This is a genomic window from Streptomyces sp. AK08-02, from assembly GCF_033795085.1.
In the GTDB taxonomy this organism is placed as follows: domain Bacteria; phylum Actinomycetota; class Actinomycetes; order Streptomycetales; family Streptomycetaceae; genus Streptomyces; species Streptomyces echiniscabiei.
The window spans coordinates 289,796-346,349 of the sequence record NZ_JARAZV010000007.1 but is presented as its reverse complement, the minus strand read 5'-3'; the positions used below and the strand labels follow the sequence as shown (position 1 = coordinate 346,349).

At 70.4% G+C, this 56,554-nt stretch carries 53 protein-coding genes (1 of these 53 only partly in view); 39 read left to right on the top strand and 14 right to left on the bottom strand.

Annotated features, from left to right (window positions below; all coding sequences use genetic code 11):
• A protein-coding gene (locus PV734_RS17155; protein WP_319095595.1) for an aldehyde dehydrogenase family protein crosses the window boundary here: on the bottom strand, positions 1-384 show its start. Its footprint begins 1,095 nt before the window's first position; the window shows 384 of its 1,479 coding nt (coding positions 1-384); it begins with the start codon at positions 382-384; its stop codon lies beyond the left edge, outside the window.
• A gap of 204 nt (positions 385-588) precedes the next feature.
• On the opposite strand from PV734_RS17155, the gene PV734_RS17150 reads away from it, so the two are divergent.
• Positions 589-1,866 (top strand): amidohydrolase family protein, encoded by a 1,278-nt coding sequence (locus PV734_RS17150; protein WP_319095596.1) that lies wholly within the window; start codon positions 589-591, stop codon positions 1,864-1,866.
• 88 nt (positions 1,867-1,954) lie between these two features.
• On the opposite strand, the gene PV734_RS17145 is transcribed toward PV734_RS17150, so the two are convergent.
• Together PV734_RS17145 and PV734_RS17140 are read right to left on the bottom strand one after the other, a co-directional pair.
• Positions 1,955-2,989, bottom strand: coding sequence for an LLM class flavin-dependent oxidoreductase (locus tag PV734_RS17145; protein ID WP_319095597.1), 1,035 nt, complete (start codon positions 2,987-2,989; stop codon positions 1,955-1,957).
• 66 nt (positions 2,990-3,055) lie between these two features.
• A complete protein-coding gene (locus PV734_RS17140; RefSeq protein ID WP_319095598.1) occupies positions 3,056-3,829 on the bottom strand; it encodes an enoyl-CoA hydratase/isomerase family protein in 774 nt (257 codons plus the stop codon).
• A gap of 120 nt (positions 3,830-3,949) precedes the next feature.
• Between PV734_RS17140 and PV734_RS17135 the strand changes: the two genes are divergently transcribed.
• The 3 genes from PV734_RS17135 to PV734_RS17125 all read left to right on the top strand — a co-directional run bounded on the left by PV734_RS17135 (position 3,950) and on the right by PV734_RS17125 (position 6,894).
• Positions 3,950-4,264 carry a hypothetical protein gene (locus tag PV734_RS17135; protein WP_319095599.1) on the top strand — a complete coding sequence of 105 codons (315 nt, stop codon included), beginning with the start codon at positions 3,950-3,952 and terminating at the stop codon, positions 4,262-4,264.
• Between the two features lie 15 nt (positions 4,265-4,279).
• Positions 4,280-5,779 carry a long-chain fatty acid--CoA ligase gene (locus PV734_RS17130; RefSeq protein WP_319095600.1) on the top strand — a complete coding sequence of 500 codons (1,500 nt, stop codon included), beginning with the start codon at positions 4,280-4,282 and terminating at the stop codon, positions 5,777-5,779.
• Positions 5,780-5,856: 77 nt separating this feature from the next.
• Positions 5,857-6,894, top strand: coding sequence for a phosphotransferase family protein (locus PV734_RS17125; protein ID WP_319095601.1), 1,038 nt, complete (start codon positions 5,857-5,859; stop codon positions 6,892-6,894).
• Between the two features lie 64 nt (positions 6,895-6,958).
• Here the strand turns inward: PV734_RS17125 and PV734_RS17120 are convergent, their stop codons facing one another.
• Together PV734_RS17120 and PV734_RS17115 are read right to left on the bottom strand one after the other, a co-directional pair.
• Positions 6,959-7,705, bottom strand: a complete 747-nt coding sequence (locus PV734_RS17120; protein WP_319095602.1) for a glucose 1-dehydrogenase — start codon at positions 7,703-7,705, stop codon at positions 6,959-6,961.
• Entirely contained in the window at positions 7,702-9,021 is a 1,320-nt protein-coding gene (locus PV734_RS17115; RefSeq protein ID WP_319290167.1) for an acyl-CoA dehydrogenase family protein, read from the bottom strand. The genes PV734_RS17120 and PV734_RS17115 overlap by 4 nt, the downstream gene beginning before the upstream one ends.
• Positions 9,022-9,123: 102 nt before the next feature.
• Here PV734_RS17115 and PV734_RS17110 point away from each other — a divergent pair, with 102 nt between their 5' ends.
• The 9 genes from PV734_RS17110 (at position 9,124) to PV734_RS17070 (ending at position 19,436) form a co-directional block, all read left to right on the top strand.
• Positions 9,124-10,356 carry a CoA transferase gene (locus tag PV734_RS17110; protein ID WP_319290165.1) on the top strand — a complete coding sequence of 411 codons (1,233 nt, stop codon included), beginning with the start codon at positions 9,124-9,126 and terminating at the stop codon, positions 10,354-10,356.
• Positions 10,357-10,381: 25 nt separating this feature from the next.
• On the top strand, positions 10,382-11,581 hold the full coding sequence (locus PV734_RS17105) for a cytochrome P450 (RefSeq protein WP_319290163.1): 1,200 nt from the start codon (positions 10,382-10,384) through the stop codon (positions 11,579-11,581).
• A gap of 5 nt (positions 11,582-11,586) precedes the next feature.
• Positions 11,587-12,057: a VOC family protein gene (locus PV734_RS17100; protein WP_319290161.1), complete on the top strand. Its 471-nt coding sequence runs from the start codon at positions 11,587-11,589 to the stop codon at positions 12,055-12,057.
• Positions 12,054-13,241: an acyl-CoA dehydrogenase family protein gene (locus tag PV734_RS17095; RefSeq protein WP_415924218.1), complete on the top strand. Its 1,188-nt coding sequence runs from the start codon at positions 12,054-12,056 to the stop codon at positions 13,239-13,241. The genes PV734_RS17100 and PV734_RS17095 overlap by 4 nt, the downstream gene beginning before the upstream one ends.
• 102 nt (positions 13,242-13,343) lie before the next feature.
• Positions 13,344-14,855: a fatty acid--CoA ligase family protein gene (locus PV734_RS17090; RefSeq protein ID WP_319290159.1), complete on the top strand. Its 1,512-nt coding sequence runs from the start codon at positions 13,344-13,346 to the stop codon at positions 14,853-14,855.
• The gene (locus tag PV734_RS17085) at positions 14,852-16,213 is read left to right on the top strand and encodes an FAS1-like dehydratase domain-containing protein (protein WP_319290157.1); all 1,362 of its coding nucleotides are present in this window, start codon (positions 14,852-14,854) and stop codon (positions 16,211-16,213) included. Before PV734_RS17090 ends, PV734_RS17085 begins: the two co-directional genes overlap by 4 nt.
• Before the next feature lie 2 nt (positions 16,214-16,215).
• Positions 16,216-16,980, top strand: a complete 765-nt coding sequence (locus tag PV734_RS17080; protein WP_319290155.1) for a crotonase/enoyl-CoA hydratase family protein — start codon at positions 16,216-16,218, stop codon at positions 16,978-16,980.
• A 55-nt stretch (positions 16,981-17,035) separates the two neighbouring features.
• Entirely contained in the window at positions 17,036-18,193 is a 1,158-nt protein-coding gene (locus PV734_RS17075) for a CaiB/BaiF CoA-transferase family protein (RefSeq protein WP_319095610.1), read from the top strand.
• A gap of 100 nt (positions 18,194-18,293) precedes the next feature.
• Positions 18,294-19,436: an acetyl-CoA C-acyltransferase gene (locus PV734_RS17070; RefSeq protein ID WP_319095611.1), complete on the top strand. Its 1,143-nt coding sequence runs from the start codon at positions 18,294-18,296 to the stop codon at positions 19,434-19,436.
• Positions 19,437-19,706: 270 nt separating this feature from the next.
• Here the strand turns inward: PV734_RS17070 and PV734_RS17065 are convergent, their stop codons facing one another.
• On the bottom strand, positions 19,707-20,903 hold the full coding sequence (locus PV734_RS17065; protein ID WP_319290153.1) for an acyl-CoA dehydrogenase family protein: 1,197 nt from the start codon (positions 20,901-20,903) through the stop codon (positions 19,707-19,709).
• A 205-nt stretch (positions 20,904-21,108) separates the two neighbouring features.
• Between PV734_RS17065 and PV734_RS17060 the strand changes: the two genes are divergently transcribed.
• The 5 genes from PV734_RS17060 (at position 21,109) to PV734_RS17040 (ending at position 26,856) form a co-directional block, all read left to right on the top strand.
• Entirely contained in the window at positions 21,109-22,581 is a 1,473-nt protein-coding gene (locus PV734_RS17060) for a FadR/GntR family transcriptional regulator (protein ID WP_319095613.1), read from the top strand.
• A 112-nt stretch (positions 22,582-22,693) separates the two neighbouring features.
• Positions 22,694-23,842 (top strand): acyl-CoA dehydrogenase family protein, encoded by a 1,149-nt coding sequence (locus tag PV734_RS17055; RefSeq protein ID WP_319290151.1) that lies wholly within the window; start codon positions 22,694-22,696, stop codon positions 23,840-23,842.
• Positions 23,843-23,852: 10 nt separating this feature from the next.
• Entirely contained in the window at positions 23,853-24,620 is a 768-nt protein-coding gene (locus tag PV734_RS17050; RefSeq protein WP_319290149.1) for an SDR family NAD(P)-dependent oxidoreductase, read from the top strand.
• Positions 24,617-25,861 carry an acyl-CoA dehydrogenase family protein gene (locus PV734_RS17045; protein ID WP_319290147.1) on the top strand — a complete coding sequence of 415 codons (1,245 nt, stop codon included), beginning with the start codon at positions 24,617-24,619 and terminating at the stop codon, positions 25,859-25,861. Before PV734_RS17050 ends, PV734_RS17045 begins: the two co-directional genes overlap by 4 nt.
• On the top strand, positions 25,858-26,856 hold the full coding sequence (locus PV734_RS17040) for an NADPH:quinone oxidoreductase family protein (protein WP_319095617.1): 999 nt from the start codon (positions 25,858-25,860) through the stop codon (positions 26,854-26,856). The genes PV734_RS17045 and PV734_RS17040 overlap by 4 nt, the downstream gene beginning before the upstream one ends.
• Before the next feature lie 22 nt (positions 26,857-26,878).
• Here PV734_RS17040 and PV734_RS17035 read toward each other — a convergent pair whose 3' ends face one another.
• Positions 26,879-27,742 carry a mycofactocin-coupled SDR family oxidoreductase gene (locus PV734_RS17035; protein ID WP_319290146.1) on the bottom strand — a complete coding sequence of 288 codons (864 nt, stop codon included), beginning with the start codon at positions 27,740-27,742 and terminating at the stop codon, positions 26,879-26,881.
• 175 nt (positions 27,743-27,917) lie between these two features.
• Between PV734_RS17035 and PV734_RS17030 the strand changes: the two genes are divergently transcribed.
• The 4 genes from PV734_RS17030 to PV734_RS17015 are packed head-to-tail and all read left to right on the top strand — an operon-like array spanning position 27,918 to position 30,320.
• Entirely contained in the window at positions 27,918-29,063 is a 1,146-nt protein-coding gene (locus PV734_RS17030) for an amidohydrolase family protein (RefSeq protein WP_319095620.1), read from the top strand.
• A complete protein-coding gene (locus PV734_RS17025; protein ID WP_319095621.1) occupies positions 29,060-29,296 on the top strand; it encodes a hypothetical protein in 237 nt (78 codons plus the stop codon). The genes PV734_RS17030 and PV734_RS17025 overlap by 4 nt, the downstream gene beginning before the upstream one ends.
• Positions 29,297-29,303: 7 nt before the next feature.
• Positions 29,304-30,116, top strand: a complete 813-nt coding sequence (locus PV734_RS17020; RefSeq protein WP_319290144.1) for a mycofactocin-coupled SDR family oxidoreductase — start codon at positions 29,304-29,306, stop codon at positions 30,114-30,116.
• Positions 30,117-30,131: 15 nt separating this feature from the next.
• Positions 30,132-30,320, top strand: a complete 189-nt coding sequence (locus PV734_RS17015) for a ferredoxin (RefSeq protein WP_319095623.1) — start codon at positions 30,132-30,134, stop codon at positions 30,318-30,320.
• A gap of 86 nt (positions 30,321-30,406) precedes the next feature.
• On the opposite strand, the gene PV734_RS17010 is transcribed toward PV734_RS17015, so the two are convergent.
• Complete coding sequence (locus PV734_RS17010) at positions 30,407-31,279, bottom strand: VOC family protein (RefSeq protein ID WP_319095624.1); 873 nt, start codon at positions 31,277-31,279, stop codon at positions 30,407-30,409.
• A gap of 159 nt (positions 31,280-31,438) precedes the next feature.
• On the opposite strand from PV734_RS17010, the gene PV734_RS17005 reads away from it, so the two are divergent.
• Complete coding sequence (locus tag PV734_RS17005; protein ID WP_319290142.1) at positions 31,439-32,314, top strand: alpha/beta fold hydrolase; 876 nt, start codon at positions 31,439-31,441, stop codon at positions 32,312-32,314.
• A 76-nt stretch (positions 32,315-32,390) separates the two neighbouring features.
• On the opposite strand, the gene PV734_RS17000 is transcribed toward PV734_RS17005, so the two are convergent.
• Positions 32,391-33,992, bottom strand: a complete 1,602-nt coding sequence (locus PV734_RS17000) for an FAD-dependent oxidoreductase (protein ID WP_319290140.1) — start codon at positions 33,990-33,992, stop codon at positions 32,391-32,393.
• A gap of 208 nt (positions 33,993-34,200) precedes the next feature.
• On the opposite strand from PV734_RS17000, the gene PV734_RS16995 reads away from it, so the two are divergent.
• The 4 genes from PV734_RS16995 to PV734_RS16980 all read left to right on the top strand — a co-directional run bounded on the left by PV734_RS16995 (position 34,201) and on the right by PV734_RS16980 (position 38,029).
• A complete protein-coding gene (locus PV734_RS16995) occupies positions 34,201-35,040 on the top strand; it encodes a 2-keto-4-pentenoate hydratase (RefSeq protein WP_319290138.1) in 840 nt (279 codons plus the stop codon).
• Positions 35,037-36,032 carry an acetaldehyde dehydrogenase (acetylating) gene (locus PV734_RS16990; RefSeq protein WP_319290136.1) on the top strand — a complete coding sequence of 332 codons (996 nt, stop codon included), beginning with the start codon at positions 35,037-35,039 and terminating at the stop codon, positions 36,030-36,032. The genes PV734_RS16995 and PV734_RS16990 overlap by 4 nt, the downstream gene beginning before the upstream one ends.
• A complete protein-coding gene (dmpG, locus tag PV734_RS16985; protein ID WP_319290134.1) occupies positions 36,029-37,042 on the top strand; it encodes a 4-hydroxy-2-oxovalerate aldolase in 1,014 nt (337 codons plus the stop codon). Before PV734_RS16990 ends, dmpG begins: the two co-directional genes overlap by 4 nt.
• A 258-nt stretch (positions 37,043-37,300) precedes the next feature.
• Positions 37,301-38,029 (top strand): IclR family transcriptional regulator, encoded by a 729-nt coding sequence (locus tag PV734_RS16980; RefSeq protein WP_319290207.1) that lies wholly within the window; start codon positions 37,301-37,303, stop codon positions 38,027-38,029.
• 100 nt (positions 38,030-38,129) lie between these two features.
• Here PV734_RS16980 and PV734_RS16975 read toward each other — a convergent pair whose 3' ends face one another.
• Both PV734_RS16975 and PV734_RS16970 read right to left on the bottom strand, forming a co-directional pair.
• Positions 38,130-38,900, bottom strand: coding sequence for an SDR family NAD(P)-dependent oxidoreductase (locus PV734_RS16975; RefSeq protein WP_319095630.1), 771 nt, complete (start codon positions 38,898-38,900; stop codon positions 38,130-38,132).
• Positions 38,901-38,902: 2 nt separating this feature from the next.
• Entirely contained in the window at positions 38,903-40,462 is a 1,560-nt protein-coding gene (locus PV734_RS16970; RefSeq protein WP_319290133.1) for a long-chain fatty acid--CoA ligase, read from the bottom strand.
• Positions 40,463-40,649: 187 nt separating this feature from the next.
• On the opposite strand from PV734_RS16970, the gene PV734_RS16965 reads away from it, so the two are divergent.
• From PV734_RS16965 to PV734_RS16955, 3 genes are all read left to right on the top strand, one after another.
• Entirely contained in the window at positions 40,650-41,441 is a 792-nt protein-coding gene (locus PV734_RS16965) for an enoyl-CoA hydratase/isomerase family protein (RefSeq protein WP_319290131.1), read from the top strand.
• Between the two features lie 94 nt (positions 41,442-41,535).
• Positions 41,536-42,594, top strand: coding sequence for an alcohol dehydrogenase catalytic domain-containing protein (locus PV734_RS16960; RefSeq protein WP_319290129.1), 1,059 nt, complete (start codon positions 41,536-41,538; stop codon positions 42,592-42,594).
• Position 42,595: 1 nt separating this feature from the next.
• Positions 42,596-43,750, top strand: a complete 1,155-nt coding sequence (locus tag PV734_RS16955) for an acyl-CoA dehydrogenase family protein (protein WP_319095634.1) — start codon at positions 42,596-42,598, stop codon at positions 43,748-43,750.
• 104 nt (positions 43,751-43,854) lie between these two features.
• Here the strand turns inward: PV734_RS16955 and PV734_RS16950 are convergent, their stop codons facing one another.
• On the bottom strand, positions 43,855-44,562 hold the full coding sequence (locus tag PV734_RS16950) for a TetR/AcrR family transcriptional regulator (RefSeq protein ID WP_319095635.1): 708 nt from the start codon (positions 44,560-44,562) through the stop codon (positions 43,855-43,857).
• A 215-nt stretch (positions 44,563-44,777) separates the two neighbouring features.
• Between PV734_RS16950 and PV734_RS16945 the strand changes: the two genes are divergently transcribed.
• Positions 44,778-46,808, top strand: coding sequence for a dehydrogenase E1 component subunit alpha/beta (locus PV734_RS16945; protein WP_319095636.1), 2,031 nt, complete (start codon positions 44,778-44,780; stop codon positions 46,806-46,808).
• An 83-nt stretch (positions 46,809-46,891) separates the two neighbouring features.
• Here PV734_RS16945 and PV734_RS16940 read toward each other — a convergent pair whose 3' ends face one another.
• Positions 46,892-47,938, bottom strand: a complete 1,047-nt coding sequence (locus PV734_RS16940) for a cyclase family protein (protein ID WP_319290127.1) — start codon at positions 47,936-47,938, stop codon at positions 46,892-46,894.
• Between the two features lie 159 nt (positions 47,939-48,097).
• Between PV734_RS16940 and PV734_RS16935 the strand changes: the two genes are divergently transcribed.
• Positions 48,098-48,499, top strand: coding sequence for a nuclear transport factor 2 family protein (locus PV734_RS16935; RefSeq protein WP_319095639.1), 402 nt, complete (start codon positions 48,098-48,100; stop codon positions 48,497-48,499).
• A 46-nt stretch (positions 48,500-48,545) separates the two neighbouring features.
• Positions 48,546-48,953 carry a nuclear transport factor 2 family protein gene (locus PV734_RS16930; protein WP_319095640.1) on the top strand — a complete coding sequence of 136 codons (408 nt, stop codon included), beginning with the start codon at positions 48,546-48,548 and terminating at the stop codon, positions 48,951-48,953.
• Between the two features lie 94 nt (positions 48,954-49,047).
• Here PV734_RS16930 and PV734_RS16925 read toward each other — a convergent pair whose 3' ends face one another.
• The gene (locus tag PV734_RS16925) at positions 49,048-50,709 is read right to left on the bottom strand and encodes an NAD(P)/FAD-dependent oxidoreductase (RefSeq protein WP_319290125.1); all 1,662 of its coding nucleotides are present in this window, start codon (positions 50,707-50,709) and stop codon (positions 49,048-49,050) included.
• Positions 50,710-50,887: 178 nt separating this feature from the next.
• Here PV734_RS16925 and PV734_RS16920 point away from each other — a divergent pair, with 178 nt between their 5' ends.
• The 6 genes from PV734_RS16920 to PV734_RS16895 all read left to right on the top strand — a co-directional run bounded on the left by PV734_RS16920 (position 50,888) and on the right by PV734_RS16895 (position 56,113).
• Complete coding sequence (locus PV734_RS16920; protein WP_319095642.1) at positions 50,888-51,280, top strand: carboxymuconolactone decarboxylase family protein; 393 nt, start codon at positions 50,888-50,890, stop codon at positions 51,278-51,280.
• 77 nt (positions 51,281-51,357) lie between these two features.
• Positions 51,358-52,098 carry an SDR family NAD(P)-dependent oxidoreductase gene (locus tag PV734_RS16915; RefSeq protein ID WP_319290123.1) on the top strand — a complete coding sequence of 247 codons (741 nt, stop codon included), beginning with the start codon at positions 51,358-51,360 and terminating at the stop codon, positions 52,096-52,098.
• A 169-nt stretch (positions 52,099-52,267) separates the two neighbouring features.
• Positions 52,268-53,497, top strand: a complete 1,230-nt coding sequence (locus PV734_RS16910) for an NAD(P)/FAD-dependent oxidoreductase (RefSeq protein WP_319290121.1) — start codon at positions 52,268-52,270, stop codon at positions 53,495-53,497.
• A 60-nt stretch (positions 53,498-53,557) separates the two neighbouring features.
• A complete protein-coding gene (locus PV734_RS16905) occupies positions 53,558-53,752 on the top strand; it encodes a ferredoxin (RefSeq protein WP_319095645.1) in 195 nt (64 codons plus the stop codon).
• Positions 53,753-53,848: 96 nt separating this feature from the next.
• Positions 53,849-55,087 carry a cytochrome P450 gene (locus PV734_RS16900; protein WP_319095646.1) on the top strand — a complete coding sequence of 413 codons (1,239 nt, stop codon included), beginning with the start codon at positions 53,849-53,851 and terminating at the stop codon, positions 55,085-55,087.
• A 108-nt stretch (positions 55,088-55,195) separates the two neighbouring features.
• The gene (locus PV734_RS16895) at positions 55,196-56,113 is read left to right on the top strand and encodes an SDR family NAD(P)-dependent oxidoreductase (RefSeq protein ID WP_319290119.1); all 918 of its coding nucleotides are present in this window, start codon (positions 55,196-55,198) and stop codon (positions 56,111-56,113) included.
• Positions 56,114-56,554 lie beyond the last annotated feature (441 nt).

The window sequence follows — 56,554 nt, the reverse complement described above, 5'->3', positions numbered from 1 at the left end:
GAAGGCCGGCATGACGCGCTCCGCCATGTCGCGCAGGTGCGCCACCGGAACCCGGGTCTGCAGACTCTCCGCGAGCGGACGGACCGATCCCGCCTCGGCGATGTTGACGGCCACGAGATCCGGGAGTCGGCGCTCCATCTCCTCGGCCATGCGCAACAGCACCGCGGCCCGCTCGGCGGGCTTCAGTCGGGGCCACGGGCCCTGGTCGAAGGCCCGCCGTGCCGCCTCGACGGCGTGGCGCACATCGGAGATCGAGGACTGGGGGACTTCCGCGATCAACTCCTCCGTCGCCGGATTGCGCACGACGAGGGACATGTCCGAATCACCGTCCGTGCGACGCCCGTCGATGTAGAGCTGCGAAGAGAACGAGTAGGCCTTCGTCATGGAGTTGAGTGTACTTAATAGCGGGCGCCGGGGAAGGGGGTGTGCTGATCGGCCCCGTGTCAGGCGTCTGTCAGGTTTCTTGAACCTGACGGGACGCTAATCCGTATGCTGAATCATTGACTGGACCGATCGGTACAGGTAACTTCGGCCTCATCCGCGGGGTGGATTCTGCGCGAACGACGATGTTCGAAAGAGGTACCGCCTGTGTTCAAGGAATTTGTCGTCTCCGGTGATTCGCACATCATCGAGCCGGTCGATCTCTTCAAGACCCGGCTCCCCAAGAACCTGCGTGATCGGGCCCTCTGGGAAGAGGAGTTCACGCTCGACGAGCCGATCGTGCCGGGCGGTCACACGGAGTTCAAGAAACTGCACACCATCGGGTTCGACGGCTGGACCATCTCCAAATACCGTCAGACCGGCGGCGAGACCCCGGACGGCGATCCCGAGCACATCCTGAGGGACATGAACATCGACGGCGTCGACGCCTCGGTGATGTTCCCGAACCTCTCGCTGTTCGTCCTGTTCACCGACGATCACGAACTGTCCATGGCGCACGCCCGCGTCTGGAACGACTACCTGGTCGAGCGGTACCTCCCGTACAAGGACCGGCTGCGTCCGACCGCGGCGATCCCGCTCACGAACGTGCCCGAGGCCGTCGCGGAGATCGAGCGGATCGCGCGGCTCGGCCTCGGGGCGATCCTCCTTCCGGAGATCCCGCCGCTGCCCTTCTACTCACGGGAGTACGACCCGGTCTGGGCGGCCGCGCAGGCGCACGGTCTGCCGGTCTTCATCCATGTCGCCACCGGTGGGGTGAAGGTCAAGGAGCAGGTGTCCGAGACGGCGGTGACCGTCCGGGGCCTGATGAACGCCATGAACATGGGCAAGGGCAACCTGACCGACGACATGGTGACCGGCCGGACCATGGGTACCGCGGTCGGCGCGGCCGTGGCCGGCCCGCAGGGCATCGTCGCCAGCCTCGTCGGCGGCGGTGTGTGCGAGCGCTTCCCCGACCTGCACTTCAATCTGATCGAGTACACGGCCGGCTGGCTCGTCTCCTTCATGGGCTACATGGACAAGGCGTGGAAGACCGGCACGGGCCAGGACCCCGACTGGTGGCTCGGCTTCTGGGACGACAACCGTCCCGCGACGGAGCAGGCGTCCATGGGCAGGCTGTTCGCGATCAACGATCAGTGGCCCTACCCGCTCAAGCCCACCGAGTACGTCCGGCGCCAGATCCACGTGCAGTTCGCGGACGATCCGACGGCCGTCAAGGCCCGCCACATCACCGGCCTCTCGACGGTCATCTGGGGCAACGACTACCCGCACGCCGAGGGCACCTTCCGCGACAGCGCCGAGTGCGTCGCGGAGAACTTCGAGGGCGTCCCGGACGAGGACCGCGCGGCCATCCTCGGCGGCACGCTGGCCGACGTCGTGCACTTCGACAAGAGCAAGAAGCTCGCCCCGCTTCCGCAGGACGCCTGACCGGCGGCAGGCGGGCGGTGGTGGTCGTGTCACGGGACCGGCCCCCGGAGCGTTCGCGCTTCGGGGGCCGGTCGTCCGCGTGCGCGGGTCAAAGACGCCCGGGTGCGTTCGTCGCGTCCGATACCTCCGGAACCGCGCCGATCAGGGCGAGGGAGGCCCGGGCGTACGCGGCCCGCCGACGCCGGCTCACCAGGAAGCTCGGGGGCGCGAGGTAGCCCACGTCGCGGGGGAGCGAGCCGGCGCGGCGGGCGAGAGCGTCCTTCGCCTCGGCGGTCGTACCGCAGACGGCGATCTCGCCGACCATCTCGTCCGTGACCGCCTCCGCCATGGCGTCGGTGTCGCCCGCCCGGAACGCGGCGCGGAGCCGGGTGACCGGTTCCTCCCAGCCGTGGTGGGCCACATAGGGGTCGTACGTCTTCACCGTGAGGTAGAAGGCGATCATCCGTCGGGCGTCCGCGACGGCGCGTTCGGGCGCGGAGTCGTCGACTGCCGTGATGATCCAGCCGTGTTCGAGGAAGCGTGTCCTCGGGCCGGCGTCTCCCGCGCCGCGCTCGACCGAGGGCCGTACCACGTCGTTCCACCAGGAGGAGGTGAACAGACCGTGTCCGACGACGCCATCGGCCACCCGGCCCGCGGTGGCCGCCATGCCCGTGTTGAACGCCGCGAGCAGCACGGGGATGTCCAGCCGACCGAGCACCGGCGCCCGGACATCGGCGTCCAGCGAGTGGAACTCCCCGGAGTAGCGCACCTTCTCGCCGTTCTCCGCGTGCAGCCAGGCCCGCACCGCGCCGACCGTCTCGGCGATCCGGGCCACCGGGCGGTCGGCGGGCACGCCGAGCCAGTCGCGGTTGATGCGGAAGGCGGCGCTGCCCAGCCCGAGGAACAGCCGGCCCGGCGCCCGCGCGTGCAGCTGGCGCATGGCGGTGGCGTGAGCGTACGGGGTGCGGGCGAACGCGTAGGTGATGGCGGGGCCCGCCAGGGCGTGCTCGGTGTCGGCGACGATGTCGGCCACCGTGAGGTAGGCGTCGTGGTCGGCGAACTCCCCGGCGCAGAAGGCGCCGACACCGGCCTGCTCGGCCTCCCGTGCGACGTCCCGGCCGGGCCAGGGCATGCCGAACAGCATGGAAGCCTCCGTTTCCCTTGCCTCGCGTCTATAAAGTGCACTCTTTTCATTCAGGCTAGGCGAGGGTCAGCGCAGTGTCCACTGCCTCCGGGGCACTGCGGCACGGTCGACCTCGGCCTTGCCGACGGGGTTGCCGATCTGGGTGTACGACAGTCCGGTGCGCAGCGCCTGGGTCCGCGTCGAGTCGAGCGACTCCCAGATCGCCCGGACGGTGCCCTGGATGGCGGCGGGCGGTTTGGCGGCGATGACGCGGGCGACAGTGTCGGCGCGGGCCCACAGTTCCGCACGCGGGAGCACCTCGCTGACCAGGCCGATCTGCAGGGCGCGCGCCGCTGAGACGCGCTCGTCCAGGCCGAGCAGCGCTATGCGCAGCGCCTCGCCGAGGGGGACGCGCCGGGCGAGACCGATCGGCTCCAGAGCCGCGGTGAGCCCGTAGCTGACGTGCGGATCGAAGAACGTGGCATCGTCCGAACACATGATGATGTCGGCCTCGTTGAGCCAGTAGAAGGCGCCGCCCGCAGCCATCCCGTGCACCGCGCAGACCAGGGGTTTCCACACCTGGTTCAGCTTCGGCGAGAGGTACTCGCCGGGGTCGGTCCGCGACCAGACGTTGGGGTGGCGGTCGATGCCCTCCTTCACGTCCATGCCCGTGCAGAACGCCCGGTCGCCGGCGCCCCGCAACACGACGACGTGCACGTCGTCGTCGGTCTTGACGGTCTCCCAGATGACGGAGAACTCCTCCAGCATCCGCTGGTTGAAGCCGTTCATGACCTCGGGCCGGTTCAGGGTGATCGTGGCGACATGGTCGGCCACCTCGAACAGGACGGTCTCGAGTTCCATCCGGGGACTCCGTTCGTCATGTTGTCTCAGTTCGTCATCTCGACGTGATCCAGGTAAGTAGTATACTTTTTTCTGGTCCTTGGGCACCGGAACGGAACAAGATCCGCGGAGGGACCTGCGATGAGGCCACGTATAGGGCAGATGCTCGTCAGTACGGTCGACACGACGGCCGTGATCGTCGTTCGGTGCTCCGACCAGGAGGTGGAGATCACCTGTGGCGGAGCGGCACTGGCCGAGGCGGCCGGACCGGGGGGACCTGTCGCCACCGGCACCCCCGACCCCGACCTGATGGGCGGTGCGGTGCTCGGCAAGCGGTACGCCGACGAGGAGGCGGGCCTGGAACTGCTCTGCACCAAGCAGGGACAGGGCACGCTGGCGGTGAACGGCGTTCCGCTGCCGATGAAGAGCCCCAAGCCGCTCCCGGCCTCGGACTGAGGGCGAGCGCGCCCCATGAACATCTCGATGCTCCTTGACATGGCCGCCGAGGGTCTTCCCGGCCGGGTCGTGATCGGGCGCGGGGGCGACGGGCTGACCGCCCCGCGACTTCGTGAACTGGCCGTCGGCGGTGCGCGGTCGGTGCGCGCGGCCGACGCCGACGCGATCGTGTACCTGGCCGTGAACGGACCGGCGCTCCCGGTCGCGCTGTTCGCCGCGGCCCACGCCGGAGTCCCGCTGATCCCGGTCAACTACCGCCTCGGCTCGGCACAGTTGGCCGCGCTGCTGGCAAATCACCCCCGCGCCCTCGGTATCGCCGACCCGGAACACGGCGAGGCGCTGCGCCGGGCCGGTCTCGCCGTACGGAGCCCGGACCAGTGGCTCTCCCAGGCGGCGCGGGCCACGCCCACCCCGGGGGACGAGGAGCCGGCTCCGGCCCCCGACTCCCCGGCGGTCCTCATCTACACGAGCGGCACGACCTCGACGCCGAAGGGCGTGGTCCTGCGCCACCACAACCTCGTGTCGTACGTCCTCGGCACCGTGGAGTTCGCCGACGCCGGCCCGGACGAGGCAGCCCTGGTGAGCGTGCCGCCGTACCACATCGCCGCCGTGTCGAACGTGCTGACCAACCTGTACGCGGGGCGACGCGCCCTGAGCCTCGACCAGTTCACACCGCAGGGCTGGCTGGACCTCGTACGGCGGGAGCGGGTCACCAACGCGATGGTGGTGCCGACGATGCTCGCCCGCATCATGGACACCGACGGCCTGGACCGGTCGGTGCCCTCGCTGCGCGCGCTCGCCTACGGCGGGGCCAGGATGCCCGTACGGGTGATCGAGACCGCGCTGCGAGGCTGGCCGCACGTCGACTTCGTGAACGCCTACGGGCTGACGGAGACCTCGTCCACCATCACCGTCCTGGGCCCCCGGGAACACCGGACGGCCGTCGAGAGCGACGATCCCGCCGTACGGGCCAGGCTCGGCTCGGCCGGACTGCCGCTGCCCGGTGTCGAGTTGGAGGTCCGGGACGCGTCCGGCGTGCTCGTAGGCCCGGGGGAGACCGGGCAGATCTGGGTGCGTGGCGACCAGGTGTCGGGGGAGTACGCGGGGCAGGGTTCCGCGGTCGACGAGCGCGGCTTCTTCCACACCCGCGACCAGGGAAGGGTCGACGCCGACGGCTATCTGTACATCGAGGGCAGGGCCGACGACACGATCATCCGCGGCGCGGAGAACATCGCGCCCGCCGAGATCGAGGACGTGCTGCTGCGCCACCCGGATGTGCTGGACGCGGTCGTCGTCGGTGTCCCGGACGAGGAGTGGGGCCAGCGCATCGAGGCCGTCGTCGTGGTCCGGGACGGGGCGGAGATCGACACCGGAGACCTGCGGGCCCGGGTGCGCGGGACGCTGCGCGGCTCGAAGACGCCGGAGCGCATCACCCGTTGGCCCGAACTGCCCCGCACCCCGACCGGCAAGCTCGTGCGCCGCGACATCGTCGAGGCGCTGACCGCTGACCGCTGACCGCTGACCGCTGACCGCTGACCGCTGACCGACGTACGCCGCCGGGCCGTCGGCCGACCAGGATGAGAGAGCCGTCCATGAGTACTGCCGCCAACAGCACCGATCCGATAGCGGAGTTGATCCCGGAGCTGACCGGGCGCACGGCCTCGGCGCTGCGCGACTGGGCCCCCGAGGGCACGGTCGAGTCGGTCGAACCGCTCACCGGCGGCACGTCGAGCCTCACCTACGTCGCCGTGCTGTCGGGTGTGCCCGCCGGATACGAGCGTGTCGTCCTCAAGGTGGCCCCGCCGGGCCTCCAACCGGTGCGCAACCGGGACGTGTTGCGTCAGGCGAGACTCATGCGGGTGCTGGCGGGCGTGTCCGGCGTACGGGTGCCGAAGGTGCTGTTCTGGGAGAAGGGCGCGCCCCCGGCCCGTCAGCCGTTCGTGGCCATGGAGCTGGTGCCCGGCGAGTGCGTGGAACCGGTGCTGGTGCCCCGAGGCACACTGCCCGCCGCACAGGTGCGGGCCCGTGCACTGGACGCGGCCCGGATGCTCGCCCACCTGCATCGCGCGGACCCGAAACGAACCGCCCTCGCGGTGGAGCCGGTTGTCACGCCCGCCGCCGAGATCGACCGCTGGACCCGGGCGTTCGCCACGGTCCCCGAGGACCTGCGCACCGGCTACGAGGCGGTCGCGGAACGCCTGCGGGCCACCGTGCCCGGCGCGATGATGCCGGTGTTCACGCACGGGGACTACCGGCTCGGGAACACCCTGTGCGACGCGGACTCGGTCAACGCGGTCATCGACTGGGAGATCTGGTCGCTCGGCGATCCCCGGGTCGACATCACCTGGCTGACCTTCTTCACCGACGAGGCCCACCACCCGGCGGCCACGTCGCGGGAGCCGACCGGGATGCCGACCAAGGCCGAACTCATCGACACCTACGAGGAGACCCGGGGCGAACAGCTCCCGGACCTGCGCTGGTTCGAGGCGTTGACGAAGTACAAGGAGTCCGCCGCCACCGCGCTGCTGATCAAGCGCGGCCGCAAGGCGGATCACCTGACCGACATGCACCGGCGCATGCTGCCGGCGCTACCGGTCCTGCTGGCAGAGGCGACGGAACTGCTCGGCTGACGCCCGCGATCCCCACCCAGGGGCGCGGGGAACCGCGTGACCAGCCGCCACCGGGCCCGCGGGCTCAGTACAACCCGCCGTCCACCCGGATCAGCGCCCCCGACGTATAACTGGACGCGTCACTGGCCAGATACAGAGCCGTGCCGATGATCTCCTCCGGTCGCCCGGGCCTGCCGACAGCACTGCGCGTGATCTCCCGCTTCTCCTCGGACCAGGCCTTGGAGATGTCGGTCAGAAAGGGCCCCGCCGAGATCGTGTTGACCCGCACGGACGGCCCGTACTCCAGAGCGAACACAGTCGTCAGCGCGTTCAACGCGGCCTTCGCCCCGGCGTACGGACCGAACCGCGGCTGCGGGAACAGTGCTCCCGACGAGGAGACGTTGATGATCGAGCCGCCGTCGCCCCGCGCCATCCGCTCCCCGATCAGTGAGGCGAGCCGGAAGGGCCCCTTGAAGTTGACCCCGACGACCTTGTCGAACAACTCCTCGCTGGTCTGCGCCGACGAGGGCGCCAACGGTGACATCCCGGCGTTGTTGACCAGGACGTCGACCTTCCCGAACTCCTCGTACGCCGTGTCGGCGAGCCGGCCGAGGTCGTCCCAGTGCCCTACGTGCGCGGCGACCGGCAGAGCTTGCCGGCCCAGCTCGCGGACCTCCGCGGCCACCGCCTCGCAGGCGTCGGCCTTCCGGCTGGCGATCACCACATCCGCGCCGGCGGCGGCGAACGCGCGCACCATCTCGCGCCCCAGGCCCCGGCTGCCGCCGGTGACGAGGGCGACCTTGCCGGACAGGTCGAACAGGTCGCCGCTCACACGTCCGCCCGGCCGGTGAGACCGTCGTCCTCGATGATGTGCGCGTACCGCTTGCGGGCGGCCTCACGTTTCGGCGGGATGTGCTCGCTGGGGAACAGACCCTCCGCCGGCCGGTAGTTCCGCAGCAGCCCCTTGGCGATCGTGGTGCGGTGCACCTCGGTCGGCCCGTCGGCGAGGGCGAGGTTCGGTGCGGCCATCCACCACTTGGCGAGCGGCAGTTCGTTGGTCGTGCCGAGCGAACCGTGCAGATGCAGAGCCCGTTGGATGACGTCGTGCAGCACCTTGGCCGTCTGGACCTTGCACATCGCGATCTGGGTGCGGGCCGCGCCGTGCGGCTGGGTGTCGATGATCCAGGCGGTGTGCAGCACGAGCAGCCGGAACTGCTGCAACTCCGTCCAGGAATCCGCGATGAACCGCTGCACCGCCTGCTTCTCCGCGAGGAGGGTGCCCTGCGTACGGCGGGACAGCGCCCGTTCGCACATCATGTCGAAGGCGCGCGCACACTTGCCGACCGTACGCATCGCGTGATGCACCCGGCCGCCGCCGAGACGCGCCTGGGCGACCTCGAAGCCCTCGCCCGGGCCGCCGAGCATGGCGTCGAGCGGTACCCGGACCTGGTCGTAGCGGACGTAGGCGTGGATGCCCTCGTCGAGGTTGTCGCGTTCGTCCATGGTGCCGACGTTGCGCTTGATCTCGATGCCCGGGGTCTCGGCGGGCACGATGAACATCGACATGCGGGCGTGCGGGGGCGCGTCCGGATCGGTGACGGCCATGACGATGAGGAAGGCCGCGTACCGGGCGTTGGACGAGAACCACTTCTCGCCTTCGATCACCCATTCGTCACCGTCCCGCCGGGCGCGGCAGCGGAACTCCTTGGGGTCCGCGCCCGCCTGCGGCTCGGTCATCGAGAACGTGGAGACGATGTCGCCGTCGAGCAGCGGCCGCAGATAGCGGGCCTTCTGCTCCTCGGTGCCGAACATGGCGAGGATCTCGGCGTTCCCGGTGTCGGGGGCGGCGGTGCCGAAGACGGTCGGGGCCCAGTAGGAGCGGCCCAGGATCTCGTTGAGATACGCGAGCCTGACCTGTCCGTACCCCGGGCCACCCAGTTCGGGACCGAGGTGACAGGCCCACAGGCCCTGCTCCCTGACCTTGTCCTGGAGAGGGCCCAGGATCGCCCGGGCCTTCTCGTTGCGGGTGTCGTACGGGTCGCCCCCGTGCGGGAACAGGAGGTCGAGCGGCTCGACCTCCTCGCGTACGAAGGTTGTCGCCCAGTCCAGCCTGGCCTGGAAATCGGGTTCGATCGAGAAATCCAGCATGTCGAAAACAGTATACTTTTTAGCGCCCTCGGTCCATACTGAACCCCGTTCTTCGTTGATTGGGTATGCGCAATAGCGTTCAGGCTCGGAGGAGTTGGTCCGATGCAGAGGCCCATGGAAGGTGTGCGGGTCCTTGAGGTCGCACAGTTCACCTTCGTCCCGGCGGCGGGTGCCGTGCTCGCGGACTGGGGTGCCGACGTGATCAAGATCGAGCATGCGGAGCGGGGCGACGGTCAGCGCGGCCTGGTGCGGGTGCTCGGGTACGACGCCGTCAGCAAGGAGTCGTCGTTCTTCCCGATCGTGGAGGGCCCCAACCGAGGGAAACGCAGCGTCGGTCTCGCGTTGGAGAAGCCGTCCGCACGGCGCGTGCTGGACGAACTCATCCGGAACAGCGACGTGTTCCTCACGAACTTCCTGCCCGACGCACGGGCGAAGCTGCGCATCGACGTCGAGGACGTCCGGGCGGTCAACCCGGACATCATCTACGTCCGGGGCAGCGGCTTCGGCGCCCGTGGCGAGGAGGCGCGCAAGGGTGGCTACGACAGCACGGCCTTCTGGGCGCGCGGCGGCAGCGCCGCCGGGGTCACCCCGGTCGGCGCGGAGCGGATGATCCGGATGCCCGCCGGGGCCTATGGCGACGCGATCGGCGGTATGACCATCGCCGGAGGCATCGCCGCCGCCCTCTACTCCCGCGCCACGACCGGTGAACCGTCCGTCGTGGACGTGTCGTTGCTCGGGGTGGGCGCCTGGGCGACGCAGTTCACGGTCAACATGGCGCTGATGAACGGCGGCCCGCTCCCGGTCAACGTCCAACCCCGGTACGGCTCCGCCACCAACCCCCTCATCGGGGCCTACCGCAGCTCGGACGGCCGCTGGATCGAACTGTCGATGCTGCAACCCGGCCGGTACTGGGCCGAGTTCTGCGCACTGGCCGGCCGCGAGGAACTCGCCCGCGACGAACGCTTCGACAGCACCGAGAAGTTGATGGCGAACGCCGCCGACGCCGCCGGGATCGTCGCCGAACTCATCGCCTCCCGCCCGTACGAGGAGTGGGCCGGGATCCTCTCCCGGGGAGAGGGCCAGTGGGCGGCGGTGCAGAGCGCCTGGGAGGTCGGTCAGGATCCGGCGCTGCGAGCCAACGGTCTCATCGCGCCCGTCGTGGACGCCGACGGGGTCGACCGCGAACTCGTCGCCAGTCCGGTCCAGTTCGACGAGACTCCGGCCACGCTGACGCGGGCGCCCCTGTTCGCGGAACACACCGACGACGTCCTGCGCTCGCTCGGTGTCGGCGAGGAGGAGCTCATCGCGCTCAAGATCGACGGCGCGGCGACGTGACGAACGTACGACGAGAGGAGCCGTGATGAGCACGACACTCGAACCCGGTGGAACCCACGAGGGAGTCCCCGCCTACCACTTCGACAACCGGCTCAGCGGACCGGTCCTCAGCCATCAGCGACGCTGGGACGAACTCGCGGTCACCCACTCCGGGTTCCGGAGCACCATCGCGCAAGGGTACTGGGTCGTCACCGAGAGCGAGGCGATCCAGCGGGCGCTGCAGGACTGGCGAACCTTCTCCAGCGAATCGGTGACGGTGCTCAACCCGAACCCGAGGTTCCTCTGGATCCCGGAGATGCTGGACCCGCCCCACCACACCGAGTGGCGAAGGCTGCTCGGCAGGCACTTCTCCCCGAAGGCCGCCGCCGCCGACGAGCCGAGGATCCGGCGGGTCGCCGGAGAGCTGGTCGACGGTCTGAAGGACGCCGGAAGCGCCGACGTCCTCGACGCCTTCGCCCGGCAGTTCCCGACCCGCATCTTCATGGACCTGATGGGCCTGCCCGGGGAGGATCTAGGCCAGTTCCTCCACTGGACACACGACCTGCTCCACCTCACCTACGGCGAAGACCCGGACGGGCAGCGGCAGTTGACGGCCATGAACGCCGTTTCGGACTACTTCGACGAGCAGATCGCCCTGCGTCGCGAGGCCCCGCGCGACGACCTGCTGTCGCGGGCGATGACCTGGACGATCGACGGCGAGAAGATCAGCGACCGGGACATGCACGCGTTCTGCGTCCTGTTCTTCCAGGCCGGCTTCGACACCGTCCCGATCTCGGTCGGCTGGGCGCTCTACCACTTCGCCACCCACCCGCGGCAGCGCGCCGCCATCGTCGCCGAACCCGCGCTCGTCTCCACCGCCGTGGAGGAGATCCTGCGTGTCTACTCGCCCGTCGTCCCGGCCCGCAAGGCGACACGGGACGTCGAGATCGGCGGCTGCCCGGTCCGGGCCGGCGACATGGTGATGCTCCCTGTCGCGGTCACCAACCGCGATCCCGGACGGTACGACAACCCACTGGAGGTCGACCTGCGCCGAGGCAACACCAACCACATCGCCTTCGGCTCGGGGCCCCACCGCTGCCTCGGCTCGCACCTCGCCCGCCTCGAACTCAACGTGGCGATCGAGGAGTGGCACCGGCGCATTCCCGAGTACCGGATCGCACCGGGCCAGGACATCGAGGCGCACGGCAACATGTACGGCATCAAGCAGCTGCGGCTCGAGTGGTGAGCGGCGTGCCGAACGCTCCGCTGAGCGCGGCCGACCTCTACCACACGGGGATCGTCGTCCCGGACGTCGACGAGTGGAAGGCCCGGATGACCGAGGTCGCCGGCCACCGGTGGACCGAGACCATGGCGGCCGACCTGCCGGTCCGCCTCGCGGACGGGGACCGGGTACTGCCCCTGCGGTACGCGTACTCGCTCGACGCCCCGCACATCGAGCTCGTCCAGGAGATTCCCGGGACCCCGTGGACAGCGGCCGAGCACATCGCCACGCACCACCTCGGCTACTTCTGCGACGACGTCCCGACCACGTCCAAACGGCTGGTGGAGGCGGGCTTCGCCATGGAGGCCTGCGCCGTCGTCGACGGGGCACCGGCGATATTCGCCTACCACCTGGCTCCCTCCGGCCCGCGCATCGAGATCGTGGACCGCGCCCGGATGCCGGACTTCGCCGCCTACCTGCGGTCGAGGACACCCCGGTGACAGAGAAGGACACGACGTACGTGGCACCGGCCTTCAGCACGTTCAGCGAGGAGCACGAGGCACTCCGCTCGACGCTGCGCCGCTTCCTGGCGGACAAGGCACCGAGCGAATCGGTACGCCGCTCGATGGAGTCCGAAGAGGGCCACGACCCGCTGCTCCGGCGCCGGATGGCGGACCAACTCGGCCTGTACGGAATCGCGTTGCCGGAGCAGTACGGCGGATCCGGCGGCGGCCCGGTCGAGTTGGGGATCGTCATGGAGGAGCTGGGACGGGCTCTGCTGCCCTCGCCGTACTTCGCCACCGTGGCCCTCGCCGGCCAGGCCCTCACCGTCTCCGGCGACGACAGGGCGAAGGCGCGCTGGCTGCCCGTGCTGGCCGACGGCTCACTGACCGGCACCCTGGCGCTGGCCGAGACGGGTGGGTCGTGGCGCGTCGAGGACGTGGCTGCCTCGGCGACGCGCGACGGTACGGGCTGGCGGGTCTCGGGCACGAAGATGTTCGTTGTCGACGGCCACAGCGCCGATCTGCTGCTGGTCGCCGCCCGTGCGGACGCGGGCCCCGGTCTGTTCGCCGTGGACGGCGACGCGACGGGCGTCACCCGCACCCGGCTGGAGGCGCTCGACCCGACGCGACGACTGGCGCGGGTCGATCTCGACGGGGCCGACGCGGTGCGGATCGGCCCACCGGGTGACGCCACCGGATATCTGCGAACCGTCATCGACCTCGTGACCGTGGCACTGGCCGCCGAGCAGGTCGGCGGGGCTCAGGCATGCCTGGACGCCGCGGTGGAGTACGCGAAGGTCCGGGTCCAGTTCGGCCGTCCCATCGGGTCGTTCCAGGCGGTCAAGCACAAGTGCGCCGACCTGCTGCTCCAGGTGGAGTCCGCCCGCTCGGCGGCCTACCGTGCCATGGCCGTGGCGGCCGGAGAACCGGACGAGCTGCCGGTGTCCGCCGCGCTCGCCGCCGCGTACTGCGCGGACGCGTTCACCCATGCCGCCAAGGAGAACATCCAGATCCACGGCGGCATCGGCTACACGTGGGAACACGACGCGCACCTCCACCTGAAGCGCGCGAAGAGCTCCGAGCAGCTCTTCGGCAGCCCGGTGACGCACCGGGCCCGACTGGCCGACCTGGTCGGAATCCAGAGAGCAGTCGCGCGGCCGTCATATGTTCAGGGCACTTAATGACGTAGTTCTCGTCACAGAGGACCACCATTTTGGCAGTCTGCGTCCTACAGTCAGTCAATTAAGTGCACTTTATAGGCCTGGTGACGAAAGGCTCCTTCCGTGGGAATTCGCGACCGCCTGTCCCGGCTGCTGACCGAGGCCCCCGCCGACGCCGAGGCGATCGAGTACGAGGGCGACTGGTGGACCTGGGGGCGGGTCCAGGACACCGCGCGCGATGTCGTCGACGCGCTCGACACGCTGGGGCTGCCCGTCGGTGGCCGCGTCGGGGTCGTCCTGGAGAACCGGCCCGAGCATGTCGCCGTGGTCGCCGCCGTGATCGCCTCCGGCCGCTGCCTGGTGATGCTGAGCCCCTTGCAGCCCGCCGCGCGCCTTGTCGCCGACATCGCGGGCTGCGAGCCGCCCGTCCTGCTCGCCGGCGCCGAAACCCTCGCCCGGGAGGGCGTGTTGAGCGCGGCGACCGGTCACGGCGCGGCCCTGGAGGTCGGCACCGACGGCATCATCACGCTCGCGGGCGGCACACCCCCCGCCGGGGCACCCACGGCCGGCCCGGACGTTGCCGTGGAGATGCTCACCTCGGGCACCACCGGCCCCCCGAAGCGCGTGCACCTGCGGATCGGCCAGCTGGACCAGGCCCTCGTCTCCGGCGGCCAGACCTCGAAGGACGCTCGGCTGCTGTCGCGGTCTGCGGCGCTCGTGGCCACCCCGCTCGTACACATCAGCGGGCTGTGGCGGGCGCTGGGCTGTCTCGCGACCGGGCGCCGCATGCTCCTCATGCGCCGGTTCGACGTCGAACCCTGGGTGAGCGCTGTGCGGCGACACCGGCTGCGGGCGGCGAGCCTCGTACCGGCCGCCATCCGTGCCGTGCTCGACGCGGGCGTCCCCAAGGAACGGCTGGTGAGCCTTCAGGTCGTCACCTCCGGCACCGCGCCCTGCCCGGCGGAACTCGCCGACGCGTTCTTCCGCACGTACGGCATCCCCGTCCTCATGACCTACGGGGCCACCGAGTTCGCCGGAGCGGTGGTCGGCTGGACGCTGCCGCTGCACGAACGGTGGTGGCGGCGCAAGGCGGGCAGCGCGGGACGCGCCCTGGGCGGCGTCGAACTGAGGGTGACCGGGGAGGACGGCGAGGAACTGCCCGTCGACAGGCCCGGCCGGCTGGAGGTGCGCACCGAGCAGAGCACCCGGGGCGGCCTGGCCTGGACGCGGACCAGCGATCTCGCCCGGATCGACACCGACCGGTTCGTCTGGATCGAGGGCCGCGCGGACGACGCGATCATCCGCGGCGGCTTCAAGGTGCAGCCGGAGACCGTCCGACGCGTCCTGGAGACCCACCCCGCCGTCCGGGAGGCGGCCGTCGCCGGGCTGCCGGATCCGAGACTCGGGGAGGTGCCGGTCGCGGTGGTCGAGCCCGAGCCGGACCTGCCCGCCCCGGATATCGCCGAACTCGTCGCCCTCTGCCGTTCCCGGCTCACCCCGTACGAGGTGCCGGCGCACATCGTCGTCGACGCGCTGCCCCGCACCCCGTCGAGCAAGGTCAGCCGGGTGGAACTGCTGGAACTGGTCCGCGTCCGGCTCGCACAACACGAGCGCGTAAAGGAGGAACAGCGATGACCGGTACGCACACTGACACGCAGACAGCCGCGCAGGCGGATCCGCGGCCGGGTCCGCAGCCAAGTCCGCGGAGAGGTTCCCGGAGCGGTACGCCGGAGGAGGCCGCCGAACGGTTCGGCGTTCTGACCGACGAGGCGATCGAACGCTCCCGCCGGCGCCTGGGTGTTCCCCAGCCCCAGCACAACCCCCCGCACAACCGCGAGGTGACCTGGGACGGCGTACGCCACTTCGCGTACGGTTACGGCGACGACAACCCCCTGTACTGCGACCCGGACCACGCGGCCCGCACCCGCTGGGGCTCGCTCGTCGCACCGCCCACCTTCCTCTACACGATGGGGGAGGACGCCGCCCCGAAACCGGACCCGGAGACCAAGGCTCTCCTCAGGGGCGACCCCTTCGCCGGGCTCGGCTCCTACCAGGCGGTGATGGAGTTCGAGTGGTGGCGCCCGCTCCAACTCGGCGACCGGTGCCGGGTGTTGCAGACGCAGGTCGGAGTCCACCTCAAGTCCAGCAGCTTCGGCGGGCGCACGGCACACGTCGTCCGTGACTACCTCTACGCCAACGGGCGCGGCGAGATGCACGCCCTGCGGCGCGGCACCTGGATCAACGCCGAACGGCACACGTCGAAGAAGCGGGCCAAGGAACACCTCGCCCAGGAGCCCTACACCGCCGACCAGCTCGCCGAGATCGACGCCGCCTACGCGGCCGAGACGCGGCGCGGCGCCGAACCCCGGTTCTGGGAGGACGTGGAGATCGGCGATGAACTCCAGCCCCGGGTGAAGGGGCCGCTCACCACCACGGACGTGGTCGTCTGGCATCTGGGCTGGGGCATGCAGCTCACTCCGCCGGGGGCCTTCGGGATCGCCGCGCGCGTCCGGCGCAAGGCCCCGGGACTGTATCCGCCGAACCCGTTGAACGTCCCGGACACCGTCCAGCGCCTGCACTGGGAACCCGAGCGGGCGAGGGAACTCGGGCTGCCGACCTCGTACGACTACGGCGGGATGCGCGAGACCTGGCTGTGTCATCTGCTCACCGACTGGATCGGCGACGACGGCTGGCTGTGGCAACTGCGCTGTGAGCACCGCAGGTTCAACTATCTCGGCGACACCACCTGGGTGCGCGGCGCGGTCGTCGACAAACGTCTGGCGGACGGGCGGGCCGAGGTGCACATCGAGGTCCGGTGCGAGAACCAGCGCGGTGAGGTGACCACGCCCGGAACGGCCGTCGTCCTGCTGCCGACCCGCGATCGTGCCGTGGAACTCCCGGCACCGCCGGCCGGGGACCTGGACGGCATGGTCGCCCATGAACTGGCCCGATTCGCCGTGACCGGCGATCAGTCGCACGATTCGAGGAGGTAGACGTGTCGGACGAGGTGCTGGTGGAGCGTCGTGGCGCTGTCCAGGTCATCACGATCAACCGTCCCGCGGTGAAGAACGCGCTGGACGCCGGGGTGGCCGCAGGAGTGGCGGCGGCGGTGGACGAACTCGACGAGTCGGACGACCTGCGGGCGGCCGTCCTCACGGGGGCCGGGGGCACGTTCTCGGCCGGGATGGATCTCAAGGCGTGGCTACGGGGCGAGTCGCCCGCGATCGAGGGGCGCGGACTGTGCGGGATCACCCTGACACCGCCGCGCAAGCCGCTGGTCGCCGCCGTCGAGGGCTGGGCCCTGGCCGGCGGCTTCGAGCTGCTGCTGGCCTGCGACCTGGTCGTCGCCTCCCGCACGGCTCGGCTCGGCGTCCCCGAGGTGCGGCGCTCCCTGGTCGCCCGCGCGGGCGCGGCCCTCCACCTCCCGCGCCGCATTCCGTACGCCGTCGCCCTGGAGTTGCTCCTCACCGGCGAACCGATCAGCGCCGTACGGGCGGCCGAGGTCGGCCTCGTCAACCGGCTCACCGACGAGGGCGGCGCGCTCGACGGCGCCCTCGCCCTCGCCTCGACGATCGCGGCGAACGGTCCCCTCGCCGTCGCGGCCACCAAGGAGATCGCGAGCCACGCCACGGACTGGTCGCTGGAGGAGGGGTGGGCGCGGCAGTTCGAGATCGCCGCTCCCGTGTTCCGGTCGGAGGACGCCCGGGAAGGGGCCGCCGCGTTCGCGGAGAAGCGGGCGGCGGTCTGGAAGGGCCGCTGACACCGGCGTACAGGCGTGAAATTGAGTATCCGTAATGTGGCTGGGACCGGAGGAGATGACCATGACGACGGGACCTCTCGTCGGCTGCCGGGTGGTCGAGCTCGGTGGCATCGGACCGGGGCCGTTCGCCGGGATGCTGCTCGCCGACCTGGGGGCGGAGGTCGTTCGGGTGGACCGGCCAGGACAGGCGGACGAACCGGACGCGGGCGGACCGACGGATGTGCTGGGCCGGGGCAAACGGTCGGTCGTCCTCGACCTGAAGCATCCGGCCGGAGTCGCCGCGCTCCTCCAACTCGTCGAGCGCGCCGACGTGTTGATCGAGGGGTTCCGCCCAGGCGTCACCGAACGGCTGGGCATAGGACCGCACGACTGCTTGGCCCGCAACGCCCGCCTGGTCTACGGCCGGATGACCGGCTGGGGCCAGGACGGGCCGTTGGCCACGGCCGCCGGGCACGACATCACCTACATCGCGCTGACGGGTGCGCTCGGCGCGATCGGGGAGGCGGGCGGTCCGCCGCGGATCCCGCTCAATCTCGTCGGCGACTTCGGGGGCGGCGGCTGCTACCTCGTGATCGGCGTCCTGGCCGCTCTGCACGCCGCCGCGCGCACCGGCAGGGGCCAGGTCGTCGACGCGGCCGTAGTCGACGGCACCGCCTCCCTCCTGGCCAGCACCTTCGCCAAACTCGGGCGCGGCGAGTGGAGCGACGAGCGAGGGGTCAACCGCTTCGACGGCGGCTGGCCCTTCTACGCCGTGTACGAGACCCGGGACGGCCGCCATGTCGCCGTCGGCGCCCTGGAACGCAAGTTCTACCGACGCCTGGTCGAGCTGCTGGACCTCGGCGTCGACCCGGACCGACAGCACGACCGTTCGGCCTGGCCGCAGCTGCGGCAACTGCTGGAGAAGCGGTTCGCGGAGCGTACGCGGGACGAGTGGGCGGCGCTGTTCGAGGGGACCGACGCGTGCGTGGCCCCCGTCCTGAGTCTCAGCGAGGCGGCCGCTCATCCGCACCTGGCCGCACGCGCCACCCTGACCGCCCCGGACGGCGTCGTCCAACCGGCCGCCGCCCCCCGCTTCTCGGACACCCCGACCAGCCCCACGACGACCGCACCGGCCGTCGGCGCGGACACCCGCGCGGTGTTCCGGGACTGGCAGGTCGCCGGCATCGACGCACTCCTGGACAACGGCGCCGCAGCACAGTCCCCCCTCGTCTGACCAGACAGACCTGTCACACCTGTCACACCTGTCACACCTGACAAGCCTCACAGACCTGCTGACTCACACTGCCGGCTGACCCGACTGAGAGGACCCTTCCATGCGAGACGCCGTCATCGTCGACGCCGTACGCACCCCGATCGGCAAGCGCAACGGCTCGCTGGCCTCCGTGCACGCGGCGGACCTCTCGGCCGAGGTGCTCAAGGCCCTCGTCCGCCGCACCGGCATCGACCCCGGCACGGTGGACGACGTGGTCTGGGGCTGTGTCACCCAGATCGGCGACCAGTCCAGCAACATCGGCCGGTTCGCCGTTCTCGCGGCGGGCTGGCCCGAACACGTCCCGGCGGTCACGGTCAACCGGGCCTGCGGCTCAAGCCAGCAGGCAGTCGACCAGGCAGCGCACGCCGTCATGTCGGGCCAGTACGACCTGGTGGTGGCGGGCGGAGTGGAGACCATGAGCCGGGTACCGCTCGGCTCCCACCGGACCACGGGACAGCCGTACGGACCCGCCGCGATCGCCCGCTACGACGGATTCGAGTTCAGCCAGGGCGTGGGAGCCGAACTCATCGCCGAACGCTGGGGGTTGAGCCGCCGTCGGCTGGACGGCTTCGCCGCGGAGTCCCACGCGAAGGCGGCGGCCGCGATCGACTCGGGCGTCTTCGACGACCACATCGTGCCGATCGAGGTCGACGGCACCGGGTTCACCGTCGACGAGGGGCTGCGACGCGGTACGACCCCCGACACCCTGGCCAAGCTCAAGCCGTCGTTCAGGGAGGACGGCGTCATCCACGCCGGCAACGCCTCCCAGATCTCCGACGGCGCCGCCGCCCTCCTCATCACCACCCCCGGGCGCGCCCGCGACCTGGGCCTCACCCCGATCGCCCGCTACCACACGGGTGCGGTGAGCGGCGCGGACCCGATCACCATGCTCCTGGGCCCGATCCCCGCGACCGAGAAGGTACTGCGCCGCTCCGGGCTCTCCATCGACGACATGGGCGTCTACGAGGTCAACGAGGCGTTCGCGCCAGTCCCCCTGGCCTGGCTGGCCGAAACCGGCGCCGACCCCGAGCGCCTCAACCCGCTGGGCGGCGCGATAGGCGTGGGCCACCCGCTGGGCGCCTCGGGCGCCATCCTGATGACCCGCCTACTGGCCAGAATGCGCCAACAGGGCCTGCGATACGGCCTCCAGACCATGTGCGAGGGCGGCGGCACGGCCAACGCGACGATCATCGAACTCCTCTGACCCCCTCAAGGGGCACGGGAAACTGCGGCGCGCGGCACCCGCCTTGAGGGGCGCGGGGAACTGCGCGACGAGCCACGACGGCGTGGCACTCGCCTTGAGGGGCGCGGGGAACTGCGCGACGAGCCACGACGGCGTGGCACTCGCCTTGAGGGGCGCGGGGAACTGCGCGACCAGCCACGACGGCGTGGCACTCGCCTTGAGGGGCGCGGGGAACTGCGCGACCAGCCACGACGGCGCCGCACCCGAGAACCCAACCCAACAACAGACTCCTCACCGAGGCATCCCCAACCCCCGCTCGGCAACCTGCGTCCGCAACACCTCGTTCGCCCCACCGGCAATCGTGTAGGCCCGCGAGTACAGATACGCGTCCTGCCACCACCCACCCGCCACAACCCCCACGTCACCCTCGACGAGCAACCCGTCCGCCCCCTGCAACCGCAGCCCGAACTCGGCCAGATCATGGTTGAGTTCGCTGAAGAAGATCTTGCCCAGCAGGGCGTCCCCCACCCCCTCCGTACCGTGCAGCATCCGCGACTGCGCCAGCGAGATCATCGCCGCGTTCACCTGCACCCGCGCCGCCAGCTCCCCGATCGCCTGACGGCCGGCGGAGTCCTCCAGCGCCGGCCGTCCACCGACCGGCGTCTCCTCCGCGAGACGCAACAGGTCGTCCAGTACGGCGAACAACTCGGCGCCGCGCGCGGCCACGCCCGAACGCTCGCGGCCGAGGCTGCTCATCGCCACCCGCCAGCCGTCGTTCACCCGCCCGATGACGTTCGCCGCCGGAATCCGGACGCCGTCGAGGAAGACCTCGTTGAAGTCGGTGGTCCCGGTGATCTCACGCAACGGCCGGACCTCGACCCCCGGGCTGCGCATGTCCAGCGCGAACGCGGTGATCCCCCTGTGCTTGGGCGCGTCGGCATCGGTACGCGCCAACAGGTAACCCATGTCGGCGTGCTGGCCGTTGGTCGTCCACACCTTCTGGCCGTCCACGACGAAGACCGCGTCGGCGTCGCCGGCCTCGCCCTCCCGGCGCGCCCGGGTCCGCAGCGAGGCGAGATCACTCCCCGCCTCCGGCTCGCTGAACAGCTGGCACCACACGTCCTCGCAGGCCCGGATACGGGGCAGGAAGCGCGCCCGCTGCCGGTCGGTGCCGAAGTCGAGCAGGGCGCCCGAGGCCAGCGAGCCCGCGCCGACGGGCGGCCAGGTGCGGGCCCGGGCGATCTCCTCGGCGACGACGAACGGTTCGAGGGGATGGGCGCCCGGCCGGCCACCGTACTCGGCGGGCCAGTCGATGCCGAGGAGGCCCGCCCCGTACAGCTTCGCCGTCCACTCCCGGATCGCAGGCATCAGCTCGGGCTCGGGGGCACGGGCGCCGGAGTGGGTCTTGACGCCGGGCGCGTGCTCGGCGACGAAGGCCCGCACCATCTTCCGGAACGTCTCGATCTCGGGTGTCGACTCCAGTCGCATCGCTGCCGGCTCCTCAACGTCGTCGTCATGCGCACGATCTCGAAATGAGGGTACTCTAAGTGCGCTGGTTGTCTCTCGCCGGAGACCAGGAGCTGAACGGGAAACCCCGATCCGATCTCGGCATCCGGCAGCCGGCTCGCACGTCACCCGCGCCACCGACGAATAGACTGGGGATCCGCAATACCCCCTCTGAGGAGTTGGCCCCATGGCGACTGCCGTCGATCGCGAACCCGCCGACGGCGAGGCCGGTACCCCGGTCGGCAAGCTGGCCGCGCAGACCGCGCACCGTATCGAGGCGACCGTGATCCGTCAGGGCTGGCCCGTCGGCGAGTCGTTGGGCTCCGAGGTGGACCTGCGGGAGCGGCTGGGCGTGAGCCGTGCGGTGCTGCGCGAGGCGGTACGGCTGGTCGAGCATCACCAGGTGGCCCGGATGCGGCGCGGCCCGAACGGTGGCCTGATCGTCTGTGCCCCCGACGCCGGGCCGGCGACCCGCGCCATGGTGATCTACCTCGAATACGTCGGCACCAGCGTCACCGACCTGCTCCAGGCCCGTCAGCTCCTCGAACCGATCGCCGCGGGCCTGGCCGCCGACCGCATCACCGAGGAGGGCATCGCCACCCTCCGGGCCACGCTCGACGCCGAACTCGCCCACTGGGACGACCCGTCGGTCCACTCGCAGGACCCGCTGCACCCGGTGCTCGGGCAGCTGTCGGGAAACCCGGTTCTGCATCTGTTCGTCGACGTGCTCACCCGCCTCACCGCCCGGTACGCGCACACCTCGCGCCGAGTCACCAAGGCCGAGATGCACGCGGCGAAGGAGACCTCGCACCAGGCCCACCGCGCGGTCGTCGAGGCCGTGATCGCCGACGACGGAGCCCGGGCGCAGTCGGAGCTCACCGCCCACCTGGAGTCGGTCGCCGCCTGGATCGAGAAGCACCGGGTGCGTCGCGGGCAGCGGATCGCGGGGAACGTGATCGAGCCCGAGCTCGCCGAGGGGCTGCGGGCCAAGCTCGCCGAGGTCGTGGCCGCCCGGATCCATGACGACATCGCCGCGCGGGGCTGGCAGATCGGCCTGGTGCTCGGCTCGGAGGCCGATCTGCTCGCCCGCTACGGCATCAGCCGGGCCGTGCTGCGGGAGGCGGTCCGGCTCCTGGAGTACCACTCGGTCGCCCGCATGCGCCGGGGCCCCGGCGGCGGCCTGGTCGTCACCGCGCCGGAACCGCAGGCCAGTATCGACACGATGGCCCTCTTCCTCGAATACCAGGGCGTCACCGCCGACGATCTGCGGATCGTCCGCAACGCCATCGAACTCGGCATCATCGCCAGGGTGACCGCCCGGCACGCGGGAGGCGACCCCGAGGTCGTCGAGCGCCTCACGAAGGCCGTCCGATGGCCCACCGAGGGCCCGGCCGACGAACTCCGCAAGGCCGACCTGTTCCACTCCGAACTGGCCGCCCTGGCCGACAACCCGGTGCTGTCGCTGTTCCTCTCCATCATCACCGAACTGTTCCGCCGCCACGCCTCCGGCCACGACCGTCCGCTCCCCGGCGACACCGCGGCCGAGGAGGTCCAGCACGTGCACCAACGCATCCTCGACGCGATCGTGCAGGGCGACGCGGGAGTGGCCCGCCACCGCATGGGCCGGCATTTGGATGCACTCATTCCCTGGTGGCACTGACGGGCGGCGTTCTGTACGCCTGTTTTCCTGCTCACTTCTTCCGACTTCTTCTGATCCCTGGACCGTGGATGGCAATTACGTATACTCAATAGGGTCCACTGGAGGAGCTTCGATGCGTCGGACCCTGTTCGATCAGGATCACGAGGACTTCCGTCTCCTGGTCCGTGACTTCCTCGCCCGTGAAGTGCTCCCGGTGTACGAGGACTGGCGCCGCGCCGCACTCGTCCCCCGTGAGCTGTTCACCGCGCTCGGCAAGCTCGGCATCATCGGCACGGCGATCCCCGAGGAGTACGGCGGAGGCGGCTCGGACGACTACCGCTTCAACGTCGTCATCCAGGAGGAGTGCGCCCGCGCCGGAGTGACGCTCGGCGGTCTGCGCACCCATCTCGACGTGGTCGTCCCGTACTTCACGGGACTGGCCAACGACGAGCAGCGGGCCCGCTGGTTTCCCGGCCTGGCCTCGGGCGAGCTGTACACCGCGGTCGCGATGAGCGAACCCGGCACCGGCTCGGATCTGGCCGGCGTCGCGACGAAGGCCGTCCGCGAGGGCGACCACTACATCCTCAACGGAGCGAAGACGTTCATCACCGGCGGTCACCACGCCGACCTGGTGATCGTTGTGGCCCGCACCGCCACCGATCCGGACAACCGGCGTGCGGGGCTGTCCCTGCTGGTGGTGGAGAAGGGCATGCCCGGTTTCACCGTCGGGCGCAGGCTGGAGAAGATCGGACTCCAGGTCCAGGACACCGTGGAACTGTCCTTCGCCGGTGTCCGCGTCCCCGTCGCCAACCTGCTCGGCGAGGAGGGCGCCGCCTTCTCCCTCCTCGGCCGCAACCTGGCCCAGGAACGACTGGCCATCGCGGTCGGCGCGGTCGCCCAGGCCCGGGCCGCGATCGACCTGACCGTCAGCTACGTACGCGACCGGACCGTGTTCGGGAGACCTGTCGCGCACTTTCAGAACACCAAGTTCGAACTCGCCGCCCTGGACACCGAGTTGACAGCGGCGCAGGCCCTGCTGGACGCGGCGGTCACCGCCCTCGTCGCCGGCGAACTGAGTCCGGCCGACGCCGCCAGGACCAAGCTGTTCTGCACCGAGACACAGGGCCGAGTCGTCGACCGCTGCCTCCAACTGCACGGCGGCTACGGCTACATCCTCGAATCACCGATCGCGCGGCTGTACGCGGACGCCCGGGTGACCCGGATCTACGGCGGCACCAGCGAGGTCCTGAAGACCATCATCAGCAAGTCCCTGGGGCTGTAAGGAGTTTGATGTGAACATCGACGGATCGTCGGCGCTGGTCACCGGAGGCGCCTCCGGCCTCGGCCTCGCCACCGCCCGCCGGATCATCGAGCGCGGCGGCACGGTCGTCCTCGCCGACATCTCCGAGGAGCAGGGCGTCAAGGCGGTCGCCGACCTCGGTGACGCCGCCCGGTTCGTCCGCGCCGACGTCACCGACGAGGCCGCCGTCACGGCCGCCCTCGACACCGCCGCCGAACTCGGCCCGCTGCGCTTCGTCGTGCACTGCGCGGGACGCGGCGGCGACCGCACCCGGATCATCGACCGAGACCGCCGACCAGGCGAACTCGACACGTTCGCCGAGGTCGTACGGGTCAACCTGATCGGCACCTACAACCTGCTGCGCCTGGCCGCCGCCCGTCTCGCCGGCAACGACGTCGTCGACGGAGACCGGGGTGCGGTGGTCCTGACCGCGTCGGTCGCCGCGTTCGACGGCCAGATCGGCCAGACCTCCTACACCGCCGCCAAGGCGGGTGTACACGGCATCACCCTGGTCGCGGCCCGTGACCTCGCCAGCTGGCAGATCCGGGTGAACACCATCGCCCCCGGCGTCATGGACACCCCCATGCTCGGCCGTCTGCGCGAGGACATCCGCGACGGCCTCGCCGCGTCCGTCCCGCACCCCAAACGCCTCGGCACCCCGGACGACTACGCCCGCCTCGCCGTCGAGATGCTGGAGAACTCCTACCTCAACGGCCAGACCGTCCGCCTCGACGGCGCCATCCGCATGGCACCGAGGTGACGACGCCACCGGCCCGCCCGGCGCGGCTCCCTCGAGAGGCGGTCGCCGACGCGGAGTTCAGGGCCCGGCTGCGCGCCTTCCTCACGGACCGTCATCCGGGCCGCCGCCCCAAGGACCCCGCCGAGCGGCTGGCGTGGCAGAAGGCATGGCTGGCCACGCTCTTCGACGCCGGGTACGCCGGTCCGAGCTGGCCGCGCGAACACGGCGGAATGGAGCTGGACTTCGCCCAACAGGTGATCTACCAGGAGGAGTACGCGCGAGCCCGGGTACCCGGTCCCCTCGGCACCGGACTCGGCATCGCGGCCCCGACCATCGTCAAGTACGGCACCCCTGAACAGAAGGAGCGTTTCCTGCGCCCCATGCTGCGCGGCGACTCCGTCTGGGCGCAGGGCTATTCGGAACCGGAGGCCGGCTCGGACCTGCCCGCGCTGCGTACGACCGCGCGACGGGAGGACGGCGCGACGGACGGTGGAGCCGACGACTCCGAGGCCGTGTACGTCGTCAACGGGCAGAAGGTGTGGAACAGTTCGGCCGACATCGCCGACATCCTCTTCACCCTCGTCCGAACGGGACCGCCCGACTCCCGGCAGGAGGGCATCAGTTACCTGCTGATAGACGCGCGGGCCCCGGGAGTGAGCGTGCGCCCGCTGCGGGACCTGACCGGGGACGCGCACTTCTGCGAGATCTTCTTCGACGACGTACGCGTCCCGGTGGCCGACCGGATCGGCGCGGAGAACGGCGGCTGGCCCCTCGTACGGACCAGCCTGGGCCATGAACGCGCGGCCGGTGCGATGAATCAGGCGGCGCTGTACCGGCGGGTCCTGGACGAGCTGATCGAGCTGGCGCGTGAGCGCGGCGCCACCTCGGACCCGCTGGTGCGCGACCGGCTCGCGGACTTCGAGATCCGGGTGCGGATCATGCGCCTGACCGGGATGCGGACCATCGCCGACATCATGACGAAGGGCGAGCCCGGGCCGGCGTCCTCGACGTCACGGCTCTTCATCGTGACCTTCGAGCAGGAACTCCACGAGTTCGCCCTGGAGTTGCTGGGCGCCTACGGCATCCTCGGCCGCCGCGATCCGCACGCCGTGCAGCGCGGACGGTGGGTGTGGGGCTTCCTGCGCACCAGGGCCTCGTCGATCGGCGCGGGCACCGCCGAGATCCAGCGCAACACCATCGCCGAACAGGTACTGGGCCTGCCCCGTGACCCGTCGATGCCCACCGCCGGGAGGACACGATGAGAGCCGCACGCTGTACGGCGTACGGGCCGCCGTCAGGCCTGTCGGTCGTCGAACTCGGCGATCCCGAGCCCGGCCCGGGGGAGGTGCTGGTCCGGGTGCACGCGGCTGCCGTCAACTTCCCCGACGTACTGCTCGTGGCTGACCGGTACCAGGTTCCCGCGCCCCTGCCGTTCACGCCGGGCAGCGAGTTCGCCGGCATCGTGACCCGGCTTGGGCCCGGGGTGACCGGCCCGCCGGTGGGCTCACCCGTGGCCGGGGCGGTGCTGACCGGCGCCTTCGCCGAGCAGGTCGTGGTGCCGGCGGCGGGGCTGCGCCCTGTCCCCGACGGGCTCGACATGGTCCACGCCGCCGCGTTCCACGTGACCTACGCGACCGCCTACCACGCCCTGACCACCGTCGGGCAGGGCGTGGCGGGGGAGTGGGTGGTGATCCTCGGCGCCGCGGGCGGGGTCGGGTCGGCGGCCGTGGACGTCGCGACCCGGCTCGGGATGCGCGTGGTCGCGGCGGCGTCGAGTCGGGAGCGACTCAACGCCGCCCGCGAACTCGGGGCGGCAGCGGGTGTGGACTACGTCCACGAGGACCTGAAGACCCGGATCCGTGAACTGACCGACGGAGAGGGCGCCCATCTCGTCGTCGACCCGGTGGGCGGCGACCACGCGGAGGCCGCCCTGCGCGCACTGCGGCGAGGCGGCCGATTCGTGACAGTGGGCTACGCCGACGGGAGGATCCCCCGGATCCCGCTGAACCTGGTCCTGCTCAAGGACGCGGTCGTACGGGGCTTCGAGATCCGCATGCTGCGTCGTTACGCCCCGGACACGGTGGCCGCCGGCGACCGGGCGCTGGCCGGGATGGTCCGGGACGGGATGCGCCCGCTCGTCTCCCGCGTCCACCCTCTCACCGACGTGGCCGCCGCCCTGACCGACGTCGCGGAACGCCGGACCACCGGCAAGGTGGTCATCGACATGACGGACGTGATGGCCGAGGCGCGGACATGAACCTCGTCCGCGTGAACTCCGCTCAGAAGGTGGGAAGTTGGGGGCGCCGCTTGACGTAGCCGGCCGCGTCGACGCGCATCTGCATGCCGGTGACATAGCGGGACTCGTCGGAGACCAGGAAGAGGACGGTGTCGGCGATGTCCTCGGGCTCGACGTAGGGGATGCCGAAGCCGGTCGTCGCGGGGAAGCCGGGCAGCGCGTCCTCGCGGGTCGGGTTCTCCAGGTCGGGGCGGAACGAGCGGTACATGAGATCGCTGTTGAGCATGTCCGTGTTGACGTTCGTCGGATGCAGGGCGTTGACGCGGATCCGGCGAGACGCGAGCACCGTGGCCAAGTCGTGTACGAACGCGGCCACTTGGCGCTTGGCGAAGGAGTAGCCCAGGCCGCCGGGACCGTTGGCGGGGTTGTCCGTGGTCGCCGGGATCAGCCCGGCGATGGATCCGGTCGCCACGATCGACGCACCGTCGGGCAGATGGGGGAGTGCCGCGTCGACGGCGTGCACCACCCCGTTGAAGTCGACGGTGACCGCGTCCAGAAAGGCCTGGGCGCTCTGCCCCGGACCCAGCGGGCAGATCCCGGCCTGGGCGACGACCGCGTCGAGCCGCCCGAGTTCCGCCACCCCCTCGGCCACGGCCGCCCTGAGCGCCGAGGGCTCCCGCACATCCGCCTTGCGTGCGACGACGCGCCGCCCGAGCTTCTCGACCTCACGCACCGTCTCGTCCAGATCGGCGTCGGTGGCCAGCGCGTAGCCGTTGGTGGCGATGTCCTCGCAGAGGTCCACGGCGATGATGTCGGCGCCCTCCGCGGCGAGCCGGATCGCCTGGGCCCGGCCCTGGCCGCGTGCCGCCCCCGTGATGAAGACGACCTTGTCCTGCACTCGACCCATGGGGTCTCCTTCCGTCGAACAAAAGAGTAGCCTGAATATCGATCGATGGATCTGGCGCACATCCATGATCCGTGAGAAGTAAGGGGATTCATCACCTTCTTCCACTGAGTGGGACCCGATCAGTACACGCAATGTGTTGATGCTGGAGAGTCTCCGAGACCGAGGGAGCGCAAGGATGCCGTTGCAGCCATGGATGAAGTTGCTGTCGACCGACGACCACCTGATCGAGCCCCCACGACTGTGGTCCGACCGGCTGCCCGCGAAGTACCGGGAGGCTGGACCGCGCAGCGTCGAACAGCCACGCGGAGAGGGCCGGGCACCCGCCGAGGTATGGGTCTACGAGGACCGGGTCTACCCCTACATCGGCCTCAACGCCGTCGCGGGCAAGAACCCGGAGGAGTTCGGCCTCGAACCGACGCGCTACGACGAGATGATCCCGGGCTGCTACGACCCGAAGGCCAGGCTGCGCGACATGGACCTGGACGGGGTGTGGGGGGCGTTGTCCTTCCCGTCCTTCCCGGGGTTCTCCGGCCATGTCTTCATGGAGGGCAAGGACCGTCACCTCGCGCTGCTGTGCGTCCAGGCGTGGAACGACTTCGTCCTCGACGAGTGGTGCGCCACGGCGCCGGGCCGCCTCATCCCCCTGGTGATCCTGCCGTTGTGGGACGTCGAGGCGTGTGTCGCGGAGATCCACCGGACTGCCGCCAAGGGCGCCAAGGCGATCTCCTTCCCGGAGAACCCGGCCCCGCGCGGTCTGCCCTCCTTCCACACCGACCACTGGGACCCGGTGTTCTCGGCGGCAGAGGAGACCGACATGCCTCTGTGCCTGCACTTCGGCACCTCGGGCAAGCCACCGAAGACGGCCGAGGAGGCCCCGTTCGCGGTGACGATCGCCCTGTTCGGGACCAACGCCATGTACGCCACCGCCGACCTGCTCTTCTCCCCGGTGCTGCACAGGCATCCCAAGCTGAAGATCGGGCTGTCCGAGGGCGGCATCGGCTGGATCCCGTACCTGCTGGAGCGCAGTGACGGCACCTGGGAGCGGCACCGCTTCTACCAGAACATCAACCAGAGCGTCCGGCCCTCGGAGCTGTTCCACCAGCACTTCCACGGCTGCTTCATCGACGACCGTTTCGGCGTCGAGGTACGCCACCACGTCGGCATCGACAAGATCACCTGGGAGTGCGACTACCCCCACTCCGACTCGTACTGGCCCAAGAGCCGTGCCTACGCCGCCGAGGTCCTCGCCGACGTACCGGACGACGAGGTGCACAGGATCGTCGAGCTGAACGCCCGTCGCCTCTACAACCTCCCCGCATGAGCGGGCGCCCGGAGTCCGAACGGTCCGACTGGACCGATCTTGACCTGCTCACCCGTGAGGAGGCCCGCAGTCGGCTCCGCACGGAGATCGCCGAGACCGACGTACGCCTCGCCGGACTGCGGGACGGCGACGGGGCCGAGCGGGAACTCCTCCAGCGGAGGCTGCGCGCCCTGCGCGAGGCCGCCGAGGACCTGACCGACCGCACCGACCGGACCGATGACTCGGAGAACTGAGGTAGCCATGGGGCGAGTTGAGGACAAGGTCGCGCTCATCACGGGAGCGGCACGCGGTCAGGGCCGCTCGCACGCCGTCCGGCTGGCCCAGGAGGGCGCGGACGTCGTCGTCACCGACGTCTGCCACGACATCAGCGACGAGCTGCCCTACTCCCTGGCGTCGAAGGAGGAGCTGGCGGAGACCGTCGAGCTGGTGCGGGCGACGGGCCGACGGTGTGTCGCCGTCCAGGCCGACGTCCGCTCGATCACCGAGATGCGGGCCGCCGTCGACGCGGCGCACGAGGAGTTCGGGCGGCTCGACGTGGTCGTCGCCAACGCCGGTGTGATGAGCGCGGGTTCCGCCTGGCAGCTGTCCGAGGAGGCCTGGGACGTCGTCGTCGACGTCAACCTCAAGGGCGCCTGGAACACGGCGCGGGCGGCGATCCCGCGGATGATCGAGGCCGGCGAGGGGGGCTCGATCATCATGATCAGCTCGGCGGCCGGCATCCGCGGCCATGTGCCGTACGCCCATTACGTCGCCGCCAAACACGGCGTGGTCGGCCTGATGAAGGCCCTCTCCAACGAACTCGGCACGCACGGCATCCGGGTGAACACCGTCCACCCCACCGGAGTCAGCGACACGGGCATCACGGTCGGCGTACCGCTCGACGAACTCAAGCAGCGGGAACCGATGTTCGCCCTGGCCGCGATGAACACCCACGCCTCGCACGTGGAGCCCCGGGACGTGTCGAACGCGGTCCTCTTCCTCGCCTCGGAGGAGGCCAGATACGTCACCGGCCTGCAGTTCACCGTCGACGCGGGGTCTACCAACAAGCCGTAGAACAGGAGTGGGTTCGTGAAGGTCACCATCGACAGATCCTCGTGCTCGGGTCACGCGCGGTGCGCGGCGGCGGCGCCCGGACTGTTCCGGCTGGACGACGACGGCTACGCGCTGCCCATCGACGAGGACGTCCCGGAAGGTCTCCAACAGGCCGCTCACGACGGGGAGTCGGCCTGCCCGGAGCGGGCGATCACCGTGCGATGACATGACGGAGGCCGGATGACACGACCGAGCCCCACGTTCCAGGGCGAGTACCAGGGACCGTGGGGCTCGGTCGTGTCCGTGCGCGCTCAGCCGGCCGGCATCGGCGGCGGCGTGAAGTGGTGGCCCCAGAACGCGCCGTCGGTGATCTCGTAGACCGGCACCGGCTCGGGCACCTGCAGACCGTTCCAGCCGAACTCGACGGCGTAGTTCTCCGGTGACCAGACGTAGAACGACACCATGTGGTCGTTGGTGTGCTTGCCCAGCGAGTGCATCATCGGGACCTCGTACTTCCCGGCCCGGTCCAGCGCGCGCCCCACGTCGTCCAGCGTCGCCCCCTCGACCATGAAGTGCAGCAACCGCCCCGGACCCGGCATCGGCGTCACCCCGAGGGTGTGGTGCCGGGGGTTGCAGCCCATGAACCACGTGGTGCCGCCGGGCGAGCGCATCGTGTTCCGCTCGATGAACCCCAGCACGTTGACGTAGAACTCGAAGGTACTCCGCGCGTCCTCGGCGGAGATGATGGCGTGCCCGAAGCCCATGTCGCCGGTGACGAACCTCGACACCAGCGGGGTCTGCACCGGCACATGGTCCAAGGTCGTGCCGTAGAACAGCTCGACGGGGTTGCCGCCCGGGTCGTTGAACCTGACGAAGCCCGTGACCTTCCGCGCGACGGCCTCTGCCTCGGTACCGGCCGTCACCTTGATCCCGGCCTTCTCGACGTCCGTGACCAGCCCTGCCAGCTCCCGCTCGTCGAGGACCTCGAAGCCCAGCGCCGTCATCCCGGGCTGCGCCCCCGGCGAGACCACGATGCGGGCCGGATAGTCGTCCATCCGGAAGTGGAGGGACCCGGGATCGGCGCCCTCGACGGGCATCAGACCGAGGAAGTCACCCCCGAACGCCTTCCACCCGTCGATGTCGTTGGACTCCAGACGCAGGTACCCGAGTGAGCGAACACCCATCAGGTCCTCCCCTCGCATTGGTCAGGTCCGGGCGGCCCCAGAGCCCCCGGCATCGTTACGTCCACGACGCTAGGGCGCCCGCGCCGCGCGCCGCCGGGACCGTCCCACTGATCGGGAGCCCACCGACGAGGGGCACCTGCCCGGTGGCACGGTGCTGCCATGACACTCACCTCCCTGACGTACGAGGACACCCTGCGCGAACTCCCCACCGACGAGGGCGTGTTGCGCTACCACGAGGCGGGCGACGGACCGCCGCTGCTCCTGCTGCACGGGTCGGGGCCCGGTGTGACCGGCTGGCGCAACTACCGGGGCAACCTGCCCGTGTTCGCCCAGCACTTCCGCACTCTCGCCCTGGAGTTCCCCGGTTTCGGCGTGAGCGACCCGACCGACGAGAACCCGATGGCGGCGGCCCCGAAGGCCGTAATGCGCTTCCTCGAAGGCCTCGGGCTGGACCGCGACGGTGTCGACGTCATCGGCAACTCCATGGGCGGGTTCGTGGCCGTGGGGCTGGCGGTCGCCCGCAAGGACCTGTTCCGCAGGGTCGTGACGATCGGGGGAGTGGGCCGCAACATCCTCTCCCCGGCGCTCAGCGAAGGGCTCGGCCTGCTGGTGGAGTTCACCGAGAACCCCACCCGGGACAACCTGGTGCAGTGGCTGCGGTCGATGGTCTTCGACCCGTCCCTCCTCACCGACGACCTGATCGAGGAACGCTGGGTGAGCGCCACCGACCCGGCGACACTGGAGGCGTCGCGCCGTATCTACGGTCGGCAGGCGATGGCCGGGACGGTGGCCGCCCAGGCCCGATCCGACCAGCCGATCTGGGCGGCGCTCCACAAGGTCACCGCGCCCACGCTGCTGACCTGGGGCCGTGACGACCGGGTCACCCCGCTGGACAACGCGCTGCTGCCGATGCGCACCATCCCCAAGGCCGAGTTGCACGTCCTCCCCGACTGCGGGCACTGGGCGATGATCGAGCAGAAGGCGGCCTGGGAGAGCGCGGTGCTGGCCTTCCTGACCCGCCCGGAGACCTCCTGAGTCCCCCCGGCCTTCCGAGCCTCGGGAACGCACGGCTGTGCCCGGACACGAAAGGTGTCCGGGCACAGCCGCTTCCTCAGTCCCGAGCGCCCACGATGTCGAGCACCGCGAGATAGGAGAAGGCGAGACTCGAACCGATCGGGGTCCCCGCGCCCGGATACACCCGCCCGGACATCGCCGCCGCGGTGTTCCCGCTCGCGTACAGCCCGTCGATGACGCTGCCGTCCGGCCGCAGCACCCGCGCGTGTTCGTCGGTCGTCAGCCCGCCCTTGGTGCCGATGTCGGACGGGAGGACGGTCGCGACGTAGTACGGCGGGGTGTCGAGCGGCAGCAGCAGGGGGTTCGGCCAGTCGGGGGTGGGCGGCGCGGGATAGTTCAGCGCGGGCAGGGCGGGAAAGCCCAGCACATGGTGGGCGATCCGGTCCCATGGAGTCTCACCCCGGTGGAACCGCTCGTCGACCCCGGTGTACGCATAGCCGTTGAACTCCTCGACGGTCTCGCGGAGAGCGTCGAGCGGTACGTCGATCAGCTTCGCCAACTCCTCCAGGGTGTCGGCCTTCCTCAGCGCGCCGGACTCGAACCACTCGGGTGACACCGGCTGGTCGGCGGGGCCGCCGAAGCTGTCCCGGTCGAGCTGGCGCTGGTCGATGATCCAGTGGGCGGGGATGTGCGAGACACCCGAGGTCGTGTGCAGACGGACGATCTCGCGCCCGGCCTGGTCGTAGGCGCGGGTCTCGTTCATGAAGCGTTCGCCGGCCGCGTTGACCCAGATCCCGCCCCGGGTGCCCGTGTGGAAGACGGGAAGACCGTCCGGCCAGACCAGGCCCGGTACGAGCCAGGCCTCGTCGAGCAGGTCGGTGGCGGCGCCGATCGCCATCCCCGCCAGCAGGGCGTCCCCGGTGTTGCCCGGGGCACCGTGGGACCACTCGCAGGTGAGGTGCGGCTGATGCTTCTCGCGCAGGCCGGGGTCCCGCTCGAAACCACCGGCGGCCAGGATCACGCCCCGCTCCGCGCGGATGCGCACGGGCTCACCCGCACTGACGGCGTTCACACCGACCACCCTGCCGTTTTCGACGACGAGGCTCTCCAGCGCGGTGTCGAGCCGGAGCGTGCCGTTGCCGGTCTCCAGGAACGCCGCCAGCGCCCTGCCGATCAGCGCGCGGCCCCCGTTGAGCACCGGGCCCTGGTCGACGCCCCACCGTTCCATGGAGATCGGCTCGCGCACGAGCCGGGCGTGCTCGCCGAGTTCGGCGGCGGGAATCTCCGGCGGGAAGACGGTGTGCCCGGCGGGCGAGGCGCCGGGTGCGTCCGCGTAGTACTCCGGCACCGGCGCGTACACGAACGACCGGAACCACTCGTTGCGCTCCAGCTCGTCGATCAGCTGTGCGCCCGCCCGCAGATAGGCGTCCTGGCGTTTCTCCCGTGAGGGGTCGTCGACGAGCCCTCGCAGATACGTCCGGGAGCCCTCGACCCCGTCGTCCACGCCGGCCCGCCGCAGCGGCGCGGAGCCCGGGAACCAGAGCCCGGCACCGGAGTACGCGGTGGTGCCGCCCACCCGGTCGGTCTTCTCGATGACGAGCGTACGCAGACCGCGCGACGCCGCCACGTACGCCCCGACCAGACCTCCGCCGGACCCTACGACGACCACGTCGTAGACATCTTCGTTGATGCTCACCATGACCTCCTCATGCCGGCCGCTCAGCGGCTCGCCGGACGACGGTAACGAGCCGCCGCCGCCCCGGCGTTCGGCCATCTCGCTCAGCGAGACCCCCCGGTCGACACCCCAGTCCCGCTCAGCGGAACGTCCGTGCCTGCCGTACCCCGGGGCCGCTCAGGCTGGAGACCCGGTACGAGCTGAGGACGCGAATGACAGACATGGGGCACCGATGACAGACAGCGGGGAACCGGCGGCCGTCGCACAACGCGCGGCCGTCGTCGCCGAGGCCGCCGCCCGACTCTCCGGCGCGGCCCGGGACCACAAGCCGTGTGCCCCCGTCCGGGACCTGCTCGGCGCGAGCGACATCGGGCTGGCGTACGCCGTCCAGCAGCGTGTCATCGGCGAACGGATCGCCGCCGGCGCCCGGGTCGTCGGCCGCAAGATCGGGCTCACGTCCGCGTCCGTCCAACGCCAAGTGGGCGTCGACCGGCCCGACTTCGGGGTTCTGCTGGACGACATGGACGTCTCCGGGCTGCCGGAGGTCCCCAGCTGGCGGCTGCTGCAACCCAGGGTCGAGGCGGAGATCGCGTTCGTGCTCGCCGCCGACCTGGACGACGACGAGCTCGACATCGAACGGGTGCGCGCGGCGGTCGGACACGCCGTGGCCGCACTGGAGATCGTGGACAGCCGGGTCGGCGACTGGGACATCGCGATCACGGACACCGTCGCCGACAACGCCTCCAGCGGCCTGTTCGTCCTCGGCGGCGAGCGCGTGGGCCTGGGGGAGTTCGAACCCCGGGACGTGACCATGCGGATGTACGCCGACGGCGTCCTCGCGTCCGAGGGCACCGGCGCCGCCTGTCTCGGCGACCCCCTCGCGGCTCTGCTCTGGCTGGCGCGTACCGCCCGGGAGTTCGGCGACCCGCTGCGCGCCGGCCAGATCGTTCTCTCGGGCGCCCTGGGACCACTTGTCCCCACCCCGCCGGGCAGCACCGTCCGGGCCGAGATGCCGGGCCTGGGATCAGTGTCAGCGACCTTCTCCGCCAAGGGACTTGAGGAAGACGGATGACGAAGACCAAGGTGGCCGTTATCGGCTCCGGCAACATCGGCACCGACCTGATGATCAAGGTGCTGCGCCTGTCCGACACCCTGGAGATGGCCGCGATGGTGGGCATCGACCCGGACTCGGACGGACTGGCGCGCGCCGCCCGTCTGAAGGTTCCCACCACGCACGAGGGCGTGGACGGGCTGATCCGGATGGACGGCTTCGACGAGATCGGCATCGTCTTCGACGCCACGTCGGCGAAGGCGCACATCGAGAACGCCAGGAAGCTCGCTCCGTACGGCAAACGCCTCGTCGACCTCACCCCGGCGGCCATCGGCCCGTTCGTGGTGCCGCCGGTGAACCTGGACGAGCACCTCGCGAAAGGTGACGCCGCCGACAACTCCGCCGGCAACCTGAACATGGTCACCTGTGGCGGCCAGGCGACGATCCCCATCGTGCACGCGGTCAGCCGTGTGACCGCGGTCCCGTACGCCGAGATCGTCGCGTCGATCGCCTCAAAGTCGGCCGGTCCCGGCACCCGGGCCAACATCGACGAGTTCACCGAGACGACGTCCGGCGCGATCGAGAAGGTGGGCGGCGCCCGGCGCGGCAAGGCGATCATCGTCCTGAACCCGGCCGAACCCCCGCTGATCATGCGGGACACGGTGTACTGCCTGATCGGCGACGCCGACCACGACGCGATCCGCGCCTCCGTCGAGGAGATGGTCGCGGCGGTCGCCGAGTACGTGCCCGGTTACCGGCTCAAGCAGCAGGTCCAGTTCACACCGGTGCCCGACGGCGACCCGGTCCACACGCTCCTGTCCGACGGCGACACCTCCGAGGCGACCACGAAGGTCTCCGTGTTCCTCGAAGTGGAGGGCGCCGCCCACTACTTGCCCGCATACGCCGGCAACCTCGACATCATGACCTCGGCCGCCGTGCGGGTCGCCGAGCGCATCGCCCAACGATTCTCCGCCGAGGAGACAACCGAGGAGACCACCGAGGTGACCGCATGACCGCCACCCCCAGGCTCTACGTCCAGGACGTCACCCTCCGGGACGGGATGCACGCCATCCGGCACCGGATCACCCCGGAGTTCGTGGCGAAGATCTCCAGGGCGCTCGACCGCGCGGGCGTGGACGCCATCGAGGTCGCCCACGGAGACGGCCTGGCCGGCGGCAGCCTCAACTACGGACCTGGCAGCAACACCGACTGGGAGTGGATCGAGGCGGCGGCGGACGCCATCGAGCGCGCCACCCTCACCTCCCTCCTCCTGCCCGGCATCGGCACCATCGTCGAGCTCAAGCGGGCCTACGCCATGGGAGTCCGCTCGGTGCGCATCGCCACCCACTGCACGGAGGCGGACGTCGCCGCCCAGCACATCTCCACGGCCCGCGAACTCGGCATGGACGTCTCCGGGTTCCTGATGATGGCCCACATGGCGCCCCCGGAGGTCCTCGCCGGACAGGCGAAGCTTATGGAGTCGTACGGCGCGCACTGCGTCTACGTCACCGACTCCGGCGGCCGGCTGACCATGGGCGGGGTACGCGACCGCATCCGTGCCTACCGGGAGGTGCTCGACCCGGAGACCCAGATCGGCATCCACGCGCACGAGAACCTGTCCCTCTCGGTGGCCAACTCGGTGGTGGCGGTGGAGGAGGGGGTCACCCGGGTCGACGCGTCCCTCGCGGGACAGGGCGCCGGCGCGGGGAACTGCCCGATCGAGCCTTTCGTCGCGGTCGCCAACCTCCAGGGCTGGAAGCACGACTGCGACCTGTTCGCCCTCCAGGACGCGGCCGAGGACCTGGTCCGCCCGCTCCAGGACCGGCCGGTGCGGGTCGACCGGGAGACCCTGACCCTCGGCTACGCCGGCGCCTACTCCAGTTTCCTGCGCCACGCCGAGGCCGCGGCGGACCGCTACGGACTCGACGCCCGGACCATCCTCCAGGAGGTGGGCAGGCGGGGGCTGGTCGGAGGCCAGGAGGACATGATCGTCGACATCGCCCTGGACCTCACCCGGGGCTGACCGCGCAGGACGGGCCTGCCGCCTTCCGGAAGAAAGCTTCCGTAAGGCGGTACCGGTCTCCATGGCTCGATAAATAGACCGACCGCCCCAATTAATCGGTGCGCGACTCTTTCTCTGCGGCCTGCGGCATTGGTACCTTGGCGCCGAAGTCGAACCATAAGTGATTACGGTTTGAGCAGAGAGGCACCGACGATGACGTCTGCCCTTCGCCTGGACTCGCGAGCCACCGAGGTCGTCGGGCAGGTACTGCCTCCGTCGATGATGGAGCGCGTGACGCTGATCATGGACCTTTTCGAACGTCCGCAGACCCATCTGACCCTCGAAACGGTCTCGCGCCGGACCCACCTCCCACGCTCGACCACCCACCGGATACTCGACCAACTGGTCCGACTGGACTGGCTGCGCCACACGGTGGCCGGATACGCGCTGGGCCCGCGGGCACTCGGTCTGGGCGGCCGGGAGATCGGTCACAGCGCGCTGCGGTCGGCCGCCGCGCCCCACCTCCTCGACCTGGCCGTCCGCACCAGAATGGTCGTCCATCTGGCCGTGCTCGACGGGCCCGAGATCTACTACCTGGACAAGGTGGGAGGCCGGGCGGCGGTGGACATCCCGTCCAAGGTCGGGGGCCGCGCGGTCGCGCACTGCACCGGACTCGGCAAGGCCATGCTCGCCTGGCTGAGCCCGGAGGAGATCGACACGCGGTACGCGCAGCTCATCGAGCGCCGCACCGAACACAGCATCGGCCACCTCGACCACCTGCACCGCGAACTGCGCACCGTGCGCCGCCGCAACGGCCTGGCGATCGACCGGGGGGAGTGCTTTCCCGACCTCGGCTGTGTGGGCCTCGCCCTACGCGGGCCCGACGGCCCCGTAGGCGCGATCTCGGTTGTCGGAGACGGCGGTTCCTCGCTGGAACTGGTGGCTCCGCTGGTGGTGAACGCGGTAAAGGCGGTCGGCGAGGACCTTTTCGGCACGCGGTACCTGTGACGTGCCCCAAAGGGGCGCGGGGAACTGCGCGACCAGCCCCCACCGGCCGGCACTGAACGAACAACCGATCGTGTGTTCGCTGCATGCCGGTGGGGGCGACCTACCAGGCTGTCCAGCCCCCATCCACCGTCACAGTCGTCCCCGTCACAAACCTCGACGCATCCGAAGCCAAGAACACCGCCGCACCCCCAAGCTCCTCCGGCGCACCCACCCTTCCCAAAGGCGTGCCCCGCACGATCCGCTCACCCCAGCGACTGTCCAACAGGCCGGCGCTGAGATCCGTACGGAAGTAACCCGGCGCCAGCGCGTTCACCCGCACCCCCCGGTCCGCCCACTCCACGGCCAGCGACTTGGTGAGCGCCTCGACACCCCCCTTGCTGGCGGCATACGCGGCGATCCGCTCGAAGCCCGTGCTCGCGTGCACCGAGGAGATGTTGACGATCGACCCGGATCCCTGCTCCAGCATGACCCGGCCGGCCTCGCGGCAGCAGTAGAAGGTGCCCTGGAGGTTGACGGCGACCACCCGCTGCCAGTCCTCGTCGGTGACCCACTCGCTCCGGCTGAAGTGCGGACTGACGCCGGCGCAGTTGATCGCCGCGTCCAGCCGGCCCGTCCATCCGACGACCCCCTCCACCATGGTCCGTACGGCGGTGGAGTCGTCGACCGAGCCGGGCAGCACCAGCGCCTTCCCGCCGTACTCGGCCAGTTCGGCTTCGAGACTGTCCAGGTCCGCCGTCGTACGGGCCGTCACCGCCACGTCGGCCCCGGCCTGGGCGAGGGCGACCGCGACGGCGCGGCCGAGCCCCTTCCCGGCGCCGGTGACCCAGGCGGTACGGCCGTCGAGGCGCAGGTCCGTGTTGACGTCGGCCATGGTCAGCTCTCCGTGGGGATGTCGCGCAGCGTCCGCTTGAGGACCTTGCCCGAGGGGGTGCGGGGGAGTTCGTCGACGATGTCGAAACGGGCGGGCACCTTGAACTTCGCCAGGCGCTCGGAGCAGAACCCCCGCAGCTCGTCGACGTCGGCGTCCGAACCCGGCCGGAACACCACGAAGGCGCGCGGGACCTCGCCCCAGCGCGGGTGGGTCAGGCCGACGACCGCCGCCTCCAGGACGGCCGGGTGCTCGTACAGGACCCGCTCGACCTCGGGGGTGGCGATGTTCTCGCCGCCGGAGACGATCATGTCCTTCTTGCGGTCGTCGATGTAGAGGAAGCCCTCCTCGTCGACGTGTCCGATGTCGCCGGTGTGGAACCAGCCGTCCCGCAGGGCCGCCGCCGTCGCCTTCTCGTCGCGCCAGTAGCCCGCGAAGACCTTTGGGCCGCGCAGCGTGATCTCGCCGAGCTCGCCCGCCGGGGCCTCCTCGCCGGTGTCGTCGACGATCCGGATCCGGGTGTGCGGCACGGGCCGGCCCACCGAGCCCAACTTGGACAGGCAGTGCTCGCGGTCGAGGAAGGTGTCGCCCGAGACCGTCTCGGTCAGACCGTAGGCGTCCGCGAACCAGGCGTTCGGGAACGCGTTCATGATCCGCCGCAGCACCGGCTCGGGGGTCTTCTCGCCGCCGCCCACGATGAAGCGCATCGACGTGGTGTCGTACGACTCCCGGTCGGGCACCTCCAGTACGGCGTTGACCATCACCGGTGCCAGCCAGGCGTTGGTGACCCGGTGCTCCTGGATGGCCCGCAGGACGCCCGGCGCGTCGAACCTGCGCTGGAGGACCACCCCGCCGCCCGCGTAGAGCACCGGGAGGGCGGGCATGTCCAGGCCGCCGACGTGGTAGAGCGGCCCGGCGACGAGGGTGGTGTCCGCCGAGGTGAGGCCGAAGTGGACGATCTGGGACACGTTCTTCGCGTGCAGATTGCCGTACGTGATGCGTACGCCCTTGGGGCGTGAGGTGGTGCCCGAGGTGTACATCAGCCGCTGGAGGTCGTCCGGTCCGACCTCGGCGGGTTCCACCCGGGCGCCCTCGTGCCGGTCGAGCAGCGCCTCGTAGCCGGTCCACTCGTCCGAGTCCGGTTCACCGTCCACCAGGACGCGGTGCTCCAGACCGGCCGGTTTCCCGGCGATCCGGTCGACCGCGCGGACGAACTCCGGTTCGGTGACGATCACCTTCGCGCGGGAGTGGTCCAGGATGTACGCCCATTCCTCGTCGGACAGGCGGTAGTTCAACGGGAGGAAGACCGCCCCGATCCGGTTGGCGGCGAAGACGAGTTCCAGGAACTCGGGCCGGTTGTAGAGCAGCAGCCCGACGACGTCTCCGCGTCGGACGCCCAGCTCCGTCAGGCCCGCGGCCAGCCGGTTGACCCGGTCGTGGAGCTCGCGCACCGTCAGGCGGCGCTCGTCCTGGGTGACGGCCACGGCTTCGGGCCGCTGGGTCAGGTGGTAATCGAGGATGCTCGCGAAATTGTGCACGCCGTCTCTCTCGCTCTGTGTGGGCACGGCGAATTTTTCGTGCCGACGCTCATACGGAAAGGCGGGTTCCGGCCGATTGGTTGCCCGCTACCATGATTTAGTGTACCTCTTGGTCTATAAAACGTGTGTGCCGAACTGTACGACGACGCGAACACATCGACAACCATCTGCGCGTCGGTGAGTTCACCTTGTTTCCGCCGCTGAGGAGGCCCTGGTGCCGCGCATCCGTCTCGACGCCGACGGACCCGTTGTCACGGTCCGCCTGGACCACCCGCCGCTGAACGCCTTCGACACCCCCCAGCGCGACGAACTGGCCGCCCGGGTACGCGAACTGGCCGACGAACCCCGGGTGCGGGCCGTCGTGCTCTACGGCGGCGAGCGGCTGTTCGCCGCCGGAGCGGACGTCAAGGCGCTCGCCGCGATGGGGATCGAGGAGGTGCGGGGCTGGAACCGGGCCCTGCAACGCACCTTCGACGAGGTGGCCCAGCTGCCCATGCCGGTCGTCGCCGCGATCACCGGGTACGCGCTCGGCGGCGGCCTCGAACTGGCCCTCGCCGCCGACCACCGCATCGCGGCCGACGACGCGCTCCTGGGTCAGCCGGAGGTACTGCTCGGCATCCTCCCGGGCTCGGGCGGCACCCAGCGCCTGACCCGCCTCATCGGCCCGTCACGCGCCAAGAACCTGCTGATGACCGGCCGCAGGGTCGACGCGACCGAGGCTCTGCGACTGGGCCTGGTGGACGAGGTGGTCCCCGCGGCCGAGGTCCACACCGCCGCCCTCCGCTACGCCCACCACCTCGCCAAGGGCCCGGCAGCAGCCCTGGAGGCCATCAAGGAGGCCGTCAACCACGGCACCGACACCTCCATGTCAGCCGGTCTGGCCCTTGAACGCGCCCTGTTCACGGGGGTGTTCGGCACGAGGGACGCAGCCGCGGGCCTCCAGTCCTTCCTGGCCGACGGCCCGGGCAGGGCCCGCTTCGACGGCGCGGGCGAGGGCGCCCCGTGAAGGCCGCCCCACAGGGGCGCCTTCAGGGGCGCGGGGAACCGCGCGACCAGCCCCCACCGGACCCGCAGCCATCACGACAGAAGGACAGCAGAACATGAAGGCACTGCGCTGGCACGCCGCACGAGACCTCCGCCTGGAGGAGGTCCCGAACCCGCCGGCCCCCGCCCCCCACGAGGCGGTCGTGGAGGTCACCTGGTCCGGAATCTGCGGCACCGACCTGCACGAGTTCCTCGAAGGCCCCCACATGATCCGCGACAGTCCACACCCCCTCACCGGCAGCAGCCCACCCCTCGCCCTCGGCCACGAACTCAGCGGCACCGTCCTCGCGTTGGGCGCGGAGGCACCCGGCATCTCCGTCGGCGACCGCGTCACCGCCGACCCCGTCTGGCGCTGCGGCGTCTGCTTCTGGTGCGCCCGTGGCGAGTACCACATCTGCCCCAGGAGCGGCTCCGTCGGCCTCGCCTCGCCCGGCGCCTTCGCCGACCGCGTCACCGTGCCGCTCGCCGGGCTGACCAGGCTGCCCGACAACGTCAGTGACGAGATGGCGGCCGTCGCCGAACCCCTCGCCGTGGGCCTGCATGCCGTCACCCGCGCGGGAGTCCGGCCGGGCGACAACGTCCTGGTCGTCGGCGGCGGCCCGATCGGCGTCGCCGTGGTCCTCGCGGCCCGTGTCGCCGGCGCCGCCGGGCTCTATGTGAGCGAACCTCTCGCCGGGCGCCGCGAGTTGCTGCTGGGCCTCGGCGTCACCGAGGCGTTCGACCCGCGCGAGACGGACGTACGCCGTGAGGTGTTCCTGCGTACCGGACGCATCGGCCCCGACGTCGTCATCGACGCGACCGGTGTGCCCGCGCTCGCCGGGCAGGCGGTCGCCACCGTCCGGCGCGGCGGGCGGGTCGTGCTCGCCGGGGTCGGGCACGGCAGCGTCGAGTTCGACATGGGCCAACTCGTCTTCTACGAACGCTCGGTGGTCGGCACGCTCGGCTACAACTTCGACATCCCCCGCGTGATCGACCTGATGAGCAGTGGGCGCCTGGACGCCTCCGCGCTGGTCACCGGGCGGTTCGCGCTCGCGGACGGAGCCGGGGTCTTCGCGGACCTGGCCGCCGACCGGGCCGGGCACCTCAAGGTGCTGCTGACTCCGAAGGGACTGTGACATGGATTTCGACCTGCCGGAGGAGACCCGGGACCTCCAGGAGATGGTCCGCGAGTTCGCGGCGAAGGAGATCGCTCCGAACGCCGCGCAGTGGTCCGAGACCGAGACGTTCCCGACCAAGATCTTCACCAGGCTCGGCGAACTCGGCCTGATGGGCATGCTCGTGCCCGAGGAGTACGGCGGCGCGGGCTCCGACATGGTCTCCTACGTCGCGGTCATGGAGGAACTCGGCGCGGCGGACCAGTCGGTGGCCTCCTCGTGGAACGCGCACTCGACCATCGCCACCCTGCCGCTCCTCACCTACGGCACCGAGACGCAGAAACAGCGCTGGCTGGCCCCGCTGGCCAGGGGCGAGGCCATCGGGGCGTTCGGCCTGACCGAGCCGGGCGCCGGTTCCGACGCGGCCGGCATCACCACCACGGCCCGCAGGGCGGACGGGGGTTGGCTGGTCAACGGCACCAAGATGTTCATCACCAACGCCGGCACCGACATCAGCCAGGGCGTCACCCTGCTGGCCACGACCGGCAGGGGCGAGGACGGGCGGAAACGGTTCGCCACCTTCTACGTCCCGACCGGGACGCCCGGCTACAGCACCGGCGCCAAACTGAAGAAGCTCGGCTGGCACGCCATGGACACCCGGGAACTCGTCTTCGACGACTGCTGGATCCCCGAGGACCATCTGATCGGCGAAGAGGGCAACGGGCTGCGCCAGTTCCTCTCCGTCCTCGACAAGGGCCGTATCAGCGTCGCCGCACTGGGCCTGTCGCTGGCCAGGGCGGCACTCGCGCTGGCCGTCAAACACGCCACGGAACGCCACCAGTTCGGCCGCCCCCTGTCGGCCTTCCAGGCGGTCGCCCACAAGATCGCCGACATCGGTACGGAGTTCCAGGCCGCCCGCTGGATGGTCTACCGGGCCGCCTGGCTCGCCGACCAGGGGCGCCCGTACGGCACCGAGGCGGCGATGGCCAAGCTGTACGCGTCCGAGGCGGCCAACCGTGCCGCCTCCCAGGCGGTGCAGATCCACGGCGGATACGGCTATGTGCGGGAGTCGGAGATCTCCCGGTTCTACGCCGACGCCAAGATCCTGGAGATCGGCGAGGGCACCAACGAGATCCAACGCGACGTCATCGCCCGGGCGTTGCTCAAGCAGCCGTGACACGAGCAAGCGGGCGTGGGACGCGAAGAGGCCCGCGGCGCGTGCCACGGGCCCCTGTGCCGGCGGTTCCGGCGGTGCCGCCAGTTCCTGCGGTTCCGGCCGGGTCAGCTCACCAGGGCGGCGGGCTGCCACACGGACTCGGGGTCGAGCGGCAGGTCGGGCCGGTCGCGCTTGAAGGCCGCGGCCTCCTCCTCCACGTCCGGGAGAGTCGCGCCGGGCGCTCCGAAACCGCGCAACAGGGTGTCGCAGTACTCGCTCGACAGGTACGAGGCGTCCCAGTCGCCGTCCGGCTTCACCCATTGGTAGGTGTGGTTGTGCAGGTTCAGGAACTGCAGGGTGGCCAGGTGCGGTTCGACCGCGCGGAAGGTGCCCTGCTCCACGGCCTCCGTGAGCAGTCCCCTGACCAGCTGCTCGAACTCGGCGCGCTGGCCGAGGAGGGTGTCGAGGTAGTCGCCGGTGAGGCTGCGGTAGTCGTGCTCGTAGACCCAGATGTGGTCGAGCCTGCGGAAGATGATCGTCAGCAGGGACTCCGACAGCAGCCGCAGCCGTACCAGTGGGTCCGCGTCGAGGCCCGCGATCTCCCGGGCGCGGGACAGCAGCGGGTCCATGACCCGCGACTGGATCTCGATCAGCAGGTTCTCCTTGGACCCGATGTAGTAGTACAGGGCGCCCTTCGCGAGTCCGACCGCACGGCCCAGCTCGTTGATGGAGGTCGCCGCGTAGCCATGACGGGCGAACAGCGTGGCCGCGGTGTCGATGATCTTCTGACGCCTGACCTCGTAGTCCGGCCCGTGGCCCGGTGGTCGTGGCATGTCGTTCTCCCCGCCTGATGTGTCGATGTCTCGACGTACCGATGAGACAGGGCTGCGGAACCGCGTCCGGACGGCGGGTGGCACGTCCGGGGGGAAGCGGGGCCGGGCCCTTGTTCTCCTGTGCTTGACCAGTTTGCTAGACCAGACGGTACATTAAAAGATGGACTCCGGCGGTGCGGCCTTGTACCGCCCGCGCGATCATTGCGAGGACGCGCATGACGACTGAGGCACCCCACCAGAAGGCGACTTCTACTGCCGGTCCTGCCGGTTCCGCCGACTACGCCGGTTCCGCGCACTCGGAACAGCTCCTGGAAATGTACCGCCGGATGCGGCGCATCCGGCGTTTCGAGGAGCGGGCCTCCGTACTGTACAAAGCGACCGAGATACCCGGCTTCCTGCATCTGTCGATCGGCCAGGAGGCCAGCGCGGTCGGCGCCTGCTGGCCCCTCGGTCCCCGCGACGGGATCACCTCCACCCACCGGGGGCACGGCCATGTCCTCGCCAAGGGCCTGGACTCGGCGTCCATGATGGCCGAGCTGATGGGCAAGGACGCCGGAACCTGCCACGGTCGCGGCGGTTCGATGCACATAGCCGACCCGGGCCTCGGTATCTACGGCGCCAACGGCATCGTCGGCGCCGGCCTTCCGATCGCCACCGGTGTGGCCACCGCGGCCAAGCTGCGTGCCGCGGGCGACGTGGTCGTGGCATTCTTCGGTGACGGCGCGGTCGCCCAGGGCATGTTCCACGAGGCCGTCAACCTGGCCGCCGTATGGGACCTGCCCGTCGTCTTCCTGTGCGAGAACAACCACTACTCCGAGTTCTCGCCCGCGTCCGAACAGCACCGCGCACCGCTCTCCGCCCGCGCCGCCGGGTACGGCATCGACTACGCGCACGTCGACGGCAACGACGTACTCGCGATGGCGGGGCTGATGAACGACGTGGTGGAACGCCTGCGCGGTGGTGCCGGGCCCGTCCTCGTGGAGGCGGAGACCTACCGCTGGCACGGCCACTACGAGGGTGACCCCGAGCGCTACCGCAGCGCCGAGGAGGTCGCCGCCGCCAAGGACCGCGACCCGCTGCTGGTGGCCCGCCGGCACCTGGCGGCGGCCGGTGTCCCGGCCGAGGCGGCCGACGCCGTCGACGAGGAGATCGACAAGGAGATCGAGGCGGCGGTGGAATGGGCCAGAGGCCTGCCCGAACCGGCGCCCGAGACGCTCTACGACTTCGTCTCCGCGCCGCGCACGGCCGTACCCGAGCCGGCCCCCGCCGAAGGCGAGGTCTTCCGCTCCATGGACGCCGTACGCCTCGCCCTGGAACACGAACTCACCAACGACCCCGACGTGTTCCTCGCCGGCATCGACATCGGCGCGGGCGGCAACGTCTTCGGCCTCACCCGTGGCCTGGCGGACGCCTTCCCCGGCCGGGTCCGTGACACGCCGATCAGCGAGAGCGCCATCCTCGGCACGGCGGTCGGGGCGGCCATGGCCGGGATGAAGCCGGTCGTCGAGATCATGTACATGGACTTCATCGGCGTCTGCCTCGACATGCTCCTCAACCAGGCGGCCAAACTGCGTTTCATGACCGGCGGCAGGGCCTCCATGCCGCTCGTCGTGCGCACCCAGTTCGGCGCGGGCCGCTCCTCGGGCAGCCAGCACTCGCAGAGCCTGGAGGCGCTGCTCGCCCACATCCCGGGCCTGACGGTGGTGATGCCGTCCAACCCGGCCGACACCTACGGTCTCCTGCGGGCCGCCATCCAGGACCCGAACCCGGTGGTCTTCGTGGAGAACCGGCTCCAGTACGGCCTCAGGGGCCCGCGTCCGCCGGCCGGTCACCTGATCCCGCTCGGCAGGGCCAAGGTGGTCCGCGAGGGCACCGACATCACCCTGGTCTCCTGGTCACGGATGGTCCAGGACTGCCTGGCCGCCGCCGACCTGCTCGCCGCCGAGGGGGTGAGCGTGGAGGTGATCGACCTGCGTACGGTCGCCCCGCTGGACCGGGAGACCGTCCTCGCCTCCCTCGCCAGGACCAACCGCCTGGTCATCGCCCACGAGGCCGTACGGGACTTCGGCGTCGGAGCCGAACTGGCCGCGCTCGCCGTGGACGAGGGCTTCTGGCACCTGGACGCTCCGGTGACCCGCGTGGCCCCGCCGCATGTGCCGGCGCCGTACGCACCCTCGCTGGAGCGGGTGTGGCTGCCGTCGCAGGACACGATCGCCGACACCCTGCGCCGCATCGCGGCGGTCTGAGCCGCACAAGGCAAAGTCACACAAGGCAAAGGGAGAGGCCCCCAGGAACTGATCCTTGGCGCCTCTCCCTCGGGGAGTCCGTGTCAGACGGTGGCCACCGGTGTGAGGGGGCTGCCCTGTGTTCCCGGGAGGTTGAGCGGGGGTGCGGTCAGGAGGAAGCGGCTGCGGTTGTGCTCCCGCAGCCAGGCCGCCAGTTCCTTGAGGTACCACAGCTCGCCGAGCGGAACGCCCAGCTTGAACAGGCACAGGTGATGGATCGGCAGCAGCGAGTGCGGTCCCGTCTCGTTGCCGACGCCCACCCCCTCGACCGCGTAGTTGTCGGCGACCAGGCCCGCGAGCTGCGACTCGGTGATCCACTGGAGGATCTCGGGGTCATGGGCGTCGAGGTAGGCGGCGGTCCGGTGGATGGCGACGGGGTCGGGGTTCTTGTTCCAGGCGAGGATCTGGGTGGCGAAGCCGGTGTGCAGCAGCACGATGTCGCCGGGTTCCACGGTGACGTTGTCGGCGTCCATGATCTCGCGCAGCTGCCGGTAGTTGACGGCCTGGTAGCCGGTGCCGAGGTGGTGGGCGATGTCGATGAGGACACCCCGGCCCTGGACGCCGTGCTCCGCCATGTGCTCCAGGCCGAGGTGGCGGGCGAAGCCGAGGCTTCCGCTGCCGTCGCCCTTGGCGTCCTCCTTCGGCCCGACGAGGTCGGTGTCGGCGCGGTAGCCGTTGTAGTAGACGGCCTCGGCGGCCCCGTCGGCGTCGGCGTCGAACTCGGCGCCCTGGTGGGCGAGGGCGTCCCACTGGGTGGAGTACTGCAGCCACAGGGTGACCACGTCGTCCGACCACACGTCGATGAGGTCGGGGGAGAAGTGTTCGCTGGCCCTGATGTTGTAGAAGACGTCCTGCTTGTGCTGGAGGTCCTCGGTGGGCCGCAGGATCGGCGGGTAGCGGCGCTGGTTCATGGCCGAACCGCCCGGATAGTCGAGCGGCAGGCTGAGGCTGAAGGCGATGCCGTGCTCGACCTCGCGCACGCCCTGGAGGACCTTCTCCCTGGTGAGCAGGTTGATCCGGCCCAGCTCGTCGTCCTCGCCCCAGTCGCCCCAGGTGGAGCCCGGCGGACGCTGCTTCCAACGCTTTGTCATGACTAACGCCTCCTCACACGACGGTCCTCGTCGACAGTCGTCGGCATGCTATTTAGATTATACCGGTCGGTCAACAACCGGAACTGTTTCGTCGAAGCCCTTTATATTGCCTTGTGTTCAGCAATAGACTCAGTGGTCGAAACATCGACTGTTGGGGAGATGATGAGCGAATCCACACAGGCGTGGGTGGCTGCCGCCGTGCGTTCGGTGATCGGCACGCACACCCAGGCGCAGGACGCCGGCCGCACCGACGAGATCGTCGCGCTGTACACACCCGACGGGGTTCTCGAACTCCCGGGCACGGACCCCCTGCAGGGTCACGACGCGCTCCGCGCGGCCTTCAAGGGCTGGACGCCGGAGAAGCCGCAGTTGCACCTGGTCACCAACACGGTCGTCACGTCCGCCGCCGCCGACGAGGCGACGGCCGCGAGCGACGTGGCCTTCCTCCAGCGCGGCGATTCGGGTTGGTCGGTCCAGGTCGTCGGCCACTACGAGGACGAGCTGACCCGGGTCGACGGCACCTGGCTGCTCCGGCGCAGGAAGACGACGTACCAGGTCTGACGACGTGTCCCCCTTTTCGGCTCGACCTTCTGGACCTTGGAGAGAGATGAGCACCACTTCCGCCGACGCCGAGGCGTCGGTCACCGCCGGCGTGCACTCCGCCATCGCCGCCTACGCGCAGGCGCTGGACGCCGGCCGCAACGACGACCTCGCCGAACTCTTCGTGCCCGACGGTGTCGCCGAGATCGCCGGTATCGCCACCTTCGAGGGCAGGGACGCGATCCGCGAGGGCTTCGCGGCGTTCGCGCCGACCCAGCCGCAGCTGCACCTGGTGGCCAACACGGTGGTCACCTCGTACACCGAGGAGGAGGCCACGGCGGTCAGCGACCTGGCGTTCTTCCAGCGCGGCGAGGCGGGCTGGGCGGTGCAGCTCGTCGGCCGCTACGACGACACGCTGCGCCACCACGACGGCGCGTGGAGGTTCCGGCGGAGGGTCACTACCTTCCTGCCGTAACGAGTGGACGCGTCAACTCGCCGACGCGGCAAGGAAAGCCGGTGCTCGTGCCGCCCGATCCGTCGGGCGGCACGAGCACCGGCTTTCCGCCTCGTCAGGCCTCGGTGTCCGGTCGCGTCGCCTTGGAGAAGGTGAAGGCCGGGAAGTCGTTCTCGACCGACTCGCGGATCAGTTCCAGGAGCGCCCAGCGCCCCGACGGGTTCAGCAACTGCTTGACCGGCTTGCCGGGGATGTTGCCCCCGTAGAAGTAGCTGCTCTCCAGGAAGGAGGACATCGTGCTGGTGTTCACACTGTCCGTCCACTCCTCCTCGGCTGCCTCGGTCGCCTCGACGACGTCGTGACCGTGGTCGCGCGCGTGGACGAGCGCGGCGGTGACGATCTCCACCTGGTCACCGGCGTAACGGGGGTTGTTGCCCGTCGCGCCGTGCGGCCCGCCGGGGAAGAAGAAGTTGGGGAAGCCGGCCGTCGCGACCCCGAGGTAGGTGCGCGGGCCGTCCGACCAGTACTCCTTCAGCGGGAGGCCCTGCCGTCCCCGCACGCCGAGCCGGTTGAGCGCGCCGGTGCCGAAGTCGTAGCCGGTCGCCCAGATGATGATGTCGAACTCCTCGACACCTTCGGCGGTTTCGATGCCGTCCTCGGTGATGCGGGTGATCGGCGTCTCGTTGATGTCGACGAGCGAGACGTTCGGCTTGTTGTACGTCTCGTAGTAACCGGTCCCGAAGGGGGGCCGCCGCCCGCCGTAGCCGTGGGCCTTGGGGATCAGCTTCTCCGCCGTCTCCGGGTCCTTGACGATGCCGCGGATCTTGTCGGCCATGAACGCGCACCACTCCGCGTTCACGGTCTCGTTCGAGAGCATGTCGTAGTAGTGCTCGGTCAGTTTGGTGAAGCCGGGGCCGTTCCACCGCTCCTCGTAGAACGCCTGGCGGTCCTCCGGGCTGTCGTCGAGGCCGGAACGCATGACGATCTGGTGGAGGAATCCGCTCGGCGAGGTGCTCAGTGTCTCGCGGATGGACTCGAAGTTCGCCTTCAGCTCCGCCTGCTCCTCGGGCGTGATCGGCCTGTTGTTGAGCGGCGTGAGCCAGTCGGCGTCCTTCTGGTAGACCGTCAGTTGTGCCACGTCGTCCGCGATCGCGGAGATGATCTGCACACCGCTGGACCCGGTGCCGATCTGCGCCACGCGCTTGCCGGTGAAGTCGACCGGGGTCTTCGGCCAGCGGCTGGTGTGGTGCTGCGCGCCCCGGAAGTCCTCGCGGCCCGGGATCGCCGGGATGAACGGCACCGAGAGGTTGCCGGTCGCCGCGACGACGAAGCGGGCCCGGACCTCTGTGCCGTCACTGCCCCGCACGGTCCAGGTCCCGGACGTCTCGTCGAAGACGGCCGAGGTCACCTTGACCCCGAAGGAGATGTCGCGCCGCAGGTCGAACCGGTCGACCACATGGTTGAAGTACCGCTCGATCTCGGGCTGGCCCGCGAACTTCTCCGACCACTCCCACTCCTCCCACAGCTCCTTGGAGAAGAGGTAGCCGTAGGTGTAGCTCTCGGAGTCGAAGCGTGCCTCGGGATAGCGGTTCCAGTACCAGACACCCCCCACCCCGGTGCCCGCCTCCAGCAGCTTCACCGTGAACCCGGCCTCCCGGGCCCGGTACAGCTGGTAGACGCCGGTGACGCCGGCGCCGATGACCAGCACGTCGACCGGGCTGCCCGTGCTGCCCGCGTCGTCTGCCCGGTCGGGGCTCGTCCTCGTCGTGTCGCTCATGTGCTCTCCCGCGTGAGCCTTGATTCATATGTCGACCGCTCGGTCGAATATTCAGTGAGAGTAGATGAGCGGGCGGGCCCGGGCAATGGATGTGAATCTCGCCGAGGACATTGATTGTACCGACCGACTGGTCTAACTTTCGCTCCAGGACGTGAAACCGCACAACGGGAGTACGGGTATGAGCGACAAGGGTGTCGAAGAGACCGCCGATCTGCGGGCCGCCGGCTGGAAGGCCATACGGGCCGCCCTGCCGGGCGTGTTTCCCGAGGGTGACGTCGATCTGCGGGACGGCCGCCTCGGTGAGGACCTCGTCGACATCGGTCTCGTCGGCGTCTGGGGCGGACTCTGGGGCCGCGAGGGACTGGCTCCGCGCGACCGCAGTCTGGTGACGCTGGGCATCCTCATCGCCCTGGGCGCCGAGACCGAGTTGAAGACACACGTCCGTGTCGCCATGACGAACGGTCTGACCGAGGACGAGATCGCCGAGGTCATCTACCACTCCAGCGGCTACGCCGGCTTCCCCCGGGCCGTCGCCGCCCGCACGGCGGCACGCGAGGCGCTGGAGAGCTGACGGAACCCCTCAGGACACCGCCGACCGGGCGTGGCCCGTCGTCGGCACTCGCACCACCACTCGATCGAGGAGCACGTATGACACTGCAGGGAAAGGTCGCGGTCGTCACCGGCGGCGCCCGTGGCATCGGCCGGGGCATCGCGACCGTACTCGCGGCCAAGGGGGCGGCGGTCGCCGTCTGGGACCTCAACGTCGAGGGTGCCGAGGAGACCGTCGCCCTGATCGCCAAGGAGGGCGGTACGGCGATCGCGGTGGGCGGTGACGCGGCCGACGCCGAGGGTGTGGCGGCCTCGGCGGCCCGCACCCGGAAGGAGCTCGGGGCGGTCACGATCCTGGTCAACAACGCCGGGACGACCGCCTACGAGCCCTTCACCGGCATCAGCGAGGCGGCCTGGGACCGCATGATCGGGATCAACCTCAAGGGCCCGTTCCTGGTCACCAGGGAACTGGTGCCGGACATGGTCGAGGCGGGCTGGGGCCGGATCGTCAACATCTCCTCGTCGTCCGCGCAGACCGGCGCTCCCTCCATGGCGCACTACGCGGCCTCCAAGGGGGGTGTCATCGGCCTCACCCGGGCGCTGGCGGTCGAGTACATCGAGAAGGGGATCACCGTCAACCACGTGCCGCCCGGCTTCATCGACACCCCGCTGGTGCGCCAGGGGCCCGTCGACGTCGACGCGGTCGCCGCCATGATGCCGATGAAGCGGGCCGGCACTCCTGAGGACATCGCCCACGCCGTGGCCTACCTGGCCTCCGAAGAGGCGAGCTACGTCACCGGTCAGACGCTCAGCGCGAACGGTGGCCGTTATCTGGCGTGAGCGGCTGGAGCCGCCTGCGCGGAGGGCGTCCTTGTCGACCGATCCAGCGCGCAGGGTTGTTTGTACCGACCGACAGGTATAATTTTCAGCGAAGCCCGAGCCGCAGTTGTAATGGAGCGCGCATGATCATCGACGACGACGTCAGGAACGGCACCCGGACGGTGACCGCATGACGGCCCGCGTCCTGGTGGTGGGCGCCTCCGCGGCCGGGTTGTCCACGGTGGAGGCCCTGCGGCGCAAGGGGTACACCGGCGGGATCACGGTGCTCGGTGACGAGCCGCACGCTCCCTACGACCGGCCGCCCCTGTCGAAGCAGGTTCTCTCCGGCGCCTGGGAGCCGGCCCGGGCCGCGCTGCGCGCGCAGGAGCAACTGGACGCGTTCGACGCCGAGTTCATGCTCGGTGACCCGGCGGTCCACCTCGATCCGGTGGCACGGACGGTCCGTACGGAGTCCGGACGACAGCTGTCCGGCGACTCGATCGTGATCGCCACGGGGGTGCGGGCGCGGAGGTTTCCCGGGCAGGACGACCTGGCCGGAGTGCATGTGCTGCGCACTCTCGACGACGCGCTGGCGCTGCGCGGCGATCTGCTGCCGGGCAGACGGCTGGTGGTCGTCGGCGAGGGTGTGCTGGGCTCGGAGATCGCGGCGACCGGGCGCACGCTGGGTCTGGAGGTGACGCTGGCGGGGCCGTTGGCGGCGCCGATGGCGATGCAGGTGGGGTCGGTCGTGTCGGGGGTCCTGGCCGAGTTGCACACCGAGCGCGGGGTGGCACTGCGGCTGGGCGAGGGTGTCGTCGGTCTGGTCGGCGAGGGCGGGCGGGTCTCCGGGGTGCGACTGGCCTCGGGCGAGGTGCTGCCGGCCGAGGTGGTGGTCGTCGCCATCGGCGCGGTTCCGGCGACGGAGTGGCTGGCGGACAGCGGGCTGGCCCTCGACAACGGCGTGGTCTGCGACGCGCGGTGCCGGGCGGCCGAGGGGGTCTGGGCCGTGGGTGATGTGGCCCGCTGGCACCACGAGGGCCTGGGCCGGCGGATCCGCCTGGAGAACCGGACGAACGCCACGGAGCAGGCGATGGCGGTCGCCGGGGTGATCCTCGGCGAGGACCGGCCGTACGTGCCCGTGCCGTACTTCTGGACCGACCAGTTCGACGCCAAGCTCCAGGTCCACGGCTTTCTGCCGGTCGATGCGGAAGTGGACGTCGTGGAGGGTGACCTGGCGGCCCGCCGCTTCGTCGCCCGGTTCCGCAGCGAAGGCCGGGTCACCGGCGTCCTCGGCTGGAACATGCCCAAGCAGGCCCGACTGCGCCGCCAGGAGGTCGTCGACGCGCTCCAGACGCAGACGCAGACGCAGACGCAGGGGCAGGCGCAGACCCCGGACCTGGACCCGGCCCCCGTCCGCTGAGCGATCCCACCGCGCGCCCACCACCGCACCATCACCTACGGAACGACCAGGAGAGAGCCCATGAAGGTAGTCGTCGACGAGGAGAAGTGTGTCGCCGCCGGACAGTGCGTGTCCGCCGCCATGGAGGTGTTCGACCAGCGGGACGAGGACGGCATCGTCGTCGTCCTGAACGAGAACCCGCCCGCCGAGCTGGCCGAGGACGTGCGCAACGCCGCCGCGATCTGCCCGGCGCTGGCCATCCGTATCGAGGAATAGACCGACGTAGCGAGGACCGGACCGAGCGAGAAGACCGGTGGTGTGAACGCCCCGGGCTCCGCACGCGTGCCGCCCCGACCCACCTGAGGAGAATCCATGGCTGAGGCAGAGACCCGGCTCACCCCCGACGAGCAGGTGTACTTCTACCAGGACGACCGGGACGCGAAGTGCCCCTTCGCACCGCCTCCCGGGCTGCGCGCCCTGCACGACAAGGCCCCGATCTCCCGGGCCCGGATCTGGGACGGCAGCACCCCCTGGCTGGTCACCGGCCATGCCGCGCAGCGGGCGATCCTGTCGGATCCCCGGGTCAGCTCGAACGACAAGCGGGCCGGGTTCCCCTACCCGAACCGGCCCATGGCGGAGACCGCCCATCACCACCCGCTCACGATCTTCAACGCGGACGGCGCCGACCACACGCGTATCCGCCGCATGATGACGCGCCCGTTCACGCGCCCCCGGATGGAGGCGCTGCGGCCGAAGATCCAGGAGTTCACCGACGAACTGATCGACAAGATGCTCGCGGGCCCGAAACCGGCGAACCTGGTCACCGCACTGTCGCTGCCGTTGCCCTCGCTGATGATCTGCGCGCTGCTCGGTGTGCCGTACGAGGACCACGACTTCTTCCAGGAGCACGCCTCCTGGGCCACCAGGAGCGACAAGACGACCGAGCAGCAGGAGTCGGCGAACAGGGCGCTCGGCGGGTATCTGGCCGGTGTGCTCCAGAAGAAGATGGAGGAGCCGACCGAGGACGTCCTCTCGGACTTCGCCGCGCGGATCAAGGACGGCGACCTCACTCTTCCCGAGGCCGTACTGCTGTCCATGATCCTGCTGATCGCCGGACACGAGACCAGCGCGAGCATGATCACGCTGGGTACGGCCCTGTTGCTGGAGAACCCCGCCCAGCTGGCGGACCTGCGCGAGATCGACGACACGAAGGCCGTGGCGAACGCGGTCGAGGAGATCCTGCGTTATCTGAGCGTTCCGCAGCTGGGGCAGCGCCGGATCGCCGCCGAGGACTTCGAGTTCGAGGGCGTTCAGATCAAGGCCGGAGATGGCATCGTCGTCCCGCTGCCGGCCGGGAACTGGGACCCCGAGGCATTCCCCGAGCCGGAGAAGCTCGACCTCACGCGCAGGGCGAGCCACCATGTCGCCTTCGGCTGGGGCATCCACCAGTGCCTCGGTCAGCAACTCGCCCGGATCGAGCTGCAGGTCGTCTACGGCACGCTCTTCCGCCGGGTCCCGACCCTGCGTCTCGCCGTCGCCCGTGACGAACTCGACTTCCGTCCCGCCGACGCGCTCGCCTTCGGCATCAGCGAGCTGCCGGTCACCTGGTAGGCCCGGGTAACCACCGACTGGCCACCTCTCACCCCTCACCCCATCACCAACCGCAACCACACCTCGGACGGCGACCGTCCCACCACCGCGGCACAACTGGAGTCACCTATGAGCGAGTTCAGCTTCGAAGGACGCGTCGCCGTCGTCACCGGCGCGGGGCGCGGCCTCGGCCGGGCGTACGCCCGACTGCTGGCGGAACGGGGCGCGAAGGTCGTCGTCAACGACCTCGGCGGATCGATGGAGGGCGACGGCGCGGACATCGGCCCCGCGCGGACCGTCGCCGAGGAGATCACCGCCGCGGGCGGCACGGCCGTCGCCGACACGAACGACGTGTCGACACCGGCCGGCGCCCAGGCGATCATCGATCACGCGATCGAGGACTTCGGCCGTATCGACGTCCTCGTCAACAACGCCGGGATCATCCGGTACGCCGGACTGCCCGAGATCGAGGCGGAGAACCTGGAGCGGCATCTCGCCGTCCACCTCGTCGGCTCGTTCAACACGCTGCGGGCAGCCTGGCCGCACTTCGTCGAGCAGGGGTACGGCCGAGTCGTACTGACCACCTCCAGCGGCATGTTCGGGCTCGACAACAACCTGTCGTACGCGGCGGCGAAGGCGGGCACGGTCGGGCTGGCCCGCAGCGCCCGGCTGGCCGGCGAGCCGCACGACATCAAGGTCAACCTGATCGCACCGGCGGCGATGACCCGCATGGGCGGGGGCGAGCAGCCGGACGACGCGCAGCCCGTACCCGGAATGCCGCACATGCCGTCGGGTGCGGTGGCGCCGATGGTGGCGTACCTCGCGCACGAGAGCTGCCCGGTCAACGGGGAGATCTACACCGCCGGCGCCGGTCGCTTCGCACGCCTCTTCATCGCCTCGACCGAGGGCTACGTCCACCCGGACGGTCCGGCGACCGTCGAGGACGTGGCGGCGAACTGGGACGCCATCAACGACGAGAAGGACTACTACGTGCCGTCCGACCTGATGGCGTGGTCCGGCGCGTTCCTCAAGCACCAGTTCGGCTGACCGCGGGGCGCTCCGCCTCCCCGCGGACACGCGCGGCAGGCCGCTGAACCGGTGACCGTGGGCCCGTCTCCGACGCCCCCCGACACTCCGTCGAGGAACGTCGGAGACGGGCCCACCGGGCGTGCGACGACGGAACACGGTGCCCAGACCCGGGCAGATCCCCGCACGGCCCGAACTCTCCCACCCGCACGCACGCTCTTGCCTGCGGCTTGCCTCGCCGTGCGCCGACCGCCTCGTCTGCCGCATGTCTGCCGTCGACCGGTTGCTGACCGTACGTCAGCCGCTCGCTGGCCCGCCGCCGTTGGCCATCTGCCGCGTGCCGCCAACGGAGCACGGTGCCCGGATCTGCGTCGATCCCCGCACGGCCCGAACTCTCCCACCCGCGCGCACATACGCTCTTGCCTCGCCGTGCGTCGACCGCCTCGTCTGCCGCATGTCTGC

Bases quoted from the DNA above. Each gene is read 5' to 3' on its own strand.
- PV734_RS17145 (WP_319095597.1), bottom strand. From the start codon at position 2,989: ATGCTGTTCGGCATGCCCTGGCCCGGCCGGGACGTCGCACGGGAGGCC.
- PV734_RS17140 (WP_319095598.1), bottom strand. From the start codon at position 3,829: ATGGAACTCGAGACCGTCCTGTTCGAGGTGGCCGACCATGTCGCCACG.
- PV734_RS17135 (WP_319095599.1), top strand. From the start codon at position 3,950: ATGAGGCCACGTATAGGGCAGATGCTCGTCAGTACGGTCGACACGACG.
- PV734_RS17130 (WP_319095600.1), top strand. From the start codon at position 4,280: ATGAACATCTCGATGCTCCTTGACATGGCCGCCGAGGGTCTTCCCGGC.
- PV734_RS17125 (WP_319095601.1), top strand. From the start codon at position 5,857: ATGAGTACTGCCGCCAACAGCACCGATCCGATAGCGGAGTTGATCCCG.
- PV734_RS17115 (WP_319290167.1), bottom strand. From the start codon at position 9,021: ATGCTGGATTTCTCGATCGAACCCGATTTCCAGGCCAGGCTGGACTGG.
- PV734_RS17110 (WP_319290165.1), top strand. From the start codon at position 9,124: ATGCAGAGGCCCATGGAAGGTGTGCGGGTCCTTGAGGTCGCACAGTTC.
- PV734_RS17105 (WP_319290163.1), top strand. From the start codon at position 10,382: ATGAGCACGACACTCGAACCCGGTGGAACCCACGAGGGAGTCCCCGCC.
- PV734_RS17085 (WP_319290157.1), top strand. From the start codon at position 14,852: ATGACCGGTACGCACACTGACACGCAGACAGCCGCGCAGGCGGATCCG.
- PV734_RS17075 (WP_319095610.1), top strand. From the start codon at position 17,036: ATGACCATGACGACGGGACCTCTCGTCGGCTGCCGGGTGGTCGAGCTC.
- PV734_RS17070 (WP_319095611.1), top strand. From the start codon at position 18,294: ATGCGAGACGCCGTCATCGTCGACGCCGTACGCACCCCGATCGGCAAG.
- PV734_RS17065 (WP_319290153.1), bottom strand. From the start codon at position 20,903: ATGCGACTGGAGTCGACACCCGAGATCGAGACGTTCCGGAAGATGGTG.
- PV734_RS17060 (WP_319095613.1), top strand. From the start codon at position 21,109: ATGGCGACTGCCGTCGATCGCGAACCCGCCGACGGCGAGGCCGGTACC.
- PV734_RS17055 (WP_319290151.1), top strand. From the start codon at position 22,694: ATGCGTCGGACCCTGTTCGATCAGGATCACGAGGACTTCCGTCTCCTG.
- PV734_RS17040 (WP_319095617.1), top strand. From the start codon at position 25,858: ATGAGAGCCGCACGCTGTACGGCGTACGGGCCGCCGTCAGGCCTGTCG.
- PV734_RS17035 (WP_319290146.1), bottom strand. From the start codon at position 27,742: ATGGGTCGAGTGCAGGACAAGGTCGTCTTCATCACGGGGGCGGCACGC.
- PV734_RS17030 (WP_319095620.1), top strand. From the start codon at position 27,918: ATGCCGTTGCAGCCATGGATGAAGTTGCTGTCGACCGACGACCACCTG.
- PV734_RS17025 (WP_319095621.1), top strand. From the start codon at position 29,060: ATGAGCGGGCGCCCGGAGTCCGAACGGTCCGACTGGACCGATCTTGAC.
- PV734_RS17020 (WP_319290144.1), top strand. From the start codon at position 29,304: ATGGGGCGAGTTGAGGACAAGGTCGCGCTCATCACGGGAGCGGCACGC.
- PV734_RS17010 (WP_319095624.1), bottom strand. From the start codon at position 31,279: ATGGGTGTTCGCTCACTCGGGTACCTGCGTCTGGAGTCCAACGACATC.
- PV734_RS17005 (WP_319290142.1), top strand. From the start codon at position 31,439: ATGACACTCACCTCCCTGACGTACGAGGACACCCTGCGCGAACTCCCC.
- PV734_RS17000 (WP_319290140.1), bottom strand. From the start codon at position 33,992: ATGGTGAGCATCAACGAAGATGTCTACGACGTGGTCGTCGTAGGGTCC.
- PV734_RS16995 (WP_319290138.1), top strand. From the start codon at position 34,201: ATGACAGACAGCGGGGAACCGGCGGCCGTCGCACAACGCGCGGCCGTC.
- PV734_RS16990 (WP_319290136.1), top strand. From the start codon at position 35,037: ATGACGAAGACCAAGGTGGCCGTTATCGGCTCCGGCAACATCGGCACC.
- dmpG (WP_319290134.1), top strand. From the start codon at position 36,029: ATGACCGCCACCCCCAGGCTCTACGTCCAGGACGTCACCCTCCGGGAC.
- PV734_RS16980 (WP_319290207.1), top strand. From the start codon at position 37,301: ATGATGGAGCGCGTGACGCTGATCATGGACCTTTTCGAACGTCCGCAG.
- PV734_RS16975 (WP_319095630.1), bottom strand. From the start codon at position 38,900: ATGGCCGACGTCAACACGGACCTGCGCCTCGACGGCCGTACCGCCTGG.
- PV734_RS16960 (WP_319290129.1), top strand. From the start codon at position 41,536: ATGAAGGCACTGCGCTGGCACGCCGCACGAGACCTCCGCCTGGAGGAG.
- PV734_RS16955 (WP_319095634.1), top strand. From the start codon at position 42,596: ATGGATTTCGACCTGCCGGAGGAGACCCGGGACCTCCAGGAGATGGTC.
- PV734_RS16950 (WP_319095635.1), bottom strand. From the start codon at position 44,562: ATGCCACGACCACCGGGCCACGGGCCGGACTACGAGGTCAGGCGTCAG.
- PV734_RS16945 (WP_319095636.1), top strand. From the start codon at position 44,778: ATGACGACTGAGGCACCCCACCAGAAGGCGACTTCTACTGCCGGTCCT.
- PV734_RS16940 (WP_319290127.1), bottom strand. From the start codon at position 47,938: ATGACAAAGCGTTGGAAGCAGCGTCCGCCGGGCTCCACCTGGGGCGAC.
- PV734_RS16935 (WP_319095639.1), top strand. From the start codon at position 48,098: ATGATGAGCGAATCCACACAGGCGTGGGTGGCTGCCGCCGTGCGTTCG.
- PV734_RS16930 (WP_319095640.1), top strand. From the start codon at position 48,546: ATGAGCACCACTTCCGCCGACGCCGAGGCGTCGGTCACCGCCGGCGTG.
- PV734_RS16925 (WP_319290125.1), bottom strand. From the start codon at position 50,709: ATGAGCGACACGACGAGGACGAGCCCCGACCGGGCAGACGACGCGGGC.
- PV734_RS16920 (WP_319095642.1), top strand. From the start codon at position 50,888: ATGAGCGACAAGGGTGTCGAAGAGACCGCCGATCTGCGGGCCGCCGGC.
- PV734_RS16915 (WP_319290123.1), top strand. From the start codon at position 51,358: ATGACACTGCAGGGAAAGGTCGCGGTCGTCACCGGCGGCGCCCGTGGC.
- PV734_RS16910 (WP_319290121.1), top strand. From the start codon at position 52,268: ATGACGGCCCGCGTCCTGGTGGTGGGCGCCTCCGCGGCCGGGTTGTCC.
- PV734_RS16905 (WP_319095645.1), top strand. From the start codon at position 53,558: ATGAAGGTAGTCGTCGACGAGGAGAAGTGTGTCGCCGCCGGACAGTGC.
- PV734_RS16900 (WP_319095646.1), top strand. From the start codon at position 53,849: ATGGCTGAGGCAGAGACCCGGCTCACCCCCGACGAGCAGGTGTACTTC.
- PV734_RS16895 (WP_319290119.1), top strand. From the start codon at position 55,196: ATGAGCGAGTTCAGCTTCGAAGGACGCGTCGCCGTCGTCACCGGCGCG.